This window comes from Streptomyces gamaensis (assembly GCF_042656465.1).
Classification (GTDB): domain Bacteria; phylum Actinomycetota; class Actinomycetes; order Streptomycetales; family Streptomycetaceae; genus Streptomyces; species Streptomyces gamaensis.
This window is the reverse complement of sequence record NZ_JBHSPB010000008.1, coordinates 169,624-225,652: the sequence shown is the minus strand read 5'-3', so window position 1 is coordinate 225,652 and position 56,029 is coordinate 169,624. Positions and strand designations below refer to the sequence as shown.

53 protein-coding genes (2 of these 53 running past the window's edge) are annotated in these 56,029 nt (G+C 73.5%); 32 read left to right on the top strand and 21 right to left on the bottom strand.

Annotation, left to right across the window (positions count from 1 at the left end; all coding sequences use genetic code 11):
• The 9 genes from ACFP1Z_RS15655 to ACFP1Z_RS15615 form a co-directional block, all read left to right on the top strand.
• Positions 1-403, top strand: the 3' portion of a protein-coding gene (locus tag ACFP1Z_RS15655) for a cupin domain-containing protein (RefSeq protein ID WP_390316912.1). 158 nt of this gene lie to the left of the window's left edge; only the last 403 of its 561 coding nucleotides appear in the window; its start codon lies beyond the left edge, outside the window; it ends in the stop codon at positions 401-403.
• Between the two features lie 5 nt (positions 404-408).
• Positions 409-1,566 carry a DegT/DnrJ/EryC1/StrS family aminotransferase gene (locus tag ACFP1Z_RS15650; RefSeq protein WP_390316911.1) on the top strand — a complete coding sequence of 386 codons (1,158 nt, stop codon included), beginning with the start codon at positions 409-411 and terminating at the stop codon, positions 1,564-1,566.
• Positions 1,563-2,561: a methyltransferase gene (locus ACFP1Z_RS15645; protein ID WP_390316910.1), complete on the top strand. Its 999-nt coding sequence runs from the start codon at positions 1,563-1,565 to the stop codon at positions 2,559-2,561. The genes ACFP1Z_RS15650 and ACFP1Z_RS15645 overlap by 4 nt, the downstream gene beginning before the upstream one ends.
• Before the next feature lie 29 nt (positions 2,562-2,590).
• The gene (locus ACFP1Z_RS15640) at positions 2,591-4,177 is read left to right on the top strand and encodes a class I adenylate-forming enzyme family protein (protein ID WP_390316909.1); all 1,587 of its coding nucleotides are present in this window, start codon (positions 2,591-2,593) and stop codon (positions 4,175-4,177) included.
• Positions 4,178-4,249: 72 nt separating this feature from the next.
• Positions 4,250-5,329: a methyltransferase gene (locus tag ACFP1Z_RS15635; protein ID WP_390316907.1), complete on the top strand. Its 1,080-nt coding sequence runs from the start codon at positions 4,250-4,252 to the stop codon at positions 5,327-5,329.
• A 103-nt stretch (positions 5,330-5,432) separates the two neighbouring features.
• A complete protein-coding gene (locus tag ACFP1Z_RS15630) occupies positions 5,433-5,912 on the top strand; it encodes a carboxymuconolactone decarboxylase family protein (protein WP_390316906.1) in 480 nt (159 codons plus the stop codon).
• Between the two features lie 128 nt (positions 5,913-6,040).
• Complete coding sequence (locus tag ACFP1Z_RS15625; protein ID WP_390316905.1) at positions 6,041-6,922, top strand: LLM class F420-dependent oxidoreductase; 882 nt, start codon at positions 6,041-6,043, stop codon at positions 6,920-6,922.
• Positions 6,923-6,962: 40 nt separating this feature from the next.
• Positions 6,963-8,078: a methyltransferase gene (locus ACFP1Z_RS15620; protein WP_390316904.1), complete on the top strand. Its 1,116-nt coding sequence runs from the start codon at positions 6,963-6,965 to the stop codon at positions 8,076-8,078.
• Positions 8,079-8,194: 116 nt separating this feature from the next.
• A complete protein-coding gene (locus ACFP1Z_RS15615; protein WP_390316903.1) occupies positions 8,195-9,658 on the top strand; it encodes a multicopper oxidase family protein in 1,464 nt (487 codons plus the stop codon).
• Positions 9,659-9,731: 73 nt separating this feature from the next.
• On the opposite strand, the gene wrbA is transcribed toward ACFP1Z_RS15615, so the two are convergent.
• A complete protein-coding gene (gene wrbA / locus ACFP1Z_RS15610) occupies positions 9,732-10,343 on the bottom strand; it encodes an NAD(P)H:quinone oxidoreductase (protein ID WP_390316902.1) in 612 nt (203 codons plus the stop codon).
• 200 nt (positions 10,344-10,543) lie between these two features.
• On the opposite strand from wrbA, the gene sigJ reads away from it, so the two are divergent.
• On the top strand, positions 10,544-11,473 hold the full coding sequence (gene sigJ, locus ACFP1Z_RS15605; protein WP_390316901.1) for an RNA polymerase sigma factor SigJ: 930 nt from the start codon (positions 10,544-10,546) through the stop codon (positions 11,471-11,473).
• A 23-nt stretch (positions 11,474-11,496) separates the two neighbouring features.
• On the opposite strand, the gene ACFP1Z_RS15600 is transcribed toward sigJ, so the two are convergent.
• From ACFP1Z_RS15600 to ACFP1Z_RS15590, 3 genes are all read right to left on the bottom strand, one after another.
• Positions 11,497-12,345 carry an arylamine N-acetyltransferase family protein gene (locus tag ACFP1Z_RS15600; protein WP_390316900.1) on the bottom strand — a complete coding sequence of 283 codons (849 nt, stop codon included), beginning with the start codon at positions 12,343-12,345 and terminating at the stop codon, positions 11,497-11,499.
• 136 nt (positions 12,346-12,481) lie between these two features.
• Positions 12,482-12,664 carry a MerR family transcriptional regulator gene (locus ACFP1Z_RS15595; protein ID WP_390316899.1) on the bottom strand — a complete coding sequence of 61 codons (183 nt, stop codon included), beginning with the start codon at positions 12,662-12,664 and terminating at the stop codon, positions 12,482-12,484.
• Positions 12,661-13,302, bottom strand: coding sequence for a hypothetical protein (locus ACFP1Z_RS15590; RefSeq protein WP_390316898.1), 642 nt, complete (start codon positions 13,300-13,302; stop codon positions 12,661-12,663). Before ACFP1Z_RS15590 ends, ACFP1Z_RS15595 begins: the two co-directional genes overlap by 4 nt.
• A gap of 456 nt (positions 13,303-13,758) precedes the next feature.
• On the opposite strand from ACFP1Z_RS15590, the gene gndA reads away from it, so the two are divergent.
• The 7 genes from gndA (at position 13,759) to ACFP1Z_RS15555 (ending at position 21,722) form a co-directional block, all read left to right on the top strand.
• Positions 13,759-15,219 (top strand): NADP-dependent phosphogluconate dehydrogenase, encoded by a 1,461-nt coding sequence (gndA, locus tag ACFP1Z_RS15585; RefSeq protein ID WP_390316897.1) that lies wholly within the window; start codon positions 13,759-13,761, stop codon positions 15,217-15,219.
• 209 nt (positions 15,220-15,428) lie between these two features.
• Complete coding sequence (locus ACFP1Z_RS15580; protein ID WP_390316896.1) at positions 15,429-15,965, top strand: DUF6643 family protein; 537 nt, start codon at positions 15,429-15,431, stop codon at positions 15,963-15,965.
• 88 nt (positions 15,966-16,053) lie between these two features.
• On the top strand, positions 16,054-16,887 hold the full coding sequence (locus ACFP1Z_RS15575; RefSeq protein ID WP_390316895.1) for an MOSC domain-containing protein: 834 nt from the start codon (positions 16,054-16,056) through the stop codon (positions 16,885-16,887).
• Positions 16,888-17,082: 195 nt separating this feature from the next.
• Positions 17,083-17,688: an Rv1733c family protein gene (locus ACFP1Z_RS15570; RefSeq protein WP_390316893.1), complete on the top strand. Its 606-nt coding sequence runs from the start codon at positions 17,083-17,085 to the stop codon at positions 17,686-17,688.
• A gap of 102 nt (positions 17,689-17,790) precedes the next feature.
• The gene (locus tag ACFP1Z_RS15565; protein WP_390316890.1) at positions 17,791-20,196 is read left to right on the top strand and encodes a right-handed parallel beta-helix repeat-containing protein; all 2,406 of its coding nucleotides are present in this window, start codon (positions 17,791-17,793) and stop codon (positions 20,194-20,196) included.
• 85 nt (positions 20,197-20,281) lie between these two features.
• Positions 20,282-21,127, top strand: coding sequence for a DeoR/GlpR family DNA-binding transcription regulator (locus tag ACFP1Z_RS15560; RefSeq protein WP_390316889.1), 846 nt, complete (start codon positions 20,282-20,284; stop codon positions 21,125-21,127).
• A 100-nt stretch (positions 21,128-21,227) separates the two neighbouring features.
• The gene (locus tag ACFP1Z_RS15555) at positions 21,228-21,722 is read left to right on the top strand and encodes an SRPBCC family protein (protein ID WP_390316888.1); all 495 of its coding nucleotides are present in this window, start codon (positions 21,228-21,230) and stop codon (positions 21,720-21,722) included.
• A 43-nt stretch (positions 21,723-21,765) separates the two neighbouring features.
• On the opposite strand, the gene ACFP1Z_RS15550 is transcribed toward ACFP1Z_RS15555, so the two are convergent.
• A complete protein-coding gene (locus tag ACFP1Z_RS15550; protein ID WP_390316887.1) occupies positions 21,766-22,899 on the bottom strand; it encodes a PLP-dependent cysteine synthase family protein in 1,134 nt (377 codons plus the stop codon).
• 128 nt (positions 22,900-23,027) lie between these two features.
• On the opposite strand from ACFP1Z_RS15550, the gene ACFP1Z_RS15545 reads away from it, so the two are divergent.
• Positions 23,028-23,363: a hypothetical protein gene (locus ACFP1Z_RS15545; RefSeq protein ID WP_390316886.1), complete on the top strand. Its 336-nt coding sequence runs from the start codon at positions 23,028-23,030 to the stop codon at positions 23,361-23,363.
• Between the two features lie 202 nt (positions 23,364-23,565).
• Entirely contained in the window at positions 23,566-24,120 is a 555-nt protein-coding gene (locus ACFP1Z_RS15540; RefSeq protein ID WP_390316885.1) for an ATP-binding protein, read from the top strand.
• Positions 24,121-24,207: 87 nt separating this feature from the next.
• Here the strand turns inward: ACFP1Z_RS15540 and ACFP1Z_RS15535 are convergent, their stop codons facing one another.
• Positions 24,208-25,428, bottom strand: coding sequence for an ROK family protein (locus tag ACFP1Z_RS15535; RefSeq protein ID WP_390316884.1), 1,221 nt, complete (start codon positions 25,426-25,428; stop codon positions 24,208-24,210).
• A gap of 17 nt (positions 25,429-25,445) precedes the next feature.
• Between ACFP1Z_RS15535 and ACFP1Z_RS15530 the strand changes: the two genes are divergently transcribed.
• From ACFP1Z_RS15530 to ACFP1Z_RS15520, 3 genes are read left to right on the top strand one after another with little or no spacing between them, the layout of a single operon-like run.
• On the top strand, positions 25,446-26,675 hold the full coding sequence (locus ACFP1Z_RS15530) for an MFS transporter (RefSeq protein WP_390316883.1): 1,230 nt from the start codon (positions 25,446-25,448) through the stop codon (positions 26,673-26,675).
• 51 nt (positions 26,676-26,726) lie between these two features.
• Positions 26,727-27,458, top strand: a complete 732-nt coding sequence (locus ACFP1Z_RS15525) for a maleylpyruvate isomerase family mycothiol-dependent enzyme (RefSeq protein ID WP_390316882.1) — start codon at positions 26,727-26,729, stop codon at positions 27,456-27,458.
• 14 nt (positions 27,459-27,472) lie between these two features.
• Positions 27,473-28,384, top strand: a complete 912-nt coding sequence (locus ACFP1Z_RS15520) for a DUF2797 domain-containing protein (RefSeq protein ID WP_390316881.1) — start codon at positions 27,473-27,475, stop codon at positions 28,382-28,384.
• A gap of 32 nt (positions 28,385-28,416) precedes the next feature.
• Here ACFP1Z_RS15520 and ACFP1Z_RS15515 read toward each other — a convergent pair whose 3' ends face one another.
• Positions 28,417-29,163, bottom strand: coding sequence for a TetR/AcrR family transcriptional regulator (locus ACFP1Z_RS15515; protein WP_390316880.1), 747 nt, complete (start codon positions 29,161-29,163; stop codon positions 28,417-28,419).
• 127 nt (positions 29,164-29,290) lie between these two features.
• Between ACFP1Z_RS15515 and ACFP1Z_RS15510 the strand changes: the two genes are divergently transcribed.
• Positions 29,291-29,737: a nitroreductase/quinone reductase family protein gene (locus tag ACFP1Z_RS15510; RefSeq protein WP_390316879.1), complete on the top strand. Its 447-nt coding sequence runs from the start codon at positions 29,291-29,293 to the stop codon at positions 29,735-29,737.
• A gap of 72 nt (positions 29,738-29,809) precedes the next feature.
• On the opposite strand, the gene ACFP1Z_RS15505 is transcribed toward ACFP1Z_RS15510, so the two are convergent.
• On the bottom strand, positions 29,810-31,027 hold the full coding sequence (locus ACFP1Z_RS15505; RefSeq protein ID WP_390316878.1) for a geranylgeranyl reductase family protein: 1,218 nt from the start codon (positions 31,025-31,027) through the stop codon (positions 29,810-29,812).
• Positions 31,028-31,217: 190 nt separating this feature from the next.
• Here ACFP1Z_RS15505 and ACFP1Z_RS15500 point away from each other — a divergent pair, with 190 nt between their 5' ends.
• Positions 31,218-32,609: a dipeptidase gene (locus tag ACFP1Z_RS15500; protein ID WP_390316877.1), complete on the top strand. Its 1,392-nt coding sequence runs from the start codon at positions 31,218-31,220 to the stop codon at positions 32,607-32,609.
• 399 nt (positions 32,610-33,008) lie between these two features.
• Here the strand turns inward: ACFP1Z_RS15500 and ACFP1Z_RS15495 are convergent, their stop codons facing one another.
• Positions 33,009-34,046, bottom strand: a complete 1,038-nt coding sequence (locus ACFP1Z_RS15495; protein WP_390316876.1) for an NUDIX hydrolase — start codon at positions 34,044-34,046, stop codon at positions 33,009-33,011.
• Between the two features lie 311 nt (positions 34,047-34,357).
• On the bottom strand, positions 34,358-35,323 hold the full coding sequence (locus ACFP1Z_RS15490) for an ROK family protein (RefSeq protein ID WP_390316875.1): 966 nt from the start codon (positions 35,321-35,323) through the stop codon (positions 34,358-34,360).
• Between the two features lie 277 nt (positions 35,324-35,600).
• On the opposite strand from ACFP1Z_RS15490, the gene ACFP1Z_RS15485 reads away from it, so the two are divergent.
• Positions 35,601-36,590, top strand: coding sequence for a LacI family DNA-binding transcriptional regulator (locus ACFP1Z_RS15485; RefSeq protein ID WP_390317033.1), 990 nt, complete (start codon positions 35,601-35,603; stop codon positions 36,588-36,590).
• A gap of 1 nt (position 36,591) precedes the next feature.
• Here the strand turns inward: ACFP1Z_RS15485 and ACFP1Z_RS15480 are convergent, their stop codons facing one another.
• The 5 genes from ACFP1Z_RS15480 to ACFP1Z_RS15460 form a co-directional block, all read right to left on the bottom strand.
• The gene (locus ACFP1Z_RS15480; protein WP_390316874.1) at positions 36,592-37,872 is read right to left on the bottom strand and encodes a DUF6986 family protein; all 1,281 of its coding nucleotides are present in this window, start codon (positions 37,870-37,872) and stop codon (positions 36,592-36,594) included.
• Between the two features lie 158 nt (positions 37,873-38,030).
• On the bottom strand, positions 38,031-38,993 hold the full coding sequence (locus ACFP1Z_RS15475) for an electron transfer flavoprotein subunit alpha/FixB family protein (RefSeq protein WP_390316873.1): 963 nt from the start codon (positions 38,991-38,993) through the stop codon (positions 38,031-38,033).
• 126 nt (positions 38,994-39,119) lie between these two features.
• Positions 39,120-39,902: an electron transfer flavoprotein subunit beta/FixA family protein gene (locus tag ACFP1Z_RS15470; protein WP_390316872.1), complete on the bottom strand. Its 783-nt coding sequence runs from the start codon at positions 39,900-39,902 to the stop codon at positions 39,120-39,122.
• 186 nt (positions 39,903-40,088) lie between these two features.
• A complete protein-coding gene (locus ACFP1Z_RS15465; RefSeq protein ID WP_390316870.1) occupies positions 40,089-40,595 on the bottom strand; it encodes a flavin reductase family protein in 507 nt (168 codons plus the stop codon).
• Positions 40,596-40,815: 220 nt separating this feature from the next.
• On the bottom strand, positions 40,816-41,169 hold the full coding sequence (locus tag ACFP1Z_RS15460) for a TlpA family protein disulfide reductase (protein WP_390316868.1): 354 nt from the start codon (positions 41,167-41,169) through the stop codon (positions 40,816-40,818).
• 274 nt (positions 41,170-41,443) lie between these two features.
• On the opposite strand from ACFP1Z_RS15460, the gene ACFP1Z_RS15455 reads away from it, so the two are divergent.
• A complete protein-coding gene (locus tag ACFP1Z_RS15455; RefSeq protein ID WP_390316867.1) occupies positions 41,444-42,163 on the top strand; it encodes a lysophospholipid acyltransferase family protein in 720 nt (239 codons plus the stop codon).
• 96 nt (positions 42,164-42,259) lie between these two features.
• On the opposite strand, the gene ACFP1Z_RS15450 is transcribed toward ACFP1Z_RS15455, so the two are convergent.
• From ACFP1Z_RS15450 to ACFP1Z_RS15435, 4 genes are all read right to left on the bottom strand, one after another.
• Positions 42,260-43,363 (bottom strand): threonine aldolase family protein, encoded by a 1,104-nt coding sequence (locus ACFP1Z_RS15450; RefSeq protein WP_390316866.1) that lies wholly within the window; start codon positions 43,361-43,363, stop codon positions 42,260-42,262.
• A complete protein-coding gene (locus ACFP1Z_RS15445) occupies positions 43,342-44,103 on the bottom strand; it encodes an SDR family NAD(P)-dependent oxidoreductase (protein WP_390316865.1) in 762 nt (253 codons plus the stop codon). The genes ACFP1Z_RS15450 and ACFP1Z_RS15445 overlap by 22 nt, the downstream gene beginning before the upstream one ends.
• A gap of 29 nt (positions 44,104-44,132) precedes the next feature.
• The gene (locus ACFP1Z_RS15440) at positions 44,133-45,527 is read right to left on the bottom strand and encodes a DUF6421 family protein (protein WP_390316864.1); all 1,395 of its coding nucleotides are present in this window, start codon (positions 45,525-45,527) and stop codon (positions 44,133-44,135) included.
• Positions 45,528-45,816: 289 nt separating this feature from the next.
• A complete protein-coding gene (locus ACFP1Z_RS15435; RefSeq protein ID WP_390316863.1) occupies positions 45,817-46,365 on the bottom strand; it encodes a GNAT family N-acetyltransferase in 549 nt (182 codons plus the stop codon).
• A 251-nt stretch (positions 46,366-46,616) separates the two neighbouring features.
• On the opposite strand from ACFP1Z_RS15435, the gene ACFP1Z_RS15430 reads away from it, so the two are divergent.
• From ACFP1Z_RS15430 to ACFP1Z_RS15415, 4 genes are all read left to right on the top strand, one after another.
• On the top strand, positions 46,617-47,183 hold the full coding sequence (locus ACFP1Z_RS15430; protein WP_390316862.1) for a DUF5134 domain-containing protein: 567 nt from the start codon (positions 46,617-46,619) through the stop codon (positions 47,181-47,183).
• A gap of 134 nt (positions 47,184-47,317) precedes the next feature.
• Positions 47,318-48,256, top strand: coding sequence for a M56 family metallopeptidase (locus ACFP1Z_RS15425; protein ID WP_390316861.1), 939 nt, complete (start codon positions 47,318-47,320; stop codon positions 48,254-48,256).
• Positions 48,257-48,428: 172 nt separating this feature from the next.
• The gene (locus tag ACFP1Z_RS15420) at positions 48,429-51,275 is read left to right on the top strand and encodes a M4 family metallopeptidase (protein ID WP_390316860.1); all 2,847 of its coding nucleotides are present in this window, start codon (positions 48,429-48,431) and stop codon (positions 51,273-51,275) included.
• 336 nt (positions 51,276-51,611) lie between these two features.
• On the top strand, positions 51,612-52,958 hold the full coding sequence (locus ACFP1Z_RS15415; RefSeq protein WP_390316859.1) for an FAD-dependent oxidoreductase: 1,347 nt from the start codon (positions 51,612-51,614) through the stop codon (positions 52,956-52,958).
• A gap of 78 nt (positions 52,959-53,036) precedes the next feature.
• Here ACFP1Z_RS15415 and ACFP1Z_RS15410 read toward each other — a convergent pair whose 3' ends face one another.
• Both ACFP1Z_RS15410 and ACFP1Z_RS15405 read right to left on the bottom strand, forming a co-directional pair.
• Positions 53,037-53,399, bottom strand: a complete 363-nt coding sequence (locus ACFP1Z_RS15410; protein ID WP_390316858.1) for an ArsR/SmtB family transcription factor — start codon at positions 53,397-53,399, stop codon at positions 53,037-53,039.
• Between the two features lie 275 nt (positions 53,400-53,674).
• Positions 53,675-54,772 (bottom strand): NADH:flavin oxidoreductase/NADH oxidase, encoded by a 1,098-nt coding sequence (locus ACFP1Z_RS15405; RefSeq protein ID WP_390316856.1) that lies wholly within the window; start codon positions 54,770-54,772, stop codon positions 53,675-53,677.
• Positions 54,773-54,985: 213 nt separating this feature from the next.
• Between ACFP1Z_RS15405 and ACFP1Z_RS15400 the strand changes: the two genes are divergently transcribed.
• A complete protein-coding gene (locus ACFP1Z_RS15400) occupies positions 54,986-55,663 on the top strand; it encodes a uracil-DNA glycosylase (RefSeq protein WP_390316855.1) in 678 nt (225 codons plus the stop codon).
• A 94-nt stretch (positions 55,664-55,757) separates the two neighbouring features.
• Positions 55,758-56,029: the beginning of an N-acetylglucosamine kinase gene (locus ACFP1Z_RS15395; protein WP_390316854.1), read on the top strand. Its footprint extends 793 nt past the window's final position; the window shows 272 of its 1,065 coding nt (coding positions 1-272); its start codon is at positions 55,758-55,760; its stop codon lies off the right edge, out of view.

Here is a 56,029-nt window from a genome sequence, read left to right as displayed (position 1 = left end):
CTCCCAGGAGTTCTTCTACGTCCTGGAAGGAGAGCTGGACCTGCTGGCTTTCGAGCCGACCGAGCGCACCGGGGACACCTGGCACGACTGGAAGTCCTCCGAAGGGGATCACGTCGTCCACGCGGGCGAGGGCGCCTGCATGTTCGTTCCCCCGGGCACACCGCACGCGTTCAGGAACGCCACGGACAGACCGGCGCGCATGCTGTTCCAGAGCTACCCCTCGCCCGACCACGAGCACTACTTCGAGGACATCGCGGAGATCTGGGCGTCCGGCCGGGTCGATCCCGAGGCCGTGGAGCGGATGCGTCAGCGGTACGACGTCCGTCAGATCACGCCGCTCCGCTACGAACCCCCGGCCCGCCCCGGCCCCGCCCGGCACGGCGCGCGGCACGACGGGAGGTGAGCGCGGTGGAGTCCATTCCCCTGGTGCACGCGAGCCTGGGCGAGCGGGAACTGGCCGCCGTCGCCGAGGTGTTCTCCTCCGGCTGGCCGGCCGGCCAGGGCCCGAGCGGCAAGGCGCTCGAGGCCGAGCTGGCCGAGCGCTACGGAGCGGGCGGCGCGGTCGCGGTGAGCAACTGCGGCGTCGCGCTCCACCTGGCCCTGCTGGCGCTCGGCGTCCAGCCGGGCGACGAAGTCGTCGTCGCCGACTACACGTTCCCGGCACCCGCCCACGCGGTGCGCCAGGTCGACGCGGTCCCGGTCTTCGCCGACGTGCGTGCCGACACCGGCACGGTCGACCCCCGGGCGGTGGCGGACCTGGTCGGTCCGCGCACGGTGGGGATCATCGCGGTCGACACGGTGGGGCTGCCCGCGGACTACACGGAGCTGCAGGCGATCGCGGACCGCCACGGGTTGTTCCTGATCGAGGACGCGGCCTGTGCGGTGGGCGCCACGTACCAGGGGCGCGAGGCCGGTGCGCTGGCGGAGGTCGCGTGTCTGTCCTTCCACGGGCGCAAGGGCGCCACCAGTGGTGAGGGCGGGGCCCTGCTGGCCACCGACCCGGCGGTCGCGGCGGACGCGAGACTGCGGTCGTCCTTCGGCATCGGGAGCATCTTCGACCGGTCGAAGGTCATCGGCCTGCCGGTCCCGGAGTTCACCGAGGTCGGCTACAACTACAAGCTGTCCGACATCGCGGCGGCGATTCTGCGGGTGCAGCTCGACCGGATCGGCGAACTCCTCGCACACCGGAGCGCGGTCGCGGCACGCTACGCCGAACTGCTCGCCGACGAAGAACTCCTGACGCTGCCTCACGTACCGCAGGACCGTACGCACGCGTGGCAGTCCTATCTGGTGGCGCTGGACCCGCGGGTGGACCGTGCGGCGCTCGCCGCCGATCTGCGGGGCCAGGGCGTCGGATGCGGGCACGGCACGTGGGCGACCCACCTCCAGCCCGTGTTCGCCTCCGGCCGGCGGTGCCCCGTCTCGGCGGATCTCTACCGGCGTCACCTCGCCATACCCATGCACGCCGAGCTCGGCATGGACCAGGTCGAACGGGTCGTGGAGGTCCTGCGTCCCGCGCTGCGGACCCACGCGGCACCCGCGCGGCTCGTGGGAGGGGCGGCATGACGGACAAGCAGCCGGCGCCGGACGGGATCCTGCGTCTGATCAACGGCTACTGGGCCACCGGCGTCCTCGGCGCCGCGGCGGGCCACTCGCTGTTCACCCACCTCGAAGACGGCGCGGACACCGCCGCCCGGCTGGCCGGGCGCGCCGGGATCTCCGAGCGGGGCGCCCAGACCCTCCTCGACGGGCTCGTCAGCATCGGCCTGGCCGAACTGCGGGACGGCGCCTACCGCAACACCGCCGAGGCGTCCGCCTTCCTGGTCGAGGGCCGGCCCGCCGACCTGAGCGGCCTCGCCCGGCTCAAGCTGAAGCACATGGGCAATCTGGTCTCCCTGCCCGAAGTCGTCCGCGTCGGGGGCCCCGTCGCGGACGCGGCGGTGGAGGTCGCCGACAACCCGCACTGGGGCGAGGTCGTCCCGGCCATCGCCGCGCAGTCGGTTCCGGCGGCGGAGGTCGCCGCCGACGTGCTGCGCCTCGCGGACGCCGGGGAGATCTCGATCCTCGACGTGGGCGGCGGCTCGGGCATCTACTCGGCCGTCTGGCTGCGGCGCAACCCCGCCGCGCGCTCGACCCAGCTCGACTGGGCGCCGATCAACGCGATCGCCCGGCGCCTGGTGGCGGAGCGGGGCGTGGCCGACCGGTTCTCCTGCGTCGACGGCGACTTCCACACCACCGACTTCGGCACCGCCGCCCACGATGTCGCGCTGTACTCCCACATCGCCCACCAGGAAGGGCCGCGGGAGAACGTGGCGGTCTTCACCCGGCTCAGGAAGGCCCTCAAGCCCGGCGGCGCCCTGGTCGTGTGCGACTACGTCGTCGAGGACGACCGCAGCGGCCCCGCCTTCCCGCTCCTGTTCGCCTCGGAAATGCTCCTCAAGAGCAAGCAGGGCGGAACGTGGCGGCGCTCCGACTACCACGCCTGGCTCACCGAGGCCGGCTTCGAGGACATCTCGTTCCACTCGGCACCGCCGGCCACCTTGGTCATCGCCAGACAGTGAAACGCGCGAGAAAGAAGGGAGGCAGCCCGATGAAGGGCTCCACGGTCTACCGCTCGATACACAAGCGCGGTCTGCACATCGGTCTTCTGCCGGGGATGGCCGCGGCCGTCAACGGGTCGGCACCGATCACGCTCGATCACGATCTGGACGTCCTGCCCGAGGCGGGGCGGCATCTGACGGTGGCCCGCTACGCCGAGGCGGTGGACGACCTGGCGGCCCGGCTGTGGGCGGCCGGTGTCCGGCCCGGCGAGCGCGTCGTGGTCCACAAGACCGCCAACGCCGACATCTGGATGCTCGGCGCGGCGGCGTCCCGTATCGGAGCGGTCCCGGTGATGCTGTCGCCCGCCCTGGACGCCCCGACCGTCGCCGCCCTGCTCCAGCGGCTGGGCCGGCCCGGCCTCCTCACCGACACGCCGAAGCTCGACGGGCTGGCCGGGGTCCCGCTCGCGGAACTCACCGAGCGGGTCGTCCTCGTGGCCGGCGAGCGGCCGGGGGCGCGCTCGCTCGCCGGCCTGGCCGGTTCGCCCCGGGTCGCACCGGTGATCCGGCCGGTCGACGAGGCCGCCGTGATCACCCATACCTCCGGCACGACCGGGCTCCCCAAGCTCGTCGTGCACACGCCCCGCACCCAGGGCCTGCGTCTCCTGCCGCAGTGGCGGCTGCTGTCCCTGATGCGGCAGAAGGAGACCGTCGCGATCCACATCCCCTTCGTGCACTCGCGGATGGTCGCGGCGATGGCCCTGGCCCTCGCCAAGGAGTTCCCGATCCTGCTCCTGCGGGAGCCGGGGCCCGACGCCGTCGCCGAGCAGTTCCTGAAGCACCGGCCGGGGCTCGTCGAGGCGCTCCCCAACTCGCTGATGGAGTGGGAGGGGCTCACCGAGGACCCGCGCAGACCGTTCGCGTCGGTGAAGGTCTTCAGCAGTACGTTCGACGCGATCCACCCCAGGACGATGAGCCGGCTGCTGAAGTCGTCCGACCGGCGAGGTGCCCTCTTCTTCCAGATCTACGGGCAGAGCGAGGTCGGCCCGGCCGTCGGCCGCGCCTACTTCCGCCGTACCGCGCACAGGGCGAACGGGCGCTGCGTCGGCTGGGCGATGCCGCTGGGCGCCGCGAAGGTCCGCGTGGTGGGCCGCGACGGCCGCAGACCGTCCGAGAAGGAACCCGGCTTCATCGAGGTCGCGTGGGACGGCCTGGCGAAGACCTACTTCGCCGAGCAGGAGCGGTACGACATCAACCGCGACGGCGACTGGTGGCGGACCGGGGACGTCGGCTACCGCACCCGGCTCGGCTGTCTGCACATGCTCGACCGGGAGGTCGACATGATCGACGGGGTGCGCAGCTCCCTGGAGGTCGAGGACGCCGTGCTCAGCAGGCTGGACGAGCTGACCGAACTGGTCGTGGTGCAGGGCCCGGACTCCGAGCCGGTCCCGGTGGTCTGCACGGTCGACGACAAGCCGCTGGACCCGGAGCGCTGGCGCGCGGCGGCCGCCGACTTCCCCCGGCTGACCGACCCGGTCCATATCCCCCAGGCCGAACTGCCGAGGACCGCCACGCTCAAGGTGCAGCGGCTCGCCCTGGCCCAACGGCTCAAGGAACAGCTGGAGAACCGGACATGAGAAAACGTCAGGCAGCTCGGACATCGCAGGCGATCAATGGAAACACGACAACCGACCGAGGGGATCAGTGACATGACGACGCAGGCCACACTCGCGCGACTCCGCGACTACATGATGGGCCCCACGCGGTTCATGAACCTGCTGTCCTGCTTCGAGCTCGGCATCATCGACAGGCTCCGGGAGAACCCGGGAATGACCGCGGCCGAGCTCGCCGACGCGGTCGGCGCCAAGACCGATGCCGTGGAACAACTGCTGAACCTGGTGGTCCACGAGGATTTCGTCGGCTACGACGAGGAGACCGGCGGCTACTCCCTCGCCGCGCTCGGCGCCCTCCCGGAGGCCGACATCGAGCGGGTGCTCGCCTTCATGGACCTGGTCAAGGTCACCTGCCTGCGGCAGCTGTACTACCTGACCGACAGCGTGCGGACCGGCACGGTCGTCGGCCTCAAGGAGCTCTACGGATACGAGGGCACCCTGTTCGGCGCCGTGGCCGAGCACAAGGACCTGCGCGAGTCCTGGGGACGGGCGATGGACGCGGAGACCGCCCAGATCGATCCGTGGTTCTTCGACAACATCGACATTCCCGCCGGCTCCCAGGTGCTCGATCTCGCCGGGAACACCGGCCTCGGCGCGATCGACACCTACAAGCTGAAAGGATCGCCCGGCCTTCGGGTGACCACCTTCGACCTGCCGCAGAAGGAGGAGGAGTGCCTGGAGAACTTCCGGGCGAACGGCGTGGCCGAGCACTGCTCGTTCATCGGCGGTGACGTCTTCGAGAGCGTCCCCAAGGGCTTCGACGTCGTGCTGGTCAAGCATTTCCTGGCCCTGTGGGACAAGGACAAGGTGTTCGCGATCTTCACCAATGTCAACAAGGCGCTGGAGGCCGGCGGGCAGGTCGAACTCCTGGTGCCGCTGTACCCGGAGCACAACAAGGACTCCTCCGATCCCCGCAGCGTCGACTTCTACCCCGCCTTCTTCCTCGGCTGTGCCCAGGCGCAGGGCGGCGGGCAGAAGCTGTCGGCCTACCGGGCCCTGCTGGAGGAAACCGGATTCGAGATCACGAAGGTGACGGTCAAGGACCCCGCCGACACCCCGCCGGACGCCTTCCCCGTCCACGCCATCATCTCGGCGCGGAAGGTCGCGCACCTGTAGGACAGCCGGGTGACGGACATCACGCCCATGCGTGCTCACATCGTGCCGGTCCACCGGGTCGTAAAGGTGTAGCGCCGACAACGGCAGAGCAGAGGAGTTCGCCATGGATCCCCGTCTGAACATCTACGAGAACCCGGTCTCGCTCAAGTTCCTGAAGTACATCACCGCGTCCTACAAGGTGTTCCCGGTGCTGCCGCACCCGACGGTGGAGCTGGTGTCCCTCCGCATCAGCCAGATCAACGGCTGCGGCTTCTGCGCCGACATGCACACCAAGGAAGCCACGCGCGCCGGGGAGAGCGCGCAGCGCCTCCACCTGGTCGCGACCTGGCGGGAGGCCACGGTGTTCACCGAGGCCGAGCGTGCGGCCCTGGAGTTCGCCGAGGAGGGCACCCGCATCGCCGACGCGGCCGGCGGAGTCCCCGACGACGTCTGGGCGAGGGCCGCCAAGCACTACGACGAGGACCAGCTCGCCGCCCTGGTGTCGCTGGTCGCCTTCATGAACCTGGTCAACCGTATGAACGTCATCACCCAGCAGCCGGGCGGCAGTTACGAGCACGGCTGGACCCGCCAGTTCGGCGGATAGCCGGCAGACGCCCGTACCGGGGCCGGAGCCGTCCACAGGGGCGGCTCCGGCCCCGGTTTCGTTCCGTACCCCGGTACGACCTGACCACCGGTCGGACGCGATGTCCGCTACGGAAAGGTGAAGAACCAATGAAGTTCGGTGTGTTCTCCATGAACACGGACGAGGGCCTCGACCCGCTCGAACTCGCCCGCGAGGCGGAGGGTCTCGGCCTGGAGTCGGTCTTCGTGCCCGACCACAGCCATGTGCCGGTCCACCGCGCGGTCCCCTGGGCCGCGAGTTCCCGGACCGTGAGGATCGCGGACCGCGACGACCTGGGGGACGCGTCGACGAGCGACATGCCCCGCGACTTCCACCGCAACCGCGACCAGCTCCTGACCCTGACCGCGATGGCCACCGTCACCTCGACCCTGCGGCTCGGTACCGGGATCTGCCTGGTGGTGCAGCGCCATCCCATCCAGCTCGCCAAGGAGATCGCCACCCTCGACCAACTGTCGCGCGGGCGGCTGCTGTTCGGGGTCGGTGTCGGATCGCCGTGGAACTACGAGGAGATCCGCAACCACGGCACCGACCCCCGTACCCGGATGACGCTCATGGCCGAGCGGATGGCGGCGATGCAGCGGATCTGGACGAGCGAACAGGCCGAGTACCACGGCGAGTTCGTCGACTTCGACCCCGTCTACTCCTGGCCGAAGCCCTTCCAGAAGCCGTGGCCGAAGACCTTCGTCGGTGGTGACCACCCCAACGCGTTCGACCGGGTGCTCGCCTACGGCGACGGATGGATGCCCGGCCACCACGACGACGCGGGCCTCTTCCGGGCGCGGGTCGCCGAGTTGCAGGAGCGGGCCGCCGCGGCCGGTCGCGGCCGGATCGAGATCACCGTCACGCTCGCCCGTCTCGACCGCCTCGACGACTACGCGGCGGCCGGCGCCGACCGCGTCCTGGTCACGCTCCCGACCGGAGCGGAACGGACGTTCCTCAAGGACGTCGCCAAGGCCGCGCAGCAGTACTGACCCCGACGGTGCCGACGTCCACGCGAAAGGAATCACAGCAATGACACCAGAAGCCACCCTCGCGCGGTTCCGCGAATACATGGTCGGTCCCGCGCGGTTCATGAGTCTGCTGTCCTGCTTCGAGCTGGGCATCATCGACAGACTCCGCGAGCAGCCGGGCCTGACCGCGGCCGAGCTCGGCGAGGCGGTCGGCGCCAAACGGCCGGACGCCGTGGAACAGCTCCTGCTCCTGCTGGTCAAGGAGGGCTTCGTCGCCCACGACGAGGCCTCCGGCGGCTACGTCCTCGACGCGCTCGCGGACGTCGCCGAGAGCGACCTCCGGCGCGCGCTCACCTATATGAACATGATCAAGGTGGTAGCGCTCAGGCAGCTGTTCTACCTCACCGACAGCGTACGCACCGGCACGATCGTCGGCCTCAAGGAGCTCTACGGATCCGACGGGGGAACGCTGTACGACATCGTGGCCGAGCACAAGGATCTGCGGGACGCCTGGTCGACGTTGATGGACAACGTCACCGCCAATATCGACCCCTGGTTCTTCGGCACCATCGACATACCGGCCGGCGCCCGGGTGCTCGATCTCGCCGGGAACACGGGTCTCGGCGCGATCCACACCTACCGGCACAAGGCCTCTCCCGGGCTCCGGGTGACGACCTTCGACCTGCCGGAGAAGGAAACCGAGTGCCTGGAGAACTTCCGGTCGCACGGCGTGGAGGAACACTGCTCCTTCATCGGCGGCAACGTCTTCGACGAGATCCCCCAAGGATTCGACGTCGTGCTCATCAAGCACTTCCTGGACATGTTCGACAGGAGTGACGTCTTCAGGATCCTCGAAGGCGTCAACAAGTCCCTTGAGATCGGCGGCCAGGTCAACATCATGGTGCCGGTGTATCCCGAGGACATCAGGGACACCGACAACTACAACGTCGACTTCTTCCCGGCCTTCTTCATCGGCTGCACCATGGGGCAGGGCGGGCCACAGAAACTGTCGACTTATCAGAAATGGCTGGAGGAGTGCGGGTTCACGGTGACGAACGCCGTCACCAAGGATGCCGCCGACGTGCCGAACGACGTCATCCCCGTGCAGGCCGTCATCTGCGCGACGAAGACCGCCCCCTGCCCCGCGAGGGCGGAACAGGCACGTCGGGCGGGGTGACTTGACAGAGCCCCTCGTCGATCGCACGGCAAGTACTTGTCAGGCGGCCGGACGAGGGGCTCTGGTGGATCACACCAGCCCGACCAGGCACGCCCTCACGAAAGACAGGACACCTCATGCTCACCAGACGCCGTGTGCTCGGCGCAGGAATCGCCACCGCCGCCGCGGGGCTCACCGGCGCCTCGCTGGTGCCCCTGCTCACCGCCGGCGGTGCCGAGGCCGCGAACACACCGGCGCCGACCGGTTCAGCGCCCCCGCCCGTGCCGCTGTTCACGGTGCCGATGCCCCTGATCCCGGTGGCCCGGCCGGTCTCCACCGACGGCGGCGTGGACACCTACGAGGTCACCACGCGCAAGGTCACCAAGGAGATCCTGCCCGGCACCCGGAGCGAGCTGCTCACCTACGACGGACAGTTCCCCGGCGCGACGATCAAGGCACGCCGCGGCCGCCCCGTCGTCATCCGCCAGCGCAACGGGCTGGACGTGCCGATCTCCCGCCATCTGCACGGCGGTTCGGTGCAGCAGGACAGCGACGGCGGTCCGATGGACACCGTCGACCCGGGCGGCGAGCGCGTCTACACGTACGCCAACAAGCAGCCGCACGCCTCGCTGTGGTACCACGACCACGCCCACCACCAGGAGGCGGAGAACGTCTACCGGGGCCTGCACGGCAGCTACTTGCTCTCCGACGAGGCCGAGGACGCGCTGCCGCTGCCCAAGGACGCGTACGACGTGGTGATCCAGATCAGCGACGCGCGCTTCGACGCGACGGGCCGGCTCCAGTACTCCATGGGCGACTGGGCCCGCAACACCCTGCTCGTCAACGGCGCGCCCTACCCGTACTTCGAGGTCGCCGCCCGCAAGTACCGGCTGCGTTTCGCCAACACGTCCAACATGCGCTTCTTCGAGCTGCGCCTCGCGGACGGCGGCGACCTGACACAGATCGGCTCGGACGGCGGGCTGCTGCCGAGGCCGCACACCACCAAGTCCGTCTACCTGTCCTCGGGCGAACGCGCCGATGTCGTCATCGACTTCTCGCGCTACCCGGTCGGCACCCAGGTGGTCCTGCAGAACACCGTGGCCTGGGGGCCGGCCGAGCAGGTCGGCCAGGTGATGCGTTTCGACGTGACGCACACCGCCGACGACCCGAGTTCCGTCCCCTCCGTGCTGCGTACCCTTCCGCCGCTGCCCGCCCCCACAGGCAGCCGCACCGTCGTGCTGCGCATGGACGAGGACGGCCGGGCCGCCCCCAAGGCCTATCTGGACGACAAGGTGTACGACCCCCAGCGGGTCGACGCGTTCGTCCGCCACGGCGCCAGCGAGATCTGGACCGTCACCAACGCCAATACGACGATCCCGCACAACTTCCATATGCACCTGGTGCAGTTCCGGGTGATCGAGCGCGACGGGAAGGCACCGGGGCCCGCCGAGTCGGGCCTGAAGGACACGGTGGTGCTCCAGCCCGGCGAGACGGTCAGACTGCAGGCGACGTTCGACACGTACGCGGGGACGTACGTGTACCACTGCCACATGCTCGACCACTCGGCGATGGGCATGATGGCGACCATGAAGATCGCCTGAACCGTGACCGGCGCGGCCCGACGGGAGTGTCGGCCGCGCCGGTCACGTTTCCCCCGTGCCCGGGGCGGGTGGGTCAGCCGTTGGCGCTCTGGCCGTTCTTGAGCGCGGTGGTGATGTCGGTGACGCGGCGGGCCTGGTAGGCGGCGGACTGGAGGGTGATGTCGGAGGGGGCCTCGCTGCCCGCGTGGGAGGCGCCGTAGGGGTTGCCGGTCTGGAACTGGACGGGGTCGGTGTAGCCGGGGGGCACGATGATGCCGCCCCAGTGGTAGAAGGTGTTGGCCAGGGCGAGGATGGTGGATTCCTGTCCGCCGTGGAGGGTGGTGCTGGAGGTGAAGGCGGAGAGGACCTTCCCGGCGAGCCTGCCCTGGAACCACAGTTGTCCGGTGGTGTCGATGAACGCCCGCAGCTGGCTGGCGGGGTTGCCGTAACGGGTCGGCGTACCGAAGATCACGGCGTCCGCCCAGACCAGGTCGTCCAGGGCCGCCACCTCGACGCCGGGAGCGGTCTCCTTGACGTGCTGGTCCCAGGCGGGGTTGGAGGCAATGGCCTGGGGCGGGGCGGTCTCGGCGACCCGGCGCAGCCGCACGTTCGCGCCCGCCTTCTCCGCCCCCTCGGCAGCGGCCCGCGCCAGCGCGTGCACATTTCCCGTCGCGCTGTAGTAGATCACAGCAACGTTGACAGCCATCACAATCAACTCCCTTGTCCATTGGTGCTTTCCCACGGGTGCTGCCGGTGGTCGCGGCCGTCCGCTCGGGACGGCCGGCTCCGGCGGCCTCCATCAGTACGACGACACAGTCCCTTGTAATGTGAGGTGACGTGCGTCGCTTCCGTGCGGCGCACCGGAGAACCGGTCAGGGCAGGCGCGGCCAAGGGAGTCGGCAACACATGAGCATGCAGTCCGAGTTACAGGACGGAGAGCTCGATCCGGGCCTGAGCACGGTCCTGGGCGAGCACCGACAACTGATCAATCTCGCCTACCGGTTCCTCGGCTCGCTGGCCGACGCCGAGGACGTCGCGCAGGAGACGTACACCCGCTGGTACGCCATGTCCCGGGAACAGCGGGAGGCCATCGCCTCCCCGGGCGGCTGGCTGACGAGGGTCGCCAGCCGCATCTGCCTCGACCTGCTGGGTTCGGCACGGGCCCGGCGGGAGAGGTACGTGGGCGAATGGCTCCCGGAGCCCGTGCCCGACCGCGAGGAGTGGATCAGCGGGCGTTCGGGCGGCTCCGTCGACCCGGCCGACCGGGTCACCCTCGACGAGTCGGTCGACATGGCCTTCCTCGTCGTCCTCGACTCGATGACCCCGGCCGAGCGCGTCGCGTTCGTCCTGCACGACGTCTTCCACTACTCGTTCGCCGAAATCGCGGAGATCCTCGACCGTACGCCGGCGGCATGCCGTCAGCTGGCCTCGTCGGCCCGCCGCCGGGTTCGCGCCCAGCAGCCTCCCGTGACCACCAACGCCCGGCGCGCGGACGTCGTCAGGGACTTCAAACAGGCCTGGGAGGCCAACGACATCGACGCTCTCGTCCGCCTTCTCGACCCCGGTGTCATGACGGTCGCCGACGGCGGCGGCGTCGTCACCGCCGAGCCCCACCCGGTCCAGGGCGGCGAGCAGGTCGCCCGGTTCTTCGTCGATGTCGCGGGCAAGGCCCCCGGTCTGACGATCCTGGAGCGCAGTGTCAACGGCCGGCCCGGTCTGGTGGCCCAGCAGGACGGCGTCACCGTGACGGTGCTGGCGTTCGGCATGGCAGGTGACCGGATCACGAACATCTGGGCCGTGCGGAACCCGGAGAAACTCCGTCCCTGGACGGGCTGACCGTCTCCCCTGCCGGCCGGTGACTACCGGTAGCGCGCGACGAGCGCGTCGGCGTCCTCCGCGCTGAGCTCGACGCCGAACTCCCGTACCAGCAGCCCGGGCAGCTCCTCCGCCGTCACCTGGTGCTTGTCGACCGTGAAGTCCGGCAGGACGGTGATGAGGTCGGTGTTGTACAGCGTCAGGCGCCGCTCGGGCGCGGTCTTCTGGACCAGCAGCTTGTCGTTGAGGGGTGAGCGCGGGTGGGTGGAGGTGAAGTGGTTGGTCATCGTGAAGTCGACCGGGAAGCGCGGCTCGGTCCCCATGGCGTACAGGTCGAACCAGCCGTCCGCGCGCAGTTGTCGCAGCACCAGCGGCCCGGCCGTGCCCGGGGTCGGGGCCTCGCCGCGCACCAGCCCGTACGTCCAGCTCCCCTGCCGCGCCACCTCCCCCTCCCGCAGCCGCAGCGGCGCCAGCAGCCCCTCCGCGCCGAAGCCGACGTCCGTGAGCCACACTTCGCCGTCCAGCTCCACCCGCAGTGACGCGTGCGTGGCAGGGCGGATCTTGTCGACGCCCAGACGGACGCGCGACTGCGTCGCGGTGAAGGTGAAGCCGATCGCCTCCAGGGCCGCGGCGTAGAGGAGGGTCTGCTCGGAACACGTGCCCCCGCGCCGCCGGCGGACCATCTTCTCCTGGAGGGACTCCAGGTCGAGCCGGACGGTCCGCCCCAGGACGACCTCCAGGTTCTCCCAGCTCATCGACGCGATGTGCGCGGCTTGCAGCGCGCTGAGCACCTCGGGCGTCGGCACGCGCTCGCCCTCGTACCCGACACGTGCCAGATAGGCGGCGAGGTCCAACTGCTCCCCGCCCCATAAAGAACCGCTCGGCCCGGCCATGGCTTTCCTTCCGCGACGTCTCTCGGACACTTGCGACCCTAAGAAGCCGCGTGCCGGAAGGCCATCCTCCGCTGGACCTAGTACTCCAGGGGTGTCGCGGTGCCCCGCCCGGTCGGGGGCCGTGCCGTCGCCCGGCTCACTGCCGGCGCCGCAATGCGATCTCCGTGAGTTCCTCGATGTCGAACTCCGAGCGGCCGGGGGTGCCGTAGCGGGTTATCTTCCCGCGGCTCACCCACTTCCGGATGGTCGCCTCGGACACGCCCACGGCGAGGGCGGCCACCTGCGTCGGCACGAGTCTGTGGCGCGGCGGCCTGGTCACGCGATGTCCTTGCGCGGCCGGTCCATGAGGTGCCGCAGGATGAGCCATTCGCGTATCTCCCATGCGTGTCCGAAAGAGCAGCCGATGCTGGTCCTGCCGGCGTTCCCGGTACGGTGCGACGAGGGCTGTATCGTCCCCGCGCAGCCGTCCACGACGCACTTTCCTGCGAACGGGGAGAGACCGCCGTCCTCGGGTTCGACAACGTCCAGCAGTTCCCTGTGCAGGCCCTCGACCTCATCGGCGAAATCGGCAGCGGCGGGCTGGGCGACGAGCCATTCCAGGTGGTCGAGCAGAAAGCGGACCAGGTGGGGGACGGAGCAGGTCGGGGCAGCGACTCCGAGCTTTTCCGCGGTGAGCTCCGACCAGGAATCCAGGACGGCGAGTGCGTTGTTCCTGGCATCGAACGCGGCAACATTGAGATGATCCTGCTTGCGGCTCCCGGAAACTTTCGTCGGGTTTCTTCGCCAGGCCGCCGAAGGCATATGGTGCAGGCATTCCCGGTGAAGGTCGGGAAGCGCCCGCAGGTGGTGTTCCACCTGCCCGGCACAGGGGATGCACAGAGCGGAACCGGCAGCGCGCATTCCCTGTGCATGTTTCCTGGAGCAGGATAAATCGCGGTTCGGAACGCAATCGGTCACGGGCATCCCCCTTGGCGACTGACGAGCGTACGGGGGAGCGCACAACAAGCACCGAAGTTCCCCCGTGGCCTTTAGCAGAGCATGCCCGATTCGGCCGGACAAATCAATACCGTTTCACTGTCAACCTTACGACGGGGCAGCGCACCGGCTTACGCGGGAAGACCGCGAAACACGCTGTCGACATTTCCCCGGGAAACATATTCGCCAGTAGTTCGTCAATGGAGTCCCCGCTCCTTGTCCGGGTCGCACGGCCGGACCACGGATTCGTCGGATCCGCCGGGCGGAGAAGGTGACAGACCCCGGGTCACCGCGTCCGCACTCCCCGCCCCCCTCCGGCCGTCCCGTGCGACGATGACCCGGCGACGCCCGGCTGCCCGGGGGGAAGGTCTTCGGCCCCTTCGGCGTCGACGCCGCGCGCACCTCTTCAGACGAGCGCGACAGGAGTGGAACACCGCAATGGCCAGCGCCCCCGCCACCCAGCCCACCGCTCACATCGGCGTCACCGGGCTCGCCGTCATGGGCAGCAACCTCGCCCGCAACTTCGCCCGCCACGGCCACACCGTCGCGGTCCACAACCGCACAACGGCCCGTACCAAGGCCCTCGTCGACGAGCACGGCCACGAGGGGGCCTTCGTCCCCGCCGAGACCGCCGAAGAGTTCGTGGCGGCCCTCCAGAAGCCCCGCCGCATCATCGTCATGGTCAAGGCCGGCGAGGCCACCGACGCCGTCATCGACGAGTTCGCCCCGCTCCTCGACGAGGGCGACATGATCGTCGACGGCGGCAACGCCCACTTCCTCGACACCCGCCGCCGCGAGAAGGCCCTGCGGGAGAAGGGCATCCACTTCGTCGGCACCGGCATCTCCGGCGGCGAGGAAGGCGCCCTCAACGGACCAGCCATCATGCCCGGCGGATCGGTGGAGTCCTACAAGGCCCTCGGCCCGCTGCTGGAGTCCATCGCCGCCAAGGCCCCCGACGGCAGCCCCTGCTGCACCCACATCGGCCCCGACGCCGCCGGACACTTCGTCAAGATGGTGCACAACGGCATCGAGTACGCCGACATGCAGCTCATCGCGGAGGCCTACGACCTGCTGCGCCGCGTCGCGGGCCACTCCCCCGCCCGGATCGCCGAGATCTTCCGCTCCTGGAACACCGGGCGCCTGGACTCCTACCTCATCGAGATCACCGCCGAGGTGCTGGCCCACACCGACGCCGCCACCGGCGCGCCGTTCGTGGACATCGTGGCGGACGAGGCCGAGCAGAAGGGCACCGGCCGCTGGACCGTGCAGAGCGCCCTGGACCTCGGGGTCCCGGTCTCCGGCATCGCCGAGGCCGTCTTCGCGCGTTCCGTCTCGGGCCACCGCGACCTGCGCCGGGCCGCGAGCGCGCTGCCGGGGCCCCGCCGCGAGGCGCTCTCCCCGGCGGAGGCCGAGGAGTTCGCGGCCCGGGTCGAGGCGGCGCTGTACGCCTCGAAGGTCGTCTCCTACGCCCAGGGCTGGAACATGATCGGCGCCGCGAGCGCGGAGTACGGCTGGGACATCGACCTCGGCGCGGTGTCCGCGATCTGGCGCGGCGGGTGCATCATCCGGGCGGCGTTCCTCGACCGCATCCGTGCCGCGTTCGCGGCGGATCCCCAACTGCCCACGCTCCTCGCCGACGAGGACTTCGCGGACGAGGTCGGCACGGCGCAGGACGCCTGGCGTTCGGTCGTCTCGACGGCCGTCGCGCACGGCGTGCCCACCCCGGGCTTCTCGGCGGCGCTCGCCTACTACGACGCGCTGCGCGCGGACCGGCTGCCCGCCGCCCTCACCCAGGGGCAGCGCGACTTCTTCGGCGCGCACACCTACCGGCGCACGGACCGGGCGGGCTCCTTCCACACCCTCTGGAGCGGGGACCGCGACGAGGAGCAGACCGGCTGAACTCCCTGGTGGAACGCGACATTTGACGGCCCGTCAGCCGAATGTCGGCGCGCGCCCCGGAGCGGGCGCCCCGTACGGCCGAGTGTGCCGACGTCCGATGGCTCCCGATCCGCCGCTTCTGCCCTGACCTGCTTCTTTGCAGGTCAGGGCAGCGTCAAGGGACACCGTGGCGTAGACCGGGCCGTGGGCATGGGCTTAACTTATGGGCCATGACCTCCCCCCGCAGCACCTATGGCGGTGGCTACCGCTCCACGCCGTCCTTCGCGGACACCCCGATCTACGACAGCCTCGTCGCCGAGCGGGGCACCCCCCAGATCGCCCCCATCCGGGTCTCCGCACCGTTCGACGGCGGCAGCCAGCTGCCCGCTCTCCCCGCCCTGCCCTCGGCCCCCGCCGCGCCCCAGCCCCCGGTCGCGCCCCAGGCCCAGCAGCCCGGCTACGCGGCGCACACCCCGCCGTACGGCTACCAGGCGCCCGCTGCGCCGCAGCCCCCGGGCCTGCAGCAGGCCCCGGCGCCGTACATCCCGCAGCAGGCGGCGGCACCGCGCGGCTACCCGGGCGCGCAGCCGTACCAGCAGCGCCCGGTCTCCCCCGCGAGCCCGTCGAGCCCGTCCGCGGGCCCCTCGGGCGCGGTGTCGACGAGCCCGTCGGGCTTCGAGGCGATGCGCCCGGTCGCGCCCCGCCCGGCGCCCGCGCCGTACGAGGACCCGTACCAGCGCCCGTACCAGGGCCAGGGCGGCTACTGAGCCGGCCGGCCACCGGTCCGGTCCGGGGTGTCCCGGCTCACCGCGGGCGCCCCGGGGCGGGGGCCGGGCCCGGTGGCAAGATAGCGGCATGTCCGCACCTGTACTGACTTCGGTCCACTTCTACCCCGTCAAGTCGATGGCAGGGTCGACGCCCGACGAGGCGGCCGTGGAGCCGTGGGGGCTCGCCGGGGACCGGCGGTGGATGGTCGTGGACGAGCACGGCTCGATGATCACTCAACGGCAGGAGCCCCGGCTCGCGTTGGCGTCGGCGTTCCTGCTGGACGGCGGTGGTGTCCGGCTGTGCGCGCCCGGCATGGAGCCGCTCGACGTGGCCGTGCCCGCCGTGCCGGGCGGGCAGGGCACGGTCACGGTGCGGGTCTTCCGCGACAGCGTCCAGGGGGTGCCTGCGGGGGCCGCCGCCGGGGAGTGGCTGAGCGCGTATCTGGGCACCGCGGCCCGCCTGGTGCACCTGGACGCCCCCGAGGTCCGTCGCCCCGTCGATCCCGGTTACGGGCGGCCCGGGGAGACGGTGAGCTTCGCCGACGGCTTCCCGCTGCTGCTCACCACCACGGGCTCGCTCGACGCGCTCAACTCCCTGATCGCGTCGGGCGATCGGGCCGCGGAAGGGCCGCTGCCGATGAACCGCTTCCGGCCGAACGTGGTCGTGGGCGGCACCGCCGCCTGGGCCGAGGACGGCTGGCGGCGCATACGCGTCGGCGAGGTGACCTTCCGCGTCGTCAAACCCTGCGGACGCTGCGTGGTGACCACGACAGACCAGCGCACCGCGCTGCGCGGCAAGGAGCCGCTGCGCACGCTCGCCCGGCACCACCGCATCGGAAAGCAGGCGGTGTTCGGCCAGAACCTCGTCCCGGAGCACACCGGTGTGCTGCGTGTCGGCGACACCGTCGAGATCCTCCAGTGACACCTCCCGTGGCACCTCCGGTGACACGTCCACCGGCACGGCCGCCGGCACGTCCGGGCGTGCCGTAGTCCCGCCGACCGTCAATCTTCCGCCGACAACAACCCCCGCACGGGGTGATTTTGGTCTCTCCGTCGCCTACCACCGCATGTGCCGCCTCCGGTGAGGTATTTACGGACGCGGAAGGGGGTGAGCGGAATGCGCGCCACGACATGGTGGACCTGGCGCTGGCGCCGCAATCCACTGCGCCGCCGCACCGATGTCCTGGAGGCCGCCCTGGGGGTGGCCGCGTTGGTCCTGATGCTGCTCGCCGGTCCGGCCGTCGGCTGGGCGACGGGATCGCTCGCCCACCGGGCGCTGCTGGAGACCGCTCGCGAACAGCAGCTGCACCGGCACCTGGTGACGGCCACGACCCTGCAGGTGCTGCCGGGCCGGGCCGCCGAGACGGAGACGGAGGCCGCGGCCGGCCGCGAGGGCCACCATCGGGTGATCGCCGGCTGGCCGGGTCCGGACGGCAGGCAGCTCTCCGGCCAGGTCGCCGTCCGCCGGACGCCGAGCCCCGGTTACCGCTTCCCGCTGTGGACCGACGACCGGGGGCGGGTCGCGGGCCGTCCCATGGACCGCGGCACGGCCGCCGTGCAGGCGGCCCTCGCCGGGGCGGGTGCCGCCGCGGGCGCGGCGGGAGCGGTCGAGGGGATGCGCCGGCTGGTGCTGTGGCGGATGCTGCGCCGGCGGTACGCGCGCTGGGAGCTGGCCTGGGAGCGCGCGGGCCACACCTGGGGCCGGGCGGACGCGGGCAGCTGACCGGTCAACTCCCGCGGCCCGCGCGCGCTACGGTGGGTCCGGCCGGCACGCACACGTCCCGGAGGAACGCAGTACGCACGAGGTGGGGGCGGAGCAAGCACCATGGCACAGGGCCCGGTCGTCCAGGTGACGCACGCCGGCACGTCGCGCTGGAGGCGGCGCACGGGCGAGTACGACTCGCTGTCCGCCGCGCTGGAGGCGGCCGGTGACGGGGACGTGCTGTCCGTGGCGCCGGGCACCTACCGGGAGAACCTGGTGCTGGCCCGCGCGGTCACGCTGCGCGGCACCGACGGCACGCGCGGTGTGGTGCGCATCGCCCCGGCCGACGGCGTGCCCGTGACCGTACGGGCCTCGGCGGCGCTGGAGGACCTGCACATCGAGGGGCAGGACGCGGCGTCGCCGGCGCTGCGGATCGACTGCGGGGCACCGGAGTTGGCGGGGCTGCGGATCGTCACGCGCTCCTCGGTGGGCATCGAGGTGCGCGGCGGGGCCCGGCCGGCGGTGCGCCGCTGCGCGGTCGACAACGCCGGCGGGGTGGGCATCGCCGTGCTCGACGGGGCGGGCGGTCTGTTCGAGGAGTGCGAGGTCGAGGCCGCCGGCCAGTGCGGGGTCGCGGTGCGCGACGGGGCCCGGCCGCGGCTGGAGCGCTGCCGGGTGCACCACACCTCGGGCGCGGGCCTGTCGCTGACCGGCGAGGGCAGCGCGCTGGAGGCCGTCGGCTGCGAGGTGTACGAGGTCAGGGGCGCGGGCGTGCAGGTGACGGCGCGCGCGGCGGGCCGGCTCACCGACTGCCGGGTGCACCGCACGTCGGGGGACGGCGTGACCCTGGACACCGACGCGGTGCTCGCGCTGGCCGACTGCGCCATTCACGACGTGCCGGAGAACGGGGTCGACCTGCGCTCCCGCTCGACGCTGGCCATGACGCGCTGCACCGTGCGCGGGTTCGGCCGCAACGGGCTGTCGGTGTGGGACCCGGGCACCCGCGTCGAGGCGGACCGGTGCGAGATCCACGAGGCGACCGGCGACTACCCGGCGGTGTGGGTGAGCGACGGGGCGAGCGCGGCGCTCGACTCCTGCCGGGTGCGCGACGTGCCGGACGCGGTCTTCGTGCTGGACCGCGGTTCGCGGGTGGACGCCCGCGACAGCGATCTGGCCCAAGTCCGCGGCACCGCCGTGTCGGTGAGTGACGGCGCGGCCGCGCATCTGGAGGACTGCCGGATCCACAAGGCCGCGACCGGGGCCTGGTTCCGCGACCACGGCAGCGGCGGGGAGCTGACGGACTGCGTGATCGACGCGACGGCGACCGGCGTCATCGTCACCAAGGGCGCCGACCCCACGGTGACGCGCTGCACGGTCAGTTCACCGGTGGAAGCGGGCTGTTACGTCTCGGCGGGCGGCAGGGGCACCTTCGACGACTGCCGGGTGACGGGCAGTGAGGGCTACGGCTTCCACATCATCGACGGCTGCCGCACGACGCTCAGCCGCTGCCGTACGGAGCGCTGCGCGCGCGGCGGTTACGAGTTCGCCGAGGCGGGCCCGGTCAGCGAGGGCTGCACGAGCGACGAGCACGACAGGGCCGTCGGCCTCTCCTCGCCGGTGCGGCCGGTGGCGGCGGCCACGGCCGTGGAGACGGCCCCGCTGCGGCCGTTGGGCAGCCTCGGGGTGCCGGTGCAGCGCTCCCAGGAGGGGCCCGCCCGGCGCTCGCCGGCGACGGTGCTGGGCGAACTGGACGCGCTGGTGGGCCTGGAGAGCGTCAAGCGGGAGGTCCGCGCGCTCACGGACATGATCGAGGTCGGGCGGCGGCGGCAGGAGGCCGGGCTGAAGGCCGCCTCGGTCCGCCGCCATCTGGTCTTCACCGGCTCGCCGGGGACCGGCAAGACCACGGTGGCCCGGCTCTACGGCGAGATCCTGGCCTCTCTCGGGGTGCTGGAGCGCGGCCATCTGGTGGAGGTCTCGCGCGTGGACCTCGTGGGCGAGCACATCGGCTCGACCGCGATCCGCACGCAGGAGGCCTTCGACCGGGCGCGCGGCGGGGTGCTGTTCATCGACGAGGCGTACGCGCTGGCCCCCGAGGACTCGGGGCGGGACTTCGGCCGGGAGGCCATCGACACCCTGGTGAAGCTGATGGAGGACCACCGGGACGAGGTCGTGGTGATCGTCGCCGGGTACACCGAGGAGATGCGGCGTTTCCTGACGGTCAACCCCGGTGTGGCGTCGAGGTTCTCGCGCACCATCACCTTCGGGGACTACGGGCCGCGGGAGCTGCTGCGGATCGTGGAGCAGCAGGCGGAGGAGCACGAGTACCGGCTCGGCGCGGGGGCGGCCGAGGCGCTGCTCGCGTACTTCACGGAGCTGCCCAAGGGGCCGGCCTTCGGCAACGGCCGCACCGCGCGGCAGACCTTCGAGGCGATGGTGGAGCGGCACGCGGGCCGGGTCGCGCAGCTCGCCGAGCCCAGCACCGAGGAGCTGACCCTGCTCTACCCGCGCGATCTGCCCGCGCTGCCCTGAACGGGACGGCCGGCGGCGGGTGCCGGGGCGCGTGGGAGGATGAGCGCGCACATCGGACGGCGGCTGACCGGAAAGGACGGGCCGGATGAGCGAGACCCGAAATCTCCTGGCGGAGCAGCGGCGTGCCCTGATCCTGGACGAGGTCCGACGGCGCGGCGGGGTGCGGGTCAACGAGCTCACACGGCGGTTGCGGGTCTCGGACATGACGGTGCGCCGCGACCTGGACGCGCTGGCCCGGCAGGGCGTCGTGGAGAAGGTGCACGGCGGCGCGGTGCCCGTCGCGGAGGCGACGACGCACGAGCCCGGCTTCGAGGCGAAGTCGGTGCTGGAGCCGGACGCCAAGCAGGACATCGCGCGGGCCGCGGCGGGGATGGTGGCGCCGGGCAGCGCGATCGCGCTGGCGGGCGGGACGACCGCGTACGCGCTGGCCCAGCAGTTGCTGGAGATCCCGGACCTGACGGTGGTGACGAACTCGGTGCGGGTCGCCGAGGTCTTCCACGGCGCGCGGCGGGCGGCGGGCGGCGGGGCTGCCGCGCCGCGGCCGGGCGCGGCGACGGTGGTGCTGACGGGCGGGGTCCGCACGCCCTCGGACACGCTGGTCGGCCCGGTGGCGGACGCGGCGATCCGCTCGTTGCACTTCGACGTGCTCTTCATCGGGGTGCACGGGATATCGGCGGAGGCCGGGTTGTCGACGCCCAACCTCGCCGAGGCGGAGACCAACCGGCACTTCGTGCGCTCGGCGCGGCGCGTGGTGGTCGTGGCGGACCACACCAAGTGGGGGACGGTGGGCCTGAGTTCGTTCGCCACGCTCGACGAGGTGGACGCCCTGGTGACGGACGGGGGTCTGCCGGCCGCGGCGCGCGCGGAGATCGCCGAGCGGCTGCCGCGGCTGGTGGTGGCCGAATCGGGGCCCGGCACGGCGGAGTTCTGACTGCCGGCCGGGTGGGGCCACGGCTTCGTGGCCGGGCCCCGTCGGGGCTATGGTGTGCGCGCCCCAAGCGCCCGACCGACCGATGGGTGGTGTTCTTCCCATGGCCCGCACGCTCCGCCCCGTAGGGCTCGACTTCGCCGACAGCGCACCGCTGCGCTTCTCCTTCGCGACCCGGCTGGCGGCCTCGCCGCAGGAGGTCTACCGCGCTCTGGCCGAGGACGTGACGGGCTGGTCCCGCTGGTTCCGCGTGGTGACGCTGGCGCGGCCCCTGGAGTCGGCGGGCCGCAGGGGGCGCGAGGTGCGGCTGTTCGGCGGGGCGTGCTTCATCGAGACGGTGATGGCCGAGGAGCCCGGGCAGCGGTACGCGTACCGGGTGGAGGCCACCAACGCGCCGGGGCTGCGGGCGCTGTTGGAGGAGTGGCGGCTCTTTCCCGCGGGGCAGGGCACGGTGGTGCGGCTGGGGTACGCGGTGGACGCCTCGGCCCCGGCGCGGCTGGCGCTGCTGCTGGGCCGGCCGGTGCTGCGGCACTCCTTCCACGACGCGGTGCGCAGGCTCGATCTGCGGCTGGCGTCGCTGCGCGCACACGCCGTATGAGGCCGCATGACGCCGCATGACGCGCCACCGGGTTGACGCCGCGTCAGTTCCAGTGGCCGGTGGCGAGGAACGTCTCGATGGTGGCCGCGTAGGGTGCGATGTCCAGGCCCTGTGCGGTGAGCCAGGTGTCGGAGTAGTAGGTGTCGAGGTAGCGTTCGCCCGGGTCGCACAGGAGGGTGACGACGCTGCCGTGCTCGCCGCGGCCGAGCATCTCGGCGACGATCCGCAGGGCGGCCCACAGCCCGGTGCCCGTCGAGCCGCCCGCCTTGCGGCCGATGGCCGTCTCCAGCGCGCGCACCGCCGCGATGCTCGCCGCGTCGGGCACCTTCATCATCCGGTCGATGGCGCCGGGCAGGAAGCTGGGTTCCATGCGGGGCCGGCCGATGCCCTCGATGCGCGAGCCGCGTTCGCTGCGGGCGTCCAGGTCGTGGTTGCGCCAGCCGTCGAAGAAGCAGGAGTTCTCCGGGTCGGCGACGCAGACGCGGGTCGGCTGGGAGAGGTAGCGCACGTAGCGGGCGATGGTCGCGGAGGTGCCGCCGGTGCCGGCCGTGGCGACGATCCAGGCGGGCACCGGGTGCCGTTCCAGGCGCAGTTGGCCGTGGACGGACTCGGCGATGTTGTTGTTGCCGCGCCAGTCGGTGGCCCGCTCGGCGTAGGTGAACTGGTCCATGTAGTGGCCGCCGCACCGCCGCGCGAGCTCGGCGGCCTGCGCGTACATCGAGCGCGGGTCGTCCACGAAGTGGCACTGTCCGCCGTGGAATTCGATGAGGCGGCACTTCTCGCGGCTCGTGGTGCGCGGCATGACGGCGACGAAGGGCACGCCGACGAGCCGGGCGAAGTAGGCCTCGGAGACGGCGGTGGAACCGCTGGACGCCTCGATGACCGGGGTCTCGGGGCGGATCCAGCCGTTGCACAGCCCGTAGAGGAACAGCGAGCGGGCGAGGCGGTGCTTGAGACTGCCCGTGGGATGGGTGGACTCGTCCTTGAGGTAGAGGTCGACGTTCCACTCCTCGGGCAGCGGGAAGCGCAGCAGATGGGTGTCGGCGGAGCGGTTCGCGTCGGCCCGCACCTTGCGGACGGCCTCGGCGAGCCAGGCGCGGTAGGCGGAGTCGCTGCGGTCGACGTCGAGGGTGGGGGCAGGTCCGGGGGGCTCCCCCGGGTTCGCTGAGCTGTCCACGCGCCGCTCCTCGCGCAGTCGGTCCGGGATGGTGCGGACGTTTCGATCATAAAGGGGCACTGGTGTCCGGGCCTCCGCACAGGCAGACTGCGCAGCAGGCACACGATTCGGCCGGGGAGGCGGTTGTCGTGGCGGAGCCGGAGTTCAACGCGACCGGGGTGCGCATCGAGCGGTCCCTGCGTTCCCTCACCCGGGCCGGCCAGGTGAAGATCAGGGACGGCCGGCTGGAGCTGCTCACCAGTTACGGGCGGGAGATCGACAGCGCTCCGCTGGCCTCGGTCCAGGCCGGCAAGCCGTGGTTCGCCGCCCGTGACCGGGCGCGGGCGACCCTCAACGGCACGCGCTACGTGCTGACGTGGGGCGGCGCGGACGGCGGGGCCGAGGGCGCGGGCGGGGAGGATGCCGTGCGCGGCTTCCTGCGGGCGGTGCGTTCCGCGCGGGGGGACCGCACGGGGGGCCGATGACCGCCGGAGTTGCGCCTGTGGCCGTGCGGCCCGACCCTTGACCTGTACCAGCATCACCGAGAGTTCACGGGTGACTACGCTCCGGATCCGGGGCTCCGGCCGTCCGCCGGGCCGGCGGTCCCTGGCACCGGTTCCGGACTCAGCGCGTGTCAGAACGCCTGCCTGCGTCAGGCCAGCCCTACTTCTTCAGGGAGTCGCAGCCGTGATCAGCCGACCGAACAAGCACTGCACCGTGGAGCTCCAGGCCCTCCCCCCGCGGATCGGCCAGGTCCGCAGAATCGTATCGGCGCAGTTGCGCTACTGGCATCTCGATCCGCTCATCGACCCCGCGGCGCTCGGCGTCACCGAGCTGTTGACCAATGTGCACCGGCACGCGGAGCCGGACAAGCGCTGCACGGTGGAGATCGACCTCGTACTGGACCGGCTCACGGTCTCGGTGCGCGACCACGACCCCCGGCTGCCCCGCGTCGGCGAGGTCTCCGCCGGCAGCACCCACGGCCGGGGACTGGCCCTGGTCGCGGCAGTGAGCGCGGCCTGGGGCGTGCAGGAGCGCCACGACGGCGGCAAGGTCGTCTGGTTCACCCTGTCCGTCCCCAGGAGCATCGCCCCGTTCACGGCCCCCCGGCCGGTGCGGATCGACCGGACCTCCGTCACCTTCGAACCGCCCTCCGTGCAACTGCCTCCGCCGGAGGGGCCGTTCAGGGAGCCGGCGGCGGACCACGAGCTCTCCCCGGTCCGTTCGGCCGTAGCCGGCTGACCTCCTCGCCGACGGGCTGCGGCGCGCGACTCCCCGCCGTTTTCTTGGGGTACGCGTGCGCGCACGCGTACCCCAAGAAAACGGGTGTCAGCCGAACGCGGCCAGCGGGTCGTCGAGCACGGGCTGCCAGGCCGCTTCCGCGGCCCCGATCAGACTGTTGTGGTCGAGCGTGCAGGGCAGGATCGGGACGCTGCCGCTGCGCCCCCACAGGCTGCGGTCGGCGACGACGGCGCGCAGCCGCTCGGGGTCGGCGTCCAGCAGCTCGCGGTGGAGACCCCCGAGGATGATGCGGTCCGGGTTGAGGATGTTGACCAGTCCGGCGAGCCCCAGGCCGAGCCGGTCGATGAGCGACTCGGCGGCGGACCGCACGGAGGGGTCCGCGTACCGCGTGCGCAGCAGGTCGCGGGACTGCCGCAGCAGCGATCCCTCCGGGTCCGGGGTGCGGCCGGCCGCCGCGAGGAAGGCGAGGGGATCGGCCTCGACGTCCAGGCAGCCGCGGCTGCCGCAGTGGCAGGGCAGGCCCGCCGGGTTGACGGTGAGGTGCCCGACCTCCAGGGCCAGGCCCGAACTGCCGCTGTGCACCCGCCCGTCGAGGACGAGCGCGCCGCCGACGCCGCGGTGGCCGGTGGCCACGCACAGCAGGTGCCGGGCGCCCCGGCCGGCGCCGTGCCGGTGCTCGGCGAGGGCCGCGAGGTTGACGTCGTTGCCCGTGACCGCGGTGACCGGCGAGCCGTCGGGGCCGGTGACGCCCGCCTTCGCGACGGACTGCGCGAACAGCGCGCGCACCGGGGAGCCGACGGGCCAGGACAGGTGCAGGGGGTTCAGGGCGGTGCCGTCCGGTTCGGCGACGGCCGAGGGCACGGCGAGCCCGGCGCCCAGACAGCTGCGGCCGGTCTCGCGCAGCAGGGTGGCGCCCGCCTCGACCACGGCGTCGATGATGTGCGAGGGATCGGCGGGGACGGGCATACAGCCGGGGGCGGTGGCGACCATCCGGCCTCCGAGGCCGACGAGGGCGGCGCGGAAACCGTCGGCGTGGATCTGCGCGGCGAGGACCACCGGTCCGTTCGGCGCGACGGCGAGCCGGTGCGAGGGGCGGCCCTGGGAGCCCGCGGCCGCCGGATGGGAGTCGACCTGGATCAGGCCGAGGGCCTCCAGCTCGGCGGCGACGGCCCCGGCGGTCGCCCGGGTCACGCCGAGTTCGGCGGTGAGCACGGCGCGCGTGGGGGCGCGTCCGGTGTGCACGAGCTCCAAGGCCGGCCCCAGAGCGCTGCGGCCGCGCTCCAAACGTGTTGTCCGAGTCTGGGTCACGCCCCTATTCTCACTTTGTGCCGACGCTAAACAAAACACGGAGTGCCACGCCCGGGCCGCCGCGGGCGGGCGCGCCCGCTCCCGCCCTGCGCCGCCTCCGCACCGCGCTGACCGTCTTCTTCGCCCTCGACGGCTTCCTCTTCGCCGGCTGGGTCGTCCGCATCCCCGCGATCAAGGAGCAGACCGGGGCGTCCTCCGGGGCCCTCGGGCTGGCCCTGCTCGGCGTGTCGGCGGGGGCCGTCGCCACGATGACGGTCACCGGCCGGCTGTGCGACAGGTTCGGCAGCCCGCGCGTGACCGTCGTGGCCGGGGCGCTGCTGTCGCTGGGGATCGTTCTGCCCGCGCTGGCGCGCTCCGCGCTCTCCCTCGGTCTGGTCCTGCTCGTCTTCGGCGCCGCCTACGGCGGTATCAACGTCGCCATGAACAGCGCGGCCGTGGACCTCGTCGCGGCGTTGCGCCGTCCCGTGATGCCCGGTTTCCACGCGGCGTTCAGCCTCGGCGGGATGCTCGGTGCCGGCCTCGGCGGGCTGGTGGCCGGGGCGCTGGCACCCGGGTGGCATCTGCTGCTCCTGACCGTCGTGGGACTCACCGCCGTCGCGGCGGCGGGTCCGGCCCTGCTGACGGCCCGGGACACACGGCCCCGGCGGAGTACGGACCCCGGCGGCCCCGGCGGCGACGGACGGCCCCGGCACCGGCTGCTGGTGGCGGTGTTCGGGCTGATCGCGCTCTGCACGGCCTACGGGGAGGGGGCGCTCGCCGACTGGGGCGCGCTGCATCTGAGCCAGGACCTCGGGGCACGCGCGGGCGTCGCGGCCGTGGGCTACTGCGCGTTCGCGCTCGCCATGACCGTCGGGCGGCTGACGGGCACCCTGCTGCTCGAACGGCTCGGGCAGACGCGGGCGTTGGCGGCGGGCGGGGCGACCGCCGCGGCGGGCATGCTGCTCGGCGCGCTCGCTCCCACGGTGTGGGCGGCGTTCCTCGGCTTCGCCGTCACGGGGCTGGGACTGGCCAACCTCTTCCCCGTCGCGGTCGGCCGGGCGGGCGAACTGGCGGGACCGGGCGGGGTCGCGGCCGCGTCGACCCTCGGCTACGGCGGCATGCTGCTGGGCCCGCCGGCGATCGGCTTGCTCGCGGACGGGCTCTCCCTGCCGATCGCCCTGACGACGGTCGCGGGGCTCGCGGCGCTCGCCGCGGTGATCGCGCTCGCCACCCGCGGGCTCGTGGAACGCGCCACCGGGGCGGGCTGAACCGCCCTGCCCCGCACGGCGCGTGTCAGTGACGGCTGCCAGACTCGGGGCATGGAGATTGCCGAGCACATCGAAGCGCTCGACCGCGAAGGCGCGCTGCTGGCCGACGCGGCCGTGCGGGCCGGGCTCGACGCCGCCGTGCCGACGTGTCCGCGGTGGCGGGTGCGGGAGCTGCTCTCGCACACGGGGCGGGTGCACCGCTGGGCGGCCCGGTACGTCACGGAGTCGCGCACGGCCCCGGAGCCCCTTCCGGACGACCCCGGGCTCGACGGCGGCGCCCTGGTCTCCTGGTACCGCGACGGCCACCGCGCCCTGGTCGAGGCGCTGACCGCCGCCGAAGCGGGCCTGGAGTGCTGGACCTTCCTCGACGCGCCCTCGCCGCGCGCCTTCTGGGCGCGGCGGCAGGCCCATGAGACGACCGTGCACCGCGCGGACGCCGAGGCCGCGCTCGGGGCCGGTCTCTCGCCCGTGGACCCCGGCTTCGCCGCCGACGGGCTGGACGAGCTGCTGGCTTTCCACGCGCTGGAGGCCGGCAAGGTGCGCGCGGCGCCGCCGCGCACGCTGCGGCTGCGGGCCACGGACTCGGGCGCGGTGTGGACGGTCCGCCTCTCGGACGCACCGCCCCGCGTGGAGCGTACGGACCGGGGGGCGGCCGACTGCGAGCTCTCCGGTACGGCGTCGGAGCTGTATCTGACGGCGTGGAACAGGCTGCCGCAGACGTCGGTGACGGTCGCGGGCGACGCGGCGGTGGCCCGGCTGTGGCGGGAGCCGTCCGCGATCTGACGATGCATCAGGAGATGACGGAGGGAAAGGGAGCAGCCGTGGAACGGGCCGACTGGCAGTGCGGCGGGGTGCGTTGGCAGCGCTGCGGCCCCGCGCTGCTGTGGCTGCGCCCGGTCCACGGGGAGCGGCTGTCCGCCCTGCTCCCCGAGCGGCAGGTGGCGTTCACCATCGGCGCCGTCCGCCGGTGTGCGGGGGTGCGGCGGGGCGGCCGGCACACCCCGTGTCCGGCGGACGCCCGGATACCGGGGGCGGCCGTGTCCGCGCAGTGCCCGCAGTGCGCCCGGCTGGACCGGTCCCGCTCGGTGGCCGCGGACACCGCCGCCGACGACCCCCGCCCGTACGACGTGTATCTGGCCTGGTTCGGCCCGGGTCTGCTCAAGGTGGGCATCACGGCGGCCGAGCGCGAGGGGACGCGGCTGCTCGAACAGGCCGCGCTGTCCTCGGCGTTGCTCGGACGCGGCCCGCTGATGGCGGCCCGCCGGGCGGAGGCGGTGCTGGGCGCCGCGCTCGCGGTCCCGGACCGCTTCCCGTACGCGGTCAAGCGTGCCGCCCGGCATCCGGCCGCGCCCCGGGAGCAGCGCACGGCGGAGCTCGCCGCGCTCCACGGGCGGGCGCGGGCCCTCGGCACCCTGCCCGAGTCCCTCGCCCTGCGGGACTTCCAGCCGGTGCACCACGACGCCGTGTACCGCCTCGACCGGCTGCGCCCGGACTGCCAGGTGGCCGAACCGGCCCCGGGGCGAACGGTTTCGGGCCGGGTGGCGGCCGTGGCCGGGCCCGACGCGTATCTGGACCTGGCGGACGGGCGGCAGGTGCTCCTCGACGGCCGGCGGCTCGCCGGATGGCCCCTGCTCCCGGCGGCGCCGGGGGCCGTGACGACGATCGACGTGCGGAGAGCGGAGCCGGCCGGACCGGACGCGCTGTTCTGAAAGGGCCGGGGCGGGCGTCGGCCGGACCGGCGTCAGTCCCGCGAGCCGGCCGCTTGCCTCTCCCCCTGCTGCTCCTCCCCCTCGGCGGGGAGCCCTATCTGCTGCGCCAGGCCGCGCACGGCGTGCGCGAAGAAGGCCTCCCGCGCCTCCACCACCTGGTTGAACTGCCCGAACAGCTCGAAGCCGATGAGCCCGAAGAGCTGGGCCCAGGCGGCGACGAGCGCGGCCGTGGCCGGGGCCGGCAGCCCGGGCGCGAACTGCGCGGCGAGCCGCTCGACATCGGTGTGCACGGTGGGCGGCAGGGAATCCGGCCTCGGGGTCCGCAGCCTGCCCGCCGCGTGGGCGTCCCGGGTGATCGCGACAAGGGCCAGCGCCACCCGGCCGGCGGGCTCTACGGTCGTCAGCGGCGCGGTGTATCCGGGCACGGGCGTGCCGTAGATGAGGGCGTACTCGTGGGGGTGCGCGAGCGCCCACGTACGGACGGCCCGGCAGACGGCCGTCCAGCGGACCGCGGGCTCGGCCGGGCCGATGTCGGCGAGGGCGCGCTCGGCGGCGGCGCCCACCGCGTCGTAGGCGTCGACGATGAGCGCCGTCAGGAGGTCGTCGCGGCTCGGGAAGTAGCGGTAGAGCGCGGAGGAGACCATGCCGAGCTCACGGGCCACGGCGCGCAGGGACAGTTTGGCGGCGCCCTCCTCGGCGAGCTGACGGCGCGCCTCCTCCTTGATGGCCGCGGTGATTTCGCTGCGGGCCCGCTCCCTGGCTCCTCGGATCGCACTCATGGGTCCCAGTCTGCCAGCGCGCGGGAGCATCGACCAGAAAAGAGAGCGCTGCTCTTGCGCGACGGGCCGGAAGCGAGCACACTGATCTCAGACGAGAGCACCGCTCTCATTCCGAACGGGGGCAGTCATGGCGCACTACATCGAGCCCGGGCGGCTGGAGGCCCGGCTCGTCCACGGCACGGTCGGCCGCCTCGCGCGGTACGGGCTGAGCCTCGCCGGGACCCAGGAGTTGCAGGTGCGGGGGCGCGGCACCGGCGAGTGGCGGCCGGTGCCGGTCAATCCGCTCGATCTGGGCGGCGAGCGCTTCCTGGTCTCGGTGCGCGGGGAGTCCCAGTGGGCGCGCAATCTCCGGGCCGCGGGCGCCGGCCGGCTCCGACTGGGGCGCGGGGTCCGGCCGTTCAGGGCCGAGGAGCTGCGCGACGAGGAGAAGCCGCCGGTGCTGCGGGCCTATCTGCGCCGCTGGGGCTGGGAGGTCGGACGGTTCTTCGACGGGGTGAGCGCGCGGTCCGGGGAGGCCGAGCTGCGTCGCATCGCGCCGCGGCACCCGGTCTTCCGGATAGCCGTCGACGGCTGACGCCGGTCCCGGCACGGCAGGCACCGGGGCCGGCGTCGGCGGCTCGGGGCCGTGCGGTCGGCCCGGCCGGTGTCACCGCTTGTCCATCGCCCCCAGGACGCGCCGGGCCATCGCGTGGCTGCGGACGATCTCGGCGATCGTCGTCGCACCGCGCGTGATGTTCACGAACGCCTTCCACGCGGGCGGGAAGCCGGTGAGCGCCGCGTGCACCAGCCCGGGGCGGCGCTGGTAGAAGGCGAGCATGCGGCGTCCGGCACCCATCTCCACGCCGAGACCGGCCTTGACGGCGAAGGCGTAGTTGAGCGCCTGCCTGCGGGCGTCGACCGCGTCCTGCGCCTCGCCGATGCGCACGGCCCACTCCCCCGCCAGACGTCCCGAGCGCAGGGCGTAGGAGATGCCCTCGCGGGTCCACGGCTCCAGCAGTCCGGCCGCGTCGCCGCAGACGATGACCCGGCCGCGGGAGAGCGGCGAGTCGTCGGCGCGGCAGCGGGTCAGGTGCCCGGAGGAGATGCTGGGCTCGAATCCGGCGAGACCGAGGCGGGCGATGAAGTCCTGGAGGTAGCGCTTGGTGGCGGCGCCGTCGCCGCGGGCCGAGATCACACCCACGGTCAGGGTGTCCCCCTTGGGGAAGACCCAGCCGTAACTGCCGGGGATGGGGCCCCAGTCGATGAGCACCCGGCCCGCCCAGTCCTCGGCGACCGTCGGCGGCACCGGGATCTCGGCCTCCAGCCCGAGGTCGACCTGGTCGAGCTTGACGCCGACGTGTGCTCCTATGCGGCCGGCGCTGCCGTCGGCGCCGACGACGGCGCGGGCGAGCAGGGTCGTGCCGTCACCGAGCACGACGGCGACGGTGCGCCGGTCCGGCACGGCCGGGCCGTGCTGCTCGACGCGCGAGACGGTCACGCCCGTACGCACCTCCGCGCCCGCCTGCTGCGCGGCCTCGACCAAGGCGGCGTCGAACTCGGCCCGGTTGACGAGCCCGAAGAGCATCCGCCGGGAGCGGCGGGTGCGCACGAGACGGCCGTCGAGGGAGAAGGTGACCGCGTGCACCCGCTCGCGCAGGGGCAGCGCGAAACCGGGGGGCAGGGCATCGCGCGAGGGGCCGATGATGCCGCCACCGCATGTCTTGTAACGCGGCAGCCCGGACTTCTCCAGCAGCAGCACCCGGCGGCCCGCCGCGGCCGCGGCACGGGCGGCCGAGGAGCCCGCGGGCCCGGCGCCCACCACGATGACGTCCCATACGGGCTCGGTGCTCCCGGCCGCGTCCCGGCCTGCGTTCTCGCTGCTCACCTGTGCTTCTACTCCCGCTCGCTCACCGGCTCCGGCTACCGCCGCATCCTACGGCCCGCGGCCGTACGGCCCTGCGGCGGGACGTGGGGCCGCGGGGCCGCATGGGTGGGGTGCGGGCGGGCCGTGGCAGGATCGAGGTCGCATTCCCCCGTCCACCCGGACATAACGTCGCGCCCACAAGGAGCGTTCCATGGAAGAGTCCCCGGCCCGTCCGCACCGGCCCGACCCGGCGGCCCTCGCGGAGACCGTCGCGTCGCTGCAGCCCCGCGCGAAGAGCGAGCTGAGCGAGCTGGTGGCCTTCAAGTCCGTCGCGGACGAGGCGCAGTTCCCCCGGAGCGAGTGCGAGGCGGCGGCGGACTGGGTGGCCGCGGCACTGCGGGCCGAGGGCTTCTCGGACGTGGCCCTGCTGGACACCCCCGACGGCACGCGCTCGGTCTACGGCTTCCTGCCGGGCCCGGCCGGTGCGCCCACCGTGCTGCTCTACGCGCACTACGACGTGCAGCCGCCGCTGGACGAAGCCGCCTGGATCTCACCGCCGTTCGAGCTGACGGAGCGCGACGGCCGCTGGTACGGACGCGGCACCGCCGACTGCAAGGGCGGCGTGATCATGCATCTGACGGCGCTGCGCGCGCTGAAGGAGCACGGCGGCGTCCCGGTCAACGTGAAGGTGATCGTGGAGGGTTCGGAGGAGCAGGGCACGGGCGGCCTGGAGCGGCACGCCGAGAGCCACCCCGAGCTGCTGACCGCCGACGCCATCCTCATCGGCGACGCCGGCAACTTCCGGGAGGGGCTGCCGACCGTCACGGCCACGCTGCGGGGCATGACGCTGGTCCGCGTCCGGGTGGACACGCTGCGGGGCAACCTGCACTCCGGCCAGTTCGGGGGTGCGGCGCCGGACGCCCTCGCGGCCCTGATCCGCGTCCTGGACTCGCTGCGCGCCGAGGACGGCTCGACCACGGTCGACGGACTCGCGGCGCAGGGCAGTTGGCAGGGGCTGCAGTATCCGGAGGAGCAGTTCCGCGAGGACGCCAAGGTGCTCGACGGCGTCGGGCTGATCGGCTCCGGCACGGTGGCCGACCGGCTGTGGGCCCGCCCGGCCGTCACCGTGCTCGGCATCGACTGCCCGCCGGTCGTGGGCGCCACCCCGTCCGTGCACGCGCACGCGGCGGCCCTGATCAGCCTGCGGGTACCGCCGGGCCAGGACGCGGCCGAGGCCACGGCGCTGCTCCTCGCCCATCTGAAGGCGGCCGCGCCCTGGGGCGCGCGGGTGGAGGCCGAACAGGTCGGCCAGGGGCAGGCGTTCCGCGCGGACACCGGGAGCCCGGCCTACGCGTCGATGGCCGAGGCCATGCGCGTCGCGTACCCGGGTCAGGAGATGCAGGTGGCCGGGATGGGCGGCTCGATCCCGCTGTGCAACACCCTGGGGCAGCTCTATCCGGAGACGGAGATCCTGCTGATCGGGCTGAGCGCGCCGGAGGCGCAGATCCACGCGGTCAACGAGAGCGTCTCGCCGCAGGAGCTGGAGCGGCTCTCGCTGGCCGAGGCCCTGTTCCTCGTCAACTACGCGAGCGGCCCGCGCTGACAGGAGAGTTGACGTACGGTCGACGGCCTCCCGTCGCCGGGGCCCCGGTCGCGGCCCCGGCGGCGGGGGCGGCGGCCGAGGCCGCGGCGCCGGAGTGTGTGCGCCCGGCGGGACGTCCGCGCCCGGCCGGGGCTGCGGGTACATGGGTCCGCAGGTCGCGCCACGCCACGCCGCTCCAGGGGCCCCGGCGCCGGAGTGTGCCCGGGCTCCGGTCGTACGCCCCGCAGGACGTCCGCGCCCGGCCGGGGCCGCAGGTCCGCGGGTCGCGCGCCGCCGCGCCGCCCCAGGGACCGCGAGCATCCGGACGCGCGCCCGGCCCGGCCGTCCGTCCTCCTTCCCCGGCGGCCCGGCCCGCGAAGGCCGGATGTCCGTGGCGCGGGCCACCGCAGGGGCGGCGTCTCAGCCCACCGGCACCCCCGCCTCCAGGTTCAGGGTGCGCCCCAGTTCACGGGCCCGCAGGGCCCATCGCAGTCTGTTCAGCCGCACGGGCGGCAGCAGCGCGGCGGCCTCGCCCTCGGTGACGAAGCGCCAGCCGCGCAGTTCGGAGCCGGGCAGCAGAAGACCGCGCGCGTCGGCGCCCGCCAGCCGGCCGCCGTCGAAGAGGAAGCGCAGCCCGCCGTGGCCGGGGGGCTTGGGCGGTTCCCAGTCGACGACCAGCAGCCGTGGCACGGTGGGCAGTTCGATGCCGATCTCCTCGGCGACCTCCCGCATGCCGGCCCGGGCGGGCGCCTCGCCGGGCTCGACGACGCCGCCAGGGAACTCCCAGCCCGGCTTGTACGTGGGGTCGACGAGCAGCACCCGGTCCTCCTCGTCGAAGAGCAGCACCCCGGCGGCGAGCGTGGCCGCCGTCGGCTCGGGGGTCTGCACGATCGCGCAGGGCCCGGCGGAGCCGTCCCGTACGGCCTTCGCGACCCGCTCCGCCGCCTGACGAGGTGTCAGGTGCCCGGTGTCCAGGACATAGGCGTCGGCGCGCAGCCAGGTCAACGCCTCCTGGTACGGGGCGAGGTGGTCGAGCGACCAGCGCCGGACGGCCGCGCTGCGCCCGGGGTCGTCCGGGAACTCCTCGCGTGTTGCGGCGCGTTGGCGCAGTATCGTTTCGTCTGCGGTGAGCACCACGTGGCACACCGTGATGCGGCGGGCGGCGAGGCCCCCGAAGATCTCGTCGCGGTAGTCCTGCCGCAGCAGCGTCATGGGGACCACGAGCACCCCGCCCACCTCGGCGAGCAGCGCCGCCGCCCCGTCCACCACGAGCCGCCGCCAGATCGGCAGGTCCTGGTAGTCGGTCACCTCCGCCAGTCTCTTCGGCGGGAGCAACTGCCGCAGCGCTCCACCGATCACCTCCGGGTCGAAGAGGGTGCTGTCCGCGATGAGCTCGGTCAGTTCCTTCGCCGTGCTGGTCTTCCCCGCACTGAACGCGCCGTTCAACCAGACGATCACGGTGCCCCCTTCTCCGTAGACCCCTGTGACGTGCCCGGAACACCTTGCCACGGAAACGCGTGCGAGCGGCATGATGCACCGCCGGGCGCCCGGAGGGCCACCGCACGCCACACCCTCTTGCCGCGCCCCTCGCACGGTTCAGCGCCGCCCCGCACCCCGGCGCGTACGGTCGACGGACAGCGCTTCGTTACGCACCAGGCGCACCCGGCACCGGCGACCGCGCCCTCGCGCACCCGCCGCACCCCCTGCACGCCCCTCGCACCGCTCACCGCTCACCGCTCACCGCGAACGCCCCTCCGGCTCCCGCCCGTTCACCGTCCCGGCAGCGCGCCCCACAGCCCGTGTTCCTGTGCCGCCGCTGCCGCGGCCCCCACCAGGCCCGCGTCGGAGCCGAGCCGCGCGGGCAGCACCTCGACGCCGGAGGCGAAGGAGAGCGTGGCGTAGTCGCGCAGGCGCTCGCGCAGCGGGGCGAAGAGGACGTCGCCCGCCCCCGCCACTCCGCCGCCGATGACGGCGACCTCGATCTCGACGAGCGTCGCCGTCGCCGCGATGCCCGCCGCCAGCGCCTGCGCGGCACGGGCGAAGGCGGCGCGGGCCGGCTCGTTCCCGGCGCGCGCCGCGGCCGCGACGGCCGCCGCGCTGCGGTCGCCGTCCGGTCCGGGAAGCCAGCCGGCGTCCAGGGCCCGGCGGGCGATGTGCGGGCCGCTGGCGATGCGTTCGACGCAGCCGCGCCCGCCGCACGCGCAACGTTCCCCGTCGAGATCGACACTGATGTGCCCGATGTGCCCGGCGTTGCCCGTGGGTCCCGGGTGCAGACGGCCGCCCAGCACCAGTCCACCACCGACGCCGGTGGACACCACCATGCACAGCGCGTTGGCCCGTCCCCGGGCCGCGCCGGTCCAGTGCTCGGCGGCGGTCATCGCGACACCGTCGCCGACGAGGGTCGCGGGCAGCCCGCCCGTCCGCCGGCCCACCTCGGCGATCAGCGGGAACCCGCGCCAGCCGGGCACGTTGACCGGACTGACCGTCCCGGCCGCGGCGTCCACGGGCCCGGCGCTGCCGATGCCCACCGCCCGGACGCGCGGCCAGAGCCCGCACGCGCGCAGCTCCCGCAGCACGTCGGCCACCGCCGCCATCACGACCGCCCCGTCCTGCCGTGCGGGGGTGGGCCGCTGCGCGCGGACGAGCAGACCGCCCCGGCCGTCCACCAGCGCCCCGGCGATCTTGGTGCCGCCGATGTCGAGGGCGGCGACGAGGGCGGCGGAGTCGGCTGGCATCAGGGCGGTCCCCCCGTGACGGGCCCCGGCGGACGAGGCGGCGCAAAGCTGTGGGAACGTCAGTCTCACCCGCCGCTGACAACGTTGTCCAGGCCGTATGCTCGACGACACCCGGCACACCCCGCCCACCGCGGGCAGCGTGGACGCGCGCCGCCCCGCCCACCGTGCGCCGGCGACCGCCCCCGCGCAGCGCGCACCGGATCGCAAAGGACGTCACGTGGCCGACGCCGCCGACACCGCCCGCAGCCCCCAGCGCCGTTACGGCTCCCGGCCGACGATGAAGGACGTGGCCGCGCGCGCCGGGGTGGGCCTGAAGACCGTCTCCCGCGTCGTCAACAAGGAGCCCGGCGTGACGGCGGACACCGAGCGCCGGGTGCAGGAGGCGATCACCGCGCTGGGGTTCCGCCGCAACGACAGCGCGCGCATCCTGCGCAAGGGCCGCACCGCCTCGGTCGGGCTGGTGCTGGAGGATCTCGCCGACCCGTTCTACGCCCCGCTCAACCGGGCGGTCGAGGAGGTCGCGCGGGCCCACGGCGCCCTGCTGATCAACGGTTCCAGCGCCGAGGACCCCGACCGTGAGCGCGAGTTGGCGCTCGCCCTGTGCGCGCGCCGGGTCGACGGCCTGATCGTCGTCCCCGCCGGGGACGACCACCGCTATCTGGAACCGGAGATCGCCGCCGGCATCGCCACGGTCTTCGTGGACCGTCCCGCCGGCCGCATATCCGCGGACGCGGTGCTCTCGGACAGCTTCGGCGGGGCGCACGAGGGCGTGGCCCACCTCGTCGCCCACGGCCACCGCCGCATCGGCTTCATCGGCGACCGGCCGCGCATCCACACCGCGGCCGAGCGGCTGCGGGGTTACCGCGCCGCGATGGCGGACGCGGGGCTGCCCGTCGACGAGTCCTGGATCTCACTCGGCCCCACGGCACCCGGGCGTGTGCGGGCCGAGGCGCGGCGCATGCTCGCCGGTGACCGCCCGGTGACCGCGCTGTTCACCGGCAACAACCGGGTGACCGCGACGGCCGTGCGGGTCATCGCCGCGCACGCCCGCCCCGTCGCGCTCGTCGGCTTCGACGACCTGGAGCTCGCCGACCTGCTCTCCCCGGGCGTGACCGTCGTCGCCCAGGACCCGGCCCGGCTGGGGCGCACGGCGGCGGAGCGGCTGTTCCGCCGGCTCGACGGCGTCGTCGAACCGCCGCGCCGGGTGGAGCTGCCGACCCGGCTGATCGCGCGCGGCTCCGGCGAACTCCCGCCCGCGCGGGGGTGATTCAGGCCGCGGGCGCGCGCCCCGCGAGGGCGTCGAGGCGGGGCCGGTCGAGCCCGGTGAGGGCGGTGACCTCCGCGGCGTCGAGGGCGCCGCAGTCCAGGCCGCGCAGCAGCTGCCCGCTCAGCGCGCGGGCCGTCGCCGGTTCGTCGAGGACGTCTCCACCGGCCCGGCGCACGTAGGCCGCCAGCCGGGCGGCGGCCGCCTGGAGGCCCTCGCGGTGGAAGGTGTACACCGCGGCGTAGCGGGAGGGCAGTTGGGCCGGGTGCATGTCCCAGCCCTGGTAGTACGCGCGCTCCAGCGAGCGCCGGACGAGGTCGTGGTGCAGCCGCCAGCCGCGGTGCACCCGCGGGGTCGGCCCGACCGGCAGGACGTTGACGGATCCGTCGCTGAGCCGGACCCCGGTGCCGGCGGCGGCGGTCTGCATGACGGCCTTGGCGTGATCGGCCGCCGGGTGCGCGAGGGACTGGTGGGCCGCGCCGACGCCCAGGGCGGCGCTGTAGTCGAAGGTGCCGTAGTGCAGCGAGGTGACCCGGCCCCCGGCCGCGTCGATCATGCGGGCGACGGTGGCGCGCCCGTCGGCGCCGAGGACGGACTGGGGCGTCTCTATCTGGATCTCGAAGCGGATCCGGCCCGCGGGCAGCGCGCGGGCCTTCTCGAACTCCGCCGCCAGGTGCGCCATCGCGGTGACCTGCCGCGCGTGGGAGACCTTGGGGAGGGTCAGGACGAGCCCCTCCGGCAGACCGCCGGCCGCCATGAGCCTGGTGAGGAAGATGTCGAGGGTGCGCACGCCGCGCTCACGGACGGCGGCCTCCATGCCCTTCATGCGGATGCCGAGGAAGGGGGGCGCGGTGCCGTCCCGGCAGGCGGTGGCGAGGAGTTCGGCGGCGCGGGCGGCGGCGCGGTCCTCCTCCGCGTCGGGGCGGGGCCCGTAGCCGTCCTCGAAGTCGACGCGCAGGTCCTCGACGGGCTCGCGGCGCAGTTTGGCCCGTACGCGTTCGTGGACGGGCCCGGCGAGGGCGGCGGGGATGCCGAGCGCGGCCGCGAACCCGGCCGCGTCGGGGGCGTGTTCGTCGAGCGCGGCGAGCGCCTGCTCGCCCCAGGAGCGGACGGTGTCCGCGGTGAGGGCGTCGGCGGGGACGTAGACGGTGTGGACGGGCTGCCGGGTGCCGGGCTCGCCCGGGTAGCGGCGCGCGAGGTCGGCGTCGACGTCCGCGAGGAGGGTGTCGATGCCGTGGCGCACCTCGGCCGTGAAGGTCGTCGCCGCCGTGCCGTGCTGCTCCATGCCCCACCCTCCGGCTTCCGCCTGACGGAATTGACCATCCGTGAAGGGAAGTTATCGGCGGCCCGGGCCGGGGGTCAACACCCGTTGCCCGTACGGGGCGACGGCGAGGCCCCGTGCGGCGCCGGGCGCGCACGGGGCCTCGTCCCGGTGAACGGGCCTTACCCCTTGCGGGCGTTGATCTGCTCGGTCAGCTGCGGGACGACCTCGAAGAGGTCGCCCACCACGCCGTAGTCGACCAGGTCGAAGATCGGCGCCTCGGCGTCCTTGTTGATGGCGACGATGGTCTTCGACGTCTGCATGCCGGCCCGGTGCTGGATCGCGCCGGAGATGCCCGTCGCGATGTACAGCTGCGGCGAGACGGACTTGCCGGTCTGGCCGACCTGGTGGGTGTGCGGGTACCAGCCGGCGTCGACGGCGGCGCGCGAGGCGCCGACGGCCGCGCCGAGCGAGTCGGCCAGGGACTCGATGAGGGCGAAGTTCTCGGCACCGCCCACGCCGCGGCCGCCGGAGACCACGATCGCGGCCTCGGTCAGCTCGGGGCGGCCGGTCGACTCGCGCGGGGTGCGGGAGACGACCTTGGTGCCGGTGGCGGCCTCGCCGAAGGAGACGGCCAGCTGCTCGACCGTGCCGGCGGCCGGGGCCGCCTCGGGGGCTGCGGAGTTGGGCTTGACGGTGATGACCGGAACGCCCTTGGTGACGCGGGACTTGGTGGTGTACGAGGCCGCGAAGACGGACTGGGTGGCCACCGGGCCGGACTCGCCGGCCTCCAGGTCGACGGCGTCGGTGACGATGCCCGAGCCGGTACGGACCGCGAGCCGGCCCGCGATCTCCTTGCCCTCGGCGGAGGAGGGCACGAGCACGGCGACGGGCGAGACGGCCTCGACGGCGGCCTGCAGCGCGTCGACCTTCGGCACGACGAGATAGTCGGCGAACTCCGGCGCGTCGGCGGTGAGGACCTTCACCGCGCCGTACTCGCCGAGCGTTCGGGCCGCGGCGTCGGCGCCGGGGCCGAGGTGCACCGCGACGGGGTCGCCGATCCGGCGGGCGAGGGTGAGCAGTTCGAGGGTGGGCTTGCGGACGGCGCCGTCCACGTGGTCGACATAGACGAGGACTTCAGCCATGGGGTTGCTCCTGCGAAGAGTATGGGCGGGTGAGGCGAGTGAGGTTCGCGTCGGCCGGGGAGGGCTCAACTGCCGCACACGGCACGGGCCACGGCGCGCACGCGCGCGACGGCCCGCGGTCCGCGGCTAGATGAACTTCTGGCCCGCGAGGAACTCGGCGAGCTGCTTGCCGCCCTCGCCCTCGTCCTTGACGACGGTGCCGGCCGTACGGGCCGGGCGCTCGGCGGCCTCGTCGACCTTCGTCCAGGACCCGTCGAGACCGACCTCGTCGGCGTCGATGCCGAGGTCGGACAGGTCCAGGGTCTCCACCGGCTTCTTCTTGGCCGCCATGATGCCCTTGAAGGAGGGGTAACGCGCCTCGCCCGACTGGTCGGTGACGGAGACGACGGCCGGCAGCGCGGCCCGGAGCTGCTCGCTCGCGGCGTCCCCGTCCCGGCGGCCGGTCACCGTGCCGTCGGCCACCGAGACCTCGGAGAGCAGGGTCGCCTGCGGTACGCCCAGGCGCTCGGCGAGCATCGCCGGGAGCACGCCCATGCCGCCGTCGGTGGAGGCCATGCCGCAGACGACCAGGTCGTAGCCGACGTGCTCGACGGCCTTGGCGAGCACCAGGGACGTGCCGAGGGCGTCGGTGCCGTGCAGGTCGTCGTCCTCGACGTGCACGGCCTTGTCGGCGCCCATCGACAGGGCCTTGCGCAGCGCGTCGGTGGCGTCCTCGGGACCGACGGTCAGGACCGTCACCTCGGCGTCGCCCGCCTCCTTGATCTGCAGCGCCTGCTCGACCGCGTACTCGTCGAGCTCCGAGAGCAGGCCGTCCACGTCGTCGCGGTCGACGGTCAGGTCATCGGCGAAGTGCCGGTCGCCGGTGGCGTCGGGCACGTACTTCACACAAACAACGATCCTCAAGCTCACGCCGGCTCTCCTACTGCATCGTCTTTTCGTGCTGCCTTGGCAGGCAGCATAGGCGCCTCGGGGGCGGATTCGTCACGGACCTGACCGGGCCCCGGAACGAATGTTACTGGCCAGTACACCCAGGGGTGCGCGGGAATGCAAGGGCGGCCGACTGTGATCTGCCCAACGCGCCCGGACGGAACGCCCTCAGTCCCGCAGCCCGTTGAAGCGCCCCTGGTGGTAGACGAGCGGCCGGCCCGCGCCGGCGGGGTCACCGGCCACGGCCTCGGCGAGCACGACCCGGTGGTCCCCGGCGGGCACCCGGGCCACGACGCGGCACACCAGCCACGCCAGGACCCCGTCGAGCAGCGGCACGCCCTCGGGCCCGGAGCGCCAACGCGTGGGCGGGGCAAAGCGGTCGGCGCCGCTGCGCGCGAAGGTGTCCGCCAACTCCCGCTGGTGCTCGCCGAGTATGTGCACCCCCACGTACGCGGCCCCGGCGATGACGGGCCAGCTGGAGGACGTGGTGCACACGCCGAAGGAGACGAGCGGCGGTTCGGCGGCCACGGAGGTCAGTGAGGTCGCGGTGAAGCCGACCGGGCGCGTGCCGTACGCGGTGATCACCGCGACCCCGGCGGCGTGCCGGCGGAAGACCGAGCGCAGCAGTTCGGGAGAGCCGAGGCGGTGATCGCCGAGTCCGGGCGTGGCCGTCATGGAACTGTCCTTCTGGTCGGGGGGCCGTAAGGTACGTCGCGGGTGCTCACGGGCCCGCACACAGCGCGCTCGCCGTCCGCGGCGGATCGACGCGCGCGCGGCCGGGAAGAACGCCCCGGGAGGCCGGGGCAGTCGGTCCACACCACATAACGTCACCCTGACGATTCGTGGCACACGACGTCAAGTGCGTTCCTGTGGTCGGCAGATGAGGAACCGCAGCTCACACGGCGGCACCGAGCGCCGCGATGACATCGGCCCGGCGCGGCGCCCCGGCGGCGCGGCGCACGATCCGGCCGCCGGAGTCGAGGACGAGCACGGTGGGCGTGGCACTGACGCCGAGCGCGCGCACGAGCGGCAGGTGCCCCTCGGCGTCGATCTCGATGTGCGCGACGCCGGCGACCATGGCGGCGACGTCGGCGAGGGTGCGCCGGGTGGCCCGGCACGGCTGGCAGAAGGCAGTGGAGAACTGCACGAGCGTGGCCCGCTCCCCCAGCTCGGCGCCGAGTTCGGCGGCCCCCAGCCGTGTCCCCTCGTCCTCGCCGCGCACCGCGCTCCCTCCGTCGTCCGCCCGCATCGCCGTCTCCCCTCCGCCCCGACCGTACTGCCTGTCGGCTGTGTCGCCATCCGTCCGGATCCCGCCCGGTGCCCGCCCGGGGGTGCGGTGTACCGTTTTGGTCGGTCGTGAGCCCGCTCCCCCGCCCGGCCGACGTGATGAGAATCTCCACGTCAGCGCGGTACTCCAGGTGGTCCGGGCTGTCGTGATCAGGCACGATCGGCCGGGTGCCGCCCGCTCGCGGCCGCGTCGACCCCCTGGGAGACCCCTCCCCGACCCCGAAGGACTCCCCGCCATGGCAGAGCTCGTCTATCCGCCCGTGATCGGCTTCGCGCGCACCATGTTCAAGGCGCTCGACCTGCGCTTCGACGTCAAGGGCAGCGAGCACGTCCCGCGGCGCGGAGGGGCGGTGCTGGTGAGCAACCACATCGGGTACCTCGACTTCATCTTCTGCGGGCTGGCCGCGCGCCCGGCGAAGCGGCTGGTGCGCTTCATGGCCAAGGAGTCGGTCTTCCGGCACAAGGTGTCGGGCCCGCTGATGCGCTCGATGAAGCACATTCCGGTCGACCGGGCGGCCGGGGTGGACGCCTATCAGCACGCGCTGGCCGCGCTGCGCTCGGGCGAGATCATCGGTGTCTTCCCGGAGGCGACGATCTCCCAGTCCTTCACGCTCAAGAACTTCAAGTCCGGTGCGGCGCGGCTGGCCCAGGAGGCCGGGGTGCCGCTGGTGCCGATGGCCCTGTGGGGCACGCAACGGCTGTGGACCAAGGGGCACAAGCGCGATCTGGGCCGCCGTCACATCCCCATCACCGTGCGGGTGGGCGAGCCGCTCGCCGCGGATCCGGCCGAGACCGCGGAGTCCGTGACCGTGCGGCTGCGCACGCGGATGCAGGAGCTGCTGGAGTCGGCCCAGCGCGCCTACCCGGTACGGGCCACGGGTCCGCAGGACGCCTGGTGGATCCCGGCCCACCTCGGCGGTACGGCGCCCGCCCCGGCCGAGGCGGTGCGCGGCTAGCGGCACGGAAAGAGCGCGTACCCGTCCGTCCCCCGGATGCTCCGCGGTCGGGTACGCGCCGTTCCTCCCCTCGCGGGAATCCGCCGCACGGCGTGCCTAGCCCCGCGCGGCCTCCTCGGCCAGCGCGGCGGTGAAGGCGTCCACGTCCTGCTCGGTGGTGTCGAAGGAGCACATCCAGCGGACGTCGCCGGCCGCCTCGTCCCAGAAGTAGAAGCGGTAGCGCTTGCGCAGCCGCTCGGCCACCTCGTGCGACAGCCGCGCGAAGACGGCGTTGGACTGCACGGGGTGCAGGATCTCCACGCCCTCCACGGCCCGTACGCCCTCGGCCAGGCGCGTGGCCATGGCGTTGGCGTGCGTGGCGCTGCGCAGCCACAGATCTCCCGCGAGCAGGGCCTCGAACTGCACGGAGACGAACCGCATCTTGGAGGCGAGCTGCATCGACAGCTTGCGCAGATGCTTCATCGCCCGCACCGCCCCGGGGTCGAGGACGACGACGCACTCCCCGAAGACCAGCCCGTTCTTGGTGCCGCCGAAGGTGAGCAGGTCGACACCGGCGTCGGTGGTGAACTCCCGCAGCGGAACGCCCAGGGTGGCGGCCGCGTTGGCGAGGCGGGAGCCGTCGAGGAAGACCTTCATGCCCCGCTCGTGGGCGTGGTCGCAGATCTCGCGGATCTCCTCGGGCGTGTAGCAGGTGCCCAGTTCGGTGGTCTGGGTGATGGCGACGATCTGCGGCTGCGCCCGGTGCTCGTCGTCCCAGCCGAAGGCCTCACGGTCGATCGACTCGGGGGTGAGCTTGCCGTGTTCGGTCGGTACGGTCAGCAGCTTCAGACCGCCGACGCGCTCGGGGGCCCCGCACTCGTCGACGTGGATGTGGGCGGTGTCCGCGCAGATCACCGCACCCCAGCGCTCGCTCGCTGCCTGCAGGGCGACGACGTTGGCGCCGGTACCGTTGAAGACGGGGTACGCCTGCGCGGCCGGGCCGAAGTGCGCGCGCGTCAGCTCCTGGAGGTGGGCGGTGTACTCGTCCTCGCCGTAGGCGACCTGGTGGCCGCCGTTGGCGAGGGCGAGGGCCGCGAGGACCTCCGGGTGGGCCCCGGCGTAGTTGTCGCTGGCGAAGCCGCGCAGGGCGGTGTCGTGCCGGCGGACCGCGTCGGTCGTCCGGGGTATGGAGGGGGTGGTCACGGTTGCGGGGTCAGCCACTGACGGATTCCGTTCACTTGCGGGGCGGGCCGGTCCCAGACGCCGACGATGGCCTCGGCGAGGTCGGTGACGTCCGTGAAGCCCGCGAATTTCGCGTTCGGGCGCTCGGCGCGCATGGCGTCGTGCACCAGTGCCTTGACGATCAGGACGGCGGCGGCCGAGCGCGGGCCCTCCTCTCCCCCCGCCTTGCGGAAGGAGTCGGCGAGCGCGAGCGTCCACGCCTCGGCGGCGGCCTTGGCGGCGGCGTAGGCGGCGTTGCCCGCGGTGGGCTTGCTGGCGCCCGCGGCGCTGATGAGCACGTACCGGCCGTTGCCGCTGCGCTGCAGCGGGGCCTCGAAGGCGAGGGAGGTGTGCTGCACGGTGCGGACGAGCAGCTTCTCCAGCACCGCCCAGTCCTCCAGGTCGGTCTCGGCGAAGGTGGCCGAGCCGCGCCAGCCGCCGACGAGGTGCACGAGCCCGTCGACCCGGCCGAACTCCTTCTCCGTGCGGTCCGCCCAGGCCCGGGTGGCGTCCAGGTCCAGCAGGTCCACGGTGTCGCCGACGACGGTGGCCCCGCCGTGGGCGTAGCGCGCGGCGTCGACCGCCTCGGCCAGGCGGGCCGCGTCGGCGTCGGCGGCGACGACCGTCGCCCCGGCCTCGGCCAGCCGCAGCAGCGTCGCCCGGCCCGCCGGGCCGGCGGCTCCCGCCACCGCCACGACGGCACCGTCCAGCCGGCCGTTGCCGTTCGTCGGAACGCTCATGATCGTCGCCTCCCTCTCGCTGCTGCGGCTCACGCGGCCCGCCCTGCGGCGTCCGCGGTGATCCCCTTGGTCGAGGCGATCACGCCGCGCAGCTTCTTGGCAAGGGCCTCGTAGAACATGCTGAGCGGGAACTCGTCCGCCAGCACGTCGTCCACGAGCTTGCGGGGCGGCTGGTTCAGGTCGAGGGCCTGGGGTCCCTTGGCCCAGACGGAGCCGGGGTGCGGGGAGAGGTAGGTGGAGACGAGTTCGTAGGCGGCCAGCCAGTGGACGAGCTTGGGGCGGTCGATGCCGTCCCGGTAGAGCTTCTCGATCTCGCCACAGAGCCGGTTGGTGACCTGCGGGGCACGGTCCCAGTCGATGTGCAGGGTGTTGTCCGTCCAGCGTACGACGTCGTGCTGGTGCAGGTAGGCGAAGAGCAGCTGGCCACCGAGGCCGTCGTAGTTGCGGACGCGCTCGCCGGTGACCGGGAAGCGGAACATCCGGTCGAAGAGCACGGCGTACTGCACGTCGCGGCCCTGGGCGAAGCCGTCGGCCTCCAGCTTGACCGCCTCCTTGAAGGCGGTGAGGTCGCAGCGCAGCTCCTCCAGCCCGTACATCCAGAACGGCTGCCGCTGTTTGATCATGAACGGGTCGAACGGCAGGTCACCGTGGCTGTGGGTCCGGTCGTGGACCATGTCCCACAGGACGAACGCCTGCTGGCAGCGCTCCTGGTCGTCGACCATGTCCTGGATGTCGGGGGGCAGCCGCAGGCCGAGGGCGTCGACGGCGGCCGCGGTGACCCGGCGGAAGCGGGCCGCCTCGCGGTCGCAGAAGATACCGCCCCAGGTGAAGCGCTCGGGGGCCTCGCGCACGGCGATGGTCTCCGGGAAGAGGACCGCGGAGTTGGTGTCGTAGCCGGCGGTGAAGTCCTCGAAGGTGATGCCGAGGAAGAGCGGGTTGTCGTAGCGCGTGCGCTCCAGCTCGGCGAGCCAGTCCGGCCACACCACGCGCAGCACGACCGCCTCGAAGTTGCGGTCGGGGTTGCCGTTCTGGGTGTACATGGGGAAGACGACGAGGTGCTGCAGGCCGTCGGCGCGCTGCGCGGCGGGCTGGAAGGCGAGCAGCGAGTCGAGGAAGTCCGGTACGCCGAAGCCGCTTTCGCACCAGCGGGTCAGATCGGCGACGACGGCCTGGTGGTAGGCGGCGTCGTGCGGCAGCAGCGGTGAGAGCGCCTCGACGGCGGCGGCGATCCGCGCGACCTCGGCGCGCACGGTGTCGCCCGGTGGCGCGCCCTCCGCGGCGAGGTCGATGGAGCCGTCCCGGGACTGCCACGGCCGGATCGTCTCGACCGCGTTCTTGAGCTCCGGCCAGGCCGGGTGGTCGATCACACGCTGTACGGGCGAAACGTCGGCCGATATGGCCGTCGACGCAAGAATTTCCGTCATGACAACCCCTCCTCCGGAGAACCTGGCGTTAAGACACCGTATCCATGGGAGGTTCTTCCGCTCAAGAGGAAAATCAGCAAATTATCCTGCGCGCCCGCCGGTGGAGCTGCGGTTTTTCCTGCGGGGCCGGAGCGGGGCAGGCCTCAGGAGAACACCCGCGGCACACCCGGCCCGCGCGCCCCGGCAGCTGTCCTAGTCCGGTTCCGGCCACACCCTCATGGCTGCCCGGCCGGACGGGGGCGCGAACCGTCGTCCCGGTCACACCCCGCCCGCCGGGCCGGCCACGGGCTCAGGCGAGTTCCTTGACCAGCAGCTCGAACTCCAGGTCCGCGCGGCGCGGCACGCCGAAGCGCTCGTCACCGTAGGGGAAGGGGGACATCTGCCCGGTGCGCCGGTAGCCGCGGCGCTCGTACCAGGCGATCAGTTCGTCACGCTGGCGTATGACGGTCATGTGCATCTCGCGGGCGCCCCACTCGGCGCGCACGTAGCGCTCGGCCTCCGCGATGATCACCTTGCCGAGGCCGGCGCCCTGCAGCTCCGGACGGACCGCGAACATCCCGAAGTAGGCGTGTTCTCCCCGGTGTTCGAGCTGGCAGCAGGCGACGATCGCGCCGTCCCGCTCGGCCACGAGCATCCGGCTGCCCTCGGCGGTGACGACGGCGCCGACCCCCTCGGGGTCGGTGCGCCGGCCGTCCAGCAGGTCCGCCTCGGTGGTCCAGCCGGCGCGGCTGGCGTCACCGCGGTAGGCGGACTCCACGAGCGCGACGAGCTCCGGCACGTCCGCGGCGGTCGCGGCCCGGAAAGCCGGCCGCGTGGCGCGGCTGCTGGTGGTCTCCATGGATCCTGCGGTCCTCTCCGTACGGTTCGGGGCGTACACCCGCCCCCGAGGGACCCTAACCGAGGCGACGACACCCCCTCGCATGTGCGCCGCCCGGCGCCGGACGGTCCGGTGTGCCACCGCGCATACGCGGGCGCACAGCCGTGCGCCGTGTGACTGCCGTATGCGCCGATGCGCTCCCATGTGCCGCCGACGGGACGGGAATCCTCCGGAAGCAGGTCTGCGCGTCCGCGGATCCGGGGAGGTGTGCCGTGCACGGACCGCCGCTGGTCGACTGGTTGCTGGTGGTGGTGTCCGCCGCGACGGGCGCCTACTGCCTGGCCCGGATCCGGGCGGGAGCGGCGGACGGGCACGAGGCGGTGGGCAGCGACGCCCTGATGGGGCTCGGCATGGCCGTGATGGCCGTGCCCGGGGCCCTGCCGGGCACGCGGCCGTGGGGGGCTGCGGTCTTCGCGGCGGTCTTCGCCGCGGACGGGCTGCGCGCCCTGCTGGTGGCGCGCGGGCATCCGGAAACGCTCCATCTCCACCACGCCGTGGGCGCGTTCGCGATGGTCTACATGGCGCTGGCCATGGCGGGCGCCGACGGTGGCGGGCACGCGGAGCACGTCCAGGGGCCCCACGAACCGGCGGGTACACCGCTGTTGACGGGATTGCTGCTGCTGTACTTCGCCGTCTATGTCGTACGGTCCGTGGCCGTGCTCGTCCCCGTGGTGGCCCTCGGTCCCGGCGAGCCCGGCCGGCCGGAGCGGCCGGATCTGACCAACGCCTGCCGGCTCTCGATGGGCATAGGCATGCTGGCGATGCTCCTGACCCTGTGACCGCCTCTGCCCCTGTGACCCCCTTCGGGGCCCCGTGAGCGGTGGTCCGGCCGGCCCCGTACCGGGCCGTGTCGTGCGTCACTTCGCGTGCGGGGGCGTACCCGCACGGTGGGCATCTTTCATAGGCTGCCGCCATGATGGTCCCGCTCGCGCTGCTGGTCCTCGCAGGACTGGTTGCGGCAATGGCGCCGCGTGTGCTGACCCGTGCCGACTGGCCCGACCGCGAACCGGTGGTGGCGCTGTGGGTGTGGCAGTGCGTGGTGGCCTGTGTGCTGCTGTGCTGTGCTCTCGCGATGGCGCTGACGGGTGCCGCAGCCTGGGACGCCGTGCGCGGGCACGTGTTCGCGGCCGCGCCGCGCGGCGTGGTGGAGGCGTACGAGCTGCCCGCCTACGGCGCGTGGGCGGCGCCGCTCGCGCTCGTCCTGGCCGGCGGGGCCGCGTGGACCGTCGCGATGCTCAGCCGCGAGGTCCACGCGGCGCGGGCCCGCCGCAGGCAGCACCGCGCGGAGCTGCGGGTGCGCTCGCCCCGGCTGCCCGGTGAGGGCCGGGGTACGGGCCGGCTGGTGGTGCTGGAGAGCGACCGGCCGGAGGCGAGGTGGCTGTCGGACGGCTCCGCGCCCCGTCTGGTGATCACCACGGCGGCGCTGCGCCGCCTCGACGGCCCGCAGCTGGACGCCCTGCTCGCGCACGAGCAGGGCCACGCGCGGGCCCACCACGACTGGCTGCTGCACTGCGCCTCGGCGCTCGCGAACGGCTTCCCGCAGGTGCCGGTGTTCGCTGCCTTCCGGGACCAGGTGCACCATCTGGTGGAGCTCGCGGCCGATGACGCCGCGTCACGCCGCTTCGGCCGGCTGACGACCGCGCTGGCCCTGGTCGAACTCAACGAGGACCGCGGCGTGTTCGGGCCGTGCCCGAGTCCGCTGGCGCAGGTGCCGGTCCGTGTCCGCCGCCTCCTGGCGCCCTCGCCCCGGCTGACGGCGGCGCACCGGCTGCGGCTGACGGCGACGGCGGCCCTGGTGCCGGCCGTACCGCTGCTGGTGACGTTCGTACCGGGGCTCAGCGCGCTGCGCTGACACCGGCCGATCGCCGGTGACGGACGGGGACGCCGCGCGCCGGGTCCGAAACTCGCCCACGCACTTGTGCCGCCGGCATTGCCCGCCGCCGTCGGCGCCGCTTGCATGGCGCTGCCCGAACAGATACCGGGCGGCGGAGGCCGCTGCCCGGTGACTCGCGGAGGGGGTGGCCGTGCGGCGTTCCGGAGAGCGCACCGCAAGGTGGAGAACGTCCCGAGCATGTCATCGCTGGTCCGGTGCGGCGGCGCTGTGGGGTGCCGCCGCACTCGTCGTCCCCGTGGTGCCCGCCGTCGCGGCGCCGGCACCGTCCGTGCGCGCGGGGGACGTCGCGGGAGCGGACGCCGCCGTGCCCGCGCTGGTGCGGGGCATCCGGGATCCGGTGCGGGCGGGCGGGAGTGCCGCCGACGCGGCCCGGGCGCACCTCGCGGAGAAGGAGAGCCGGTACCGCATCGCGCACCCGTACCGGGATCTGGAGCCGGTGGGGACCACGGCGGCCGGTCATTCCGAGGTCGTACGTCTGCGGCAGAAGCACCGGGGAGTGGAGGTCCTCGGCGGGCAGTACGTCGTGCGGATGGAGGACGAGGGCGGCCGACGGGTCGTCACCGGCGCCTCCGGCAAGTACTTCACGGGGCTGACGGTCGGCACGGAGCCCGGGATCGACGCGAGGACCGCGGTCGAGCGGGCGGTGGAGGCCGTGGAGGACCAGCTCGGACCGTGGCGGCCCGCGCCCGGCAGTACGGCCGAAGGCCCCGGTGACGAGGGCGTGTTGACCGGGGAGTCCCGTGGCCTGGTCGTCCTGCCCAGGGGTCCCGGCGTGCTCACCCACCACGTCACCGTGCGCGGCAGTGCCCCCGGCTCGGGAGTTCCCGTCCTGCGTGAGGTGTACGTCGAGACACGGTCCGGGTTCCCGCTGCTCCAGTACAGCGGCGTCAAGTCGTTCCTGACCCCCGAGCGCGGGACTGCGCAGGGGAGTTCTCCGGCCGGGGGCCGCCGTGCGTCCGCGCGGCAGTCCGGGGAGAAGGGTTCCGGCGTGAAGCTCGACGGCAGGACCGTCGAGCTTCAGGTGGAGAAGGATGAGGCACGCAAGGCGTACGTCCTGCGTGACCGCACCCGCGCGGGCGCGGGAAGCGGCAGGAACGTGATCGCCACGTGGGACGCGCGCGGCCTGGAGTGGTACCAGGTCAACGGCGTGTGGCCGCCCGGCATCAGGGAGTTCGCCTCACCGGTCGCGGCCTTCGGGCAGGAGGCGACCGACGCGGGCGCGGTCGACGCGCACTGGGCCGCGGCCAAGGTCCACGACTACTACCGGAATGTCCACGGGCGCGACAGCCTGGACGGCCACGGCACGGCCGTCGACTCGCTCGTCGGGGTAGGGACGCACGAGCCGTACGCCAACGCCTTCTGGGACGGCGCCAAGATGGTCTACGGAGGCGGCGACAAGGAATACCGCCCGTTCTCCGCGGCCCTGGACGTCGTCGGTCACGACATGACGTACGCCGTCGTCGACAGCAGCGCGAACCTCGTCTACGCGGGCCAGTCCGGCGCCCTGGAGGAAGCGGTCGCCGACTACTTCGGCGGCGCCGTGAAGGCCGACACCTACGGGATCCCCATGGACAGCCCCGACTCCGGGCTGGTCGGCGAGGCGCTGTGCCGGACGAAGGGCCCGCGCGCGTGCGCCGTGCGCGACATGAACGACGGCAGGAGTACGTCCAGGTCCTTCGTCGGTGTCGGCACGGCCACCGACAACGGCGGCGTCCATCTCAACTCCACCGTCTTCTCGGGCGCGTTGTGGGACATCCGCAAGGACCTGGACCGTACGCTCGCGGACCGGATCGTGTACACGGCGCTCACGCAGTACCTGACCCCGCTGGACGGCTTCACCGGGGGCCGCGACGCCGTCCTCGCCGCCGCCCGGGACCTGAAGGTCACCGACGCGCAACTCCGGTCCGTCGAGCGCGCCTTCACCGCGCACGGCATCGTGCCCGGCTGGGAGATGGCCCTGGGGGTGGATTCCGATGTCCTGCTCCCCGGTGTCAACACCGGCCGGGACTACTACAGCACGGAGGTCGGGGCCGGCGGCGGCTGGTGGGTCGCGGCCAGGTCCAACGAGGACGGCTCCGAGCCGTACACGGTGTGGGCGGGCCGTCTGGACGGCACGGGCACACCCAAGCGGATCAGCCCCAACGACGGGCGGTACCACGTCGCTCCGGTCACCGACGGCAGGACGGTGGTGTGGAAGGTCGACCACGGCCGCAGCTCGGACATCATGGTCCGGCCGCTGGCCGGCGGACCGGTCAGGAAGCTGTACAACAGCGGCCATTTCCTGGGGCGGGTCCACTCGCTGAACGTCGAGGGGAACGTGGTGGCGTTCTCGGTCGGCCAGCGCCGCGGCGGGCGTCGCCTGGTCCACATGCGGCTGGACGACCCCACTCCGGTCGTGGTGGGCCCGCTGCCGTGGGCCAGGTACGCGTGGACGACGGCGCCCTCGCTGCGCGACGGCCGGATCTCCTTCGCCGATTTCCACCGCAGTCCCACCGGGTGGCGGTGGGACACCGAGGTCGTGGACACGGCGACCGGCCGGCGGACCCGGATGCAACAGCCCGACGCGCCGAGCGACATCGCCGTCACCGCGATCACGGGCCGGTACGTCTACTGGCTGGCCGAGCACGACCGGGACAGCGGGATGACGGCCGTGCGCCGCGCGGACCCCGACGGCACCGGCACCGTCGACATCAGCCCCGGCACGGGCCAGGACGCGCTGCGGGGCATCGCGCTGACCGCCACCGACGACGCCGTGACCGTCGCAGCGCGGACACCCGACGACCGGGTGCGCAACGAGACCCTGGGCAAGCTCTGGCAGCTCTCCCCCGACGGATCGCGCAGGGGCCGGGTCTCCTGCGACCGGGGCGAGCAGTTCTCCCCCGCCGCCGCGGGCGGGCGGCGGGTGGTGTGGGTCGACGCGACCACCGGCTCCACCGACCTGGTCACCCGCGGCCGCCCGGCCGGTGCCTGCGGCTGAGCGCGGCGGAGCGGGCGGGCCGAAGTCCGCGGTGCCGTCCGCCGGTTCGGGCGATCCCCCGCGTCGCCCGAACCGGCGGAGCCCGCCGCGCGGCCCGGCGCTCGGCCGGGCCACGCAGGGGTTACAGCATGTCCCCGAGCGGAGCCCCGGTCAATGAGACCGTTCGGTCGTGATGGCCGGATGCGGACGGCCCGCCCGGAGGGCGTCCGGGCGTCCTGAACCGGCCAGTGCCTCCCGTGCCGCTGCAGCATCAGGGTTCACGGTGCGATCCTGGTGGTCCGCGCGGACGCCCCGCCACGGTCCGCCGCGGACCGCCGCCGTGGGAAGGAGCCCACCGTGCTTCGCGTCGCAGTCGTCGGGTCGGGACCGAGCGGGGTCTACACCGCCGCGGCCCTGGTGGAGCAGCGTGCCGTCCCCGGGGTGCGGGTGGATGTGCTGGAACGGCTGCCGTGCCCGTACGGACTGGTGCGCTACGGGGTCGCGCCCGACCACGAGAAGATCAAGTCCCTCCAGGGGAACCTGCGCACGGCCCTGGAGCACCCGGGGATCTCCTTCTTCGGCAATGTCCCGGTGGGGGAGGCCCGGCGCGGGTTCGCGCCCGGGCAGCTGCTGGAGCTGTACCACGCGGTGGTCTACTGCGTGGGGGCCGCGACGGACCGGCGGCTGGGCATTCCGGGCGAGGACCTGCCGGGCAGCTTCTCGGCCACGGAGTTCGTCTCCTGGTACAGCGCGCACCCGGACGCGGCCGCCGGCTTCCGGCTCGGCGCGCGGTCCGCGGTCGTGATCGGCGTGGGCAACGTGGCGGTCGACGTCTCGCGCGTGCTGGCACGCGGCGCGGACGAACTGCGCCCCACGGACGTGCCCGACGCGGCGCTGGCAGCACTGGCCGGAAGCCGGGTGACGGACATCCACATGGTGGGCCGCCGGGGGCCGTCGCAGGCGAAGTTCACCACGAAGGAGCTGCGCGAGCTGGGCGCGCTGCCGGGTGCCGAGACGTTCGTACGGGAGCGGGAGGCGGCGCTGGATCCCGCGTGGGGCGATCCCTCCGGTCTGCCCGCGGTGGGGCGGCGCAATGTGGAGGTGCTGCGGGGCTGGAGCGAGCGGCCGCCGGCGGGGCGGGGACGCCGCATCCATCTGCGGTTCTTCCTGCGCCCGGTGGCGCTGTTGGGGGACGGGGCGGTGCGCGCGGTGCGGTTCGAGCGGACCGAGCCGGACGGGCGGGGCGGGATCGCGGGCACGGGCCGCTTCGAGGAGATCGACGCGCAGCTGGTGCTGCGGTCGGTGGGGTACCGGGGCGTGCCGATCCCGGGGCTGCCGTTCGACGCGCGCAGCGGGACGGTGCCGCACGACCGGGGGCGGGTGCTGCGGGAGGGGGTGCCCTCGCCCGGCGAGTACGTCGCGGGCTGGATCAAACGCGGGCCGACCGGGGTCATCGGCACCAATCGCTCGTGTGCCAAGGAGACCGTGGCCTCGTTGCTGGCCGACGCGGAGGCGCTGCTGGCGCGGCGGCCGCGGGGGGAGCCTCGGGCGGCGCTGCGGGCGGCGGGCCGGGAGCCGGTGGAGTGGCCGGGCTGGCTGGGCATCGAGGCGGCGGAGGCGGAGCTGGGCCGGCGGCTGGGGCGCGGTCCGGTGAAGATCCCGGACTGGGAGGGCCTGCTGACGGCCGCGCGCGGACGGGGCTGACGGGGCGGGCCGTACGGTCCGGCGCGGCCCCGCCGCCCGGCGTGCGGGAGGACGGCGTACGGGAGGACGGCGCGGGACCTAGCCGGCGGCGGTCCTGGCCGCCTGGCGGTCGGCGGCGGTCAGGACAGTGTCGAGCAGCCCGGGGAAGAGGGCGTCGAGGTCCTCGCGGCGCAGGGCGGTCATCTTGGCGGTGCCCCGGTAGGTCTGCCGGATCACCCCGCTCTCGCGCAGCACCCGGAAGTGATGCGTGCCGGTGGACTTGCTGACCGGGACCTCCAGGGCCGAACAGGTCTGCTCACGGCCGGACTTGGCCAGGGAGCACACGATGAGCAGACGCATGGGGTCGGAGAGCGCGTGCAGCACGCCCTCCAGGCGGATGTGCTCACGCGCGGGGTGGTCCAGGGAGCGGCCGGCGGACGGCTGGCGGGTCCGCGTCGTCATGGCTGCGCTCCTCGGGGTGCGGTGGATGCCGCTGCGGGCGGGTGGGAGATCCATCGTAGTTCGGCCGCGGCGGGCCGGGCCGCTCCCGTCGGCCCGGCGAGAAGGACCCACGCGGTACCCCGCCTGCGGGGAGCGGCTCATGGTCACCGTGTCCGCCCGGGGACCGGGGCCGCGTGGCCGCCACCGGGCGGAGCAGGGCCTCGCAGGCGGAACCGGCCTGCGGCAGCGCCGCTCCGCCGGCTGGGTTCCCGCCGGCGGAGCGGGGCCGACGGGTCTCAGACCGCCCAGCCGTACTGGTCGGGGCGGCGCGACCGGACGCCGAGAGCGGCGGCGGCGTCGGCCGGCCAGTACGGGTTGCGCAGCAGTTCGCGACCCATGAGCACCGCGTCCGCCCGGCCCGAGGCGACGATCTCCTCGGCCTGTTCGGGGCCGGTGATCAGGCCGACCGCGCCGACGGGCAGGTCCGTCTCCTCGCGCACCCTGGCGGCGAAGGGCACCTGGTAGTCGGGGCCGACGGGGATGACGGCCTTGGGGGCGATGCCGCCGGTGGAGACGTCGAGGAGGTCCACCCCGCGGGCCCGCAGCTCCTTCGCGAGGCGGACCGTGTCGTCCGCGGTCCAGCCCTCCCGGGGGTCCTCGGGGTTCTCGGTCAGCCAGTCGGTCGCGGAGACACGGAAGAACAGGGGCAGTTCGTCCGGCCAGACGGCGCGGACGGCGTCGGTGACCTCCAGGGCGAAGCGGATGCGGTTCTCGAAGGAGCCGCCGTAGGCGTCGGTGCGGCGGTTGCTGTGCGGGGAGAGGAACTCGTGGACGAGGTAGCCGTGGGCGCCGTGGATCTCGGCGACCTTGAAGCCGGCGGCGAGCGCGCGCCGGGCGGCATCGGCGAAGTCCCGCACGACGCGGGCGATGTCCTGGGTGGTCAGCTCGCCGGGCACGGGATGTCCGTCCGCGAACGGCAGGGGGGAGGGGCCGACGGGGCTCCAGCCGTCCTGGTCGGGGCCGACGGGCCCGCCGCCGCGCCAGGGGCTGGCGGTCGAGGCCTTGCGCCCGGCGTGGGCGAGCTGGATGCCGGGCACGGTGCCGTGGTCCTCAAGGAACGCGGTGATGCGCCGGAACCCCTCCTGCTGACGGTCGTTCCACAGGCCCAGGTCGGCGGGCGAGATACGGCCCTCGGGGGAGACGGCCGTCGCCTCCACCAGGATCAGCCCCGCTCCGCCGACGGCGCGGGCCGAGAGGTGGGAGAAGTGCCAGTCGTTCGGCACACCGGCGCCGGGCCCCCGGGTGTCCGCGCTGTACTGGCACATCGGCGCCATCCAGACCCGGTTGGGGATGGTCAGCGACCGCAGGGGGAAAGGCTTGAAAAGGGCACTCACGTGGGGCTCCGTCTCACAAGACTTGTACGAGAAACACCGTACTACGTAGGTGATCGGACACAGCGGCTCCGGAGCGCCCGTTATTCCCCCGCCCGCCGACGCACCGCGCTCACCCGTCCGAAGGACCGCACGACGGCCGGAACCGCTCCCCCGCCACCCCGGGTCCACGGCGGGGTTCGTCCGGGCCCGGGCTGGGCCAGTAGAGTGACGCCTGTGGCTGCACGACCTTTGCACGAGATCGTCGAACCGGGCTGGGCCAAGGCACTTGAGCCGGCCGCCGGCCGCGTCGCCGCGATGGGCGACTTCCTGCGCGCCGAGATCGCGGCAGGGCGCACGTACCTGCCCGCCGGCCCTCATGTGCTGCGCGCCTTCCAGCAACCCTTCGACGACGTACGGGTCCTGATCGTCGGTCAGGACCCGTATCCGACACCCGGCCATGCCGTCGGCCTGAGCTTCTCGGTCGCCCCGGAGGTGCGGCCGCTGCCCGGCAGCCTGGAGAACATATTCCGCGAGCTCCACACCGACCTGGGGCTGCCCCGGCCCGCCAACGGAGACCTCACCCCCTGGACCCGGCAGGGCGTGCTCCTGCTCAACAGGGCGCTGACCACCGCCCCGCGCAGGCCCGCCGCCCACCGGGGCAAGGGCTGGGAGGAGGTCACCGAACAGGCCATCCGCGCCCTCGTCGCCCGCGGCCGGCCCCTGGTGGCGATCCTGTGGGGCCGCGACGCGCGCAATCTGCGCCCGCTGCTCGGCGAGGTGCCCTGCGTGGAGTCCGCGCACCCCTCCCCCATGTCCGCCGACCGCGGCTTCTTCGGCTCACGGCCGTTCAGCCGCGCCAACGACCTGCTGGCACGCCAGGGGGCGGCCCCGGTGGACTGGCGGCTGCCGTGACCCCGGGCCGGACACCGGCACCGGTCGCCTGCTCCGGGGTACGGCCGGCCGGCTCCGGCACGCGGCCGACTTGCTCACGGGTGCGGTCTGCGCCATGAACCCGCGGGGGCCGGACGACGGAGCCGCGGCGGCCGGGCACGTCCTGGCCGTCGACTCGGGCGGCTCCGGGGTCCGCGTCGCCGTCGCTCCCGTGAGCGGCGGCGGGCCCGTCGCCGCCTGGTCGTCCGCGACCCCCCTCGCCGTCGGCGCCGAGGGCATCGACGCCCACGGTCTCCTCAGCCAAGTGCTCCCCGCCGCCGAACAGTTGCTGCGGCAGGCGGGCGCCGAGGAGTGTGCTGCGGCCTGCGTGGGCGCGGCCGGCATGGC

Excerpts from the sequence above, each read along its gene's own strand:
- ACFP1Z_RS15515 (WP_390316880.1), bottom strand. The coding sequence starts at position 29,163 with ATGAGTGCGATCCGAGGAGCCAGGGAGCGGGCCCGCAGCGAAATCACC.
- ACFP1Z_RS15620 (WP_390316904.1), top strand. The coding sequence starts at position 6,963 with ATGACACCAGAAGCCACCCTCGCGCGGTTCCGCGAATACATGGTCGGT.
- ACFP1Z_RS15485 (WP_390317033.1), top strand. The coding sequence starts at position 35,601 with ATGAAGGACGTGGCCGCGCGCGCCGGGGTGGGCCTGAAGACCGTCTCC.
- ACFP1Z_RS15580 (WP_390316896.1), top strand. The coding sequence starts at position 15,429 with ATGACCTCCCCCCGCAGCACCTATGGCGGTGGCTACCGCTCCACGCCG.
- ACFP1Z_RS15460 (WP_390316868.1), bottom strand. The coding sequence starts at position 41,169 with ATGCGGGCGGACGACGGAGGGAGCGCGGTGCGCGGCGAGGACGAGGGG.
- ACFP1Z_RS15490 (WP_390316875.1), bottom strand. The coding sequence starts at position 35,323 with ATGCCAGCCGACTCCGCCGCCCTCGTCGCCGCCCTCGACATCGGCGGC.
- ACFP1Z_RS15425 (WP_390316861.1), top strand. The coding sequence starts at position 47,318 with ATGATGGTCCCGCTCGCGCTGCTGGTCCTCGCAGGACTGGTTGCGGCA.
- ACFP1Z_RS15465 (WP_390316870.1), bottom strand. The coding sequence starts at position 40,595 with ATGACGGCCACGCCCGGACTCGGCGATCACCGCCTCGGCTCTCCCGAA.
- ACFP1Z_RS15410 (WP_390316858.1), bottom strand. The coding sequence starts at position 53,399 with ATGACGACGCGGACCCGCCAGCCGTCCGCCGGCCGCTCCCTGGACCAC.
- ACFP1Z_RS15555 (WP_390316888.1), top strand. The coding sequence starts at position 21,228 with ATGGCCCGCACGCTCCGCCCCGTAGGGCTCGACTTCGCCGACAGCGCA.
- ACFP1Z_RS15635 (WP_390316907.1), top strand. The coding sequence starts at position 4,250 with ATGACGACGCAGGCCACACTCGCGCGACTCCGCGACTACATGATGGGC.
- ACFP1Z_RS15440 (WP_390316864.1), bottom strand. The coding sequence starts at position 45,527 with ATGACGGAAATTCTTGCGTCGACGGCCATATCGGCCGACGTTTCGCCC.
- ACFP1Z_RS15520 (WP_390316881.1), top strand. The coding sequence starts at position 27,473 with ATGACGGAGGGAAAGGGAGCAGCCGTGGAACGGGCCGACTGGCAGTGC.
- ACFP1Z_RS15435 (WP_390316863.1), bottom strand. The coding sequence starts at position 46,365 with ATGGAGACCACCAGCAGCCGCGCCACGCGGCCGGCTTTCCGGGCCGCG.
- ACFP1Z_RS15615 (WP_390316903.1), top strand. The coding sequence starts at position 8,195 with ATGCTCACCAGACGCCGTGTGCTCGGCGCAGGAATCGCCACCGCCGCC.
- ACFP1Z_RS15630 (WP_390316906.1), top strand. The coding sequence starts at position 5,433 with ATGGATCCCCGTCTGAACATCTACGAGAACCCGGTCTCGCTCAAGTTC.
- wrbA (WP_390316902.1), bottom strand. The coding sequence starts at position 10,343 with ATGGCTGTCAACGTTGCTGTGATCTACTACAGCGCGACGGGAAATGTG.
- ACFP1Z_RS15475 (WP_390316873.1), bottom strand. The coding sequence starts at position 38,993 with ATGGCTGAAGTCCTCGTCTATGTCGACCACGTGGACGGCGCCGTCCGC.
- ACFP1Z_RS15645 (WP_390316910.1), top strand. The coding sequence starts at position 1,563 with ATGACGGACAAGCAGCCGGCGCCGGACGGGATCCTGCGTCTGATCAAC.
- ACFP1Z_RS15565 (WP_390316890.1), top strand. The coding sequence starts at position 17,791 with ATGGCACAGGGCCCGGTCGTCCAGGTGACGCACGCCGGCACGTCGCGC.
- ACFP1Z_RS15575 (WP_390316895.1), top strand. The coding sequence starts at position 16,054 with ATGTCCGCACCTGTACTGACTTCGGTCCACTTCTACCCCGTCAAGTCG.
- ACFP1Z_RS15640 (WP_390316909.1), top strand. The coding sequence starts at position 2,591 with ATGAAGGGCTCCACGGTCTACCGCTCGATACACAAGCGCGGTCTGCAC.
- sigJ (WP_390316901.1), top strand. The coding sequence starts at position 10,544 with ATGAGCATGCAGTCCGAGTTACAGGACGGAGAGCTCGATCCGGGCCTG.
- ACFP1Z_RS15570 (WP_390316893.1), top strand. The coding sequence starts at position 17,083 with ATGCGCGCCACGACATGGTGGACCTGGCGCTGGCGCCGCAATCCACTG.
- ACFP1Z_RS15445 (WP_390316865.1), bottom strand. The coding sequence starts at position 44,103 with ATGAGCGTTCCGACGAACGGCAACGGCCGGCTGGACGGTGCCGTCGTG.
- ACFP1Z_RS15500 (WP_390316877.1), top strand. The coding sequence starts at position 31,218 with ATGGAAGAGTCCCCGGCCCGTCCGCACCGGCCCGACCCGGCGGCCCTC.
- ACFP1Z_RS15525 (WP_390316882.1), top strand. The coding sequence starts at position 26,727 with ATGGAGATTGCCGAGCACATCGAAGCGCTCGACCGCGAAGGCGCGCTG.
- ACFP1Z_RS15625 (WP_390316905.1), top strand. The coding sequence starts at position 6,041 with ATGAAGTTCGGTGTGTTCTCCATGAACACGGACGAGGGCCTCGACCCG.
- gndA (WP_390316897.1), top strand. The coding sequence starts at position 13,759 with ATGGCCAGCGCCCCCGCCACCCAGCCCACCGCTCACATCGGCGTCACC.
- ACFP1Z_RS15480 (WP_390316874.1), bottom strand. The coding sequence starts at position 37,872 with ATGGAGCAGCACGGCACGGCGGCGACGACCTTCACGGCCGAGGTGCGC.
- ACFP1Z_RS15600 (WP_390316900.1), bottom strand. The coding sequence starts at position 12,345 with ATGGCCGGGCCGAGCGGTTCTTTATGGGGCGGGGAGCAGTTGGACCTC.
- ACFP1Z_RS15560 (WP_390316889.1), top strand. The coding sequence starts at position 20,282 with ATGAGCGAGACCCGAAATCTCCTGGCGGAGCAGCGGCGTGCCCTGATC.
- ACFP1Z_RS15455 (WP_390316867.1), top strand. The coding sequence starts at position 41,444 with ATGGCAGAGCTCGTCTATCCGCCCGTGATCGGCTTCGCGCGCACCATG.
- ACFP1Z_RS15510 (WP_390316879.1), top strand. The coding sequence starts at position 29,291 with ATGGCGCACTACATCGAGCCCGGGCGGCTGGAGGCCCGGCTCGTCCAC.